Consider the following 57671-nt stretch of genomic DNA (forward strand, 5'->3'; position numbering starts at 1 on the left):
TGACGTCATCCCCACCTTCCTCCGTCTTGTCAACGGCAGTCCCTCTAGAGTGCCCACCCTCCCGTGCTGGCAACTAGAGGTAGGGGTTGCGCTCGTTGCGGGACTTAACCCAACATCTCACGACACGAGCTGACGACAACCATGCACCACCTGTCTCCGCGCCCATAGTATCACTATGGAAAACCGTATCTCTACGGCTGTCGCGGGATGTCAAGCCCTGGTAAGGTTCTTCGGGTTGCGTCGAATTAAACCACATGCTCCACCGCTTGTGCGGGCCCCCGTCAATTCCTTTGAGTTTCAGTCTTGCGACCGTACTCCCCAGGCGGGGTGCTTATCGCGTTAACTACGGCACTGATGCCTCAGCGACACCAACACCTAGCACCCATCGTTTACAGCGTGGACTACCAGGGTATCTAATCCTGTTCGCTCCCCACGCTTTCGCGCCTCAGCGTCAGGTCCAGGCCAGAGAGCCGCCTTCGCCACTGGTGTTCCTCCCAATATCTACGCATTTCACCGCTACACTGGGAATTCCACTCCCCTCTCCTGCCCTCAAGCCGAGCAGTTTCAAGAACACTCCTGCGGTTGAGCCGCCGGCTTTCACCCCTGACTTGCTCGGCCGCCTACGCGCGCTTTACGCCCAGTAATTCCGGACAACGCTCGCCCCCTACGTGTTACCGCGGCTGCTGGCACGTAGTTAGCCGGGGCTTCCTCCAGGGGTACCGTCACCTCTTCTTCCCCCTGGACAGAGCTTTACGACCCGAAGGCCTTCTTCGCTCACGCGGCATCGCTCCGTCAGGCTTTCGCCCATTGCGGAAAATCCCCCACTGCTGCCTCCCGTAGGAGTCTGGGCCGTGTCTCAGTCCCAGTGTGGCCGGTCACCCTCTCAGGCCGGCTACCCATCGTCGCCTTGGTGCGCCTTTACCACACCAACTAGCTAATGGGACGCGGACCCATCCAGAAGCGGCGCTCCCGCACCTTTCCTTCTACTGCCATGCAACAGTAAAAGCTCATCCGGTATTAGCACCGGTTTCCCGGTGTTATCCCGGTCTTCCGGGTAGGTTATCCACGCGTTACTCACCCGTCCGCCACTAGGCACTCCCCCGTCCGTCCCGAAGGACTTCCAAAGGCTGCCCCGTTCGACTTGCATGTGTTAGGCATGCCGCCAGCGTTCGTCCTGAGCCAGGATCAAACTCTCCATTTATTTATCCGGAAAGTTTAATCTCTTACCTCCAAGGGCTCTATCAAAACCAGGGTCACTGTTCAGTTTTCAAAGACCTTTTCCCTCCCCTGCCGGCTTGCCGCCGGCAGTAATATAATTTATCAAAGAAAATTTCACTTGTCAATAGCAATTTCAGGAAACCTTTTAAAAAAAATTTCTAAAAGTTGTAGGGTAAATTTTCCTGCATTCGACACATTACTCTAAAATTTTGTAATTTTTTAACCCCAGCTTGACGCCGGTGAAAAACATAGTAACACTAAACAGATTTAAATGCAAGAGGAAAGTTGTGTCTTTTTATTCGATTTATATTGTAACTTTCTTTTTTTCATTTATTCATTTCTTCATACAATTTCTTTACCTGCCGGCAAGATTACCGAAAATACTGCCTGAAAAATCAGCCACTACTTGCGGTACATCTCCTACAATAATACTTTCTGCCACCGGTACTCGGGTGGCCACTTTAACCTCGGCACTTTCCAGCGGAATCCATATGCGGACCATTGTAGTAAAATCAAGATATATTTTATGCCTGGTTTGGTTTATCCCTGCATGCTCAAACTTGTCATCTATTTGTACATCCACCGTACCAATGGGTGTAATTCTAACATTAATTTTAGGTCCCCAGTGCGCCAGTATAAAGCTTCCCAAAATTTGTCCCAAGGGAACGGAAATAGTTTCTCCCTGTAATTCCTGCAACCTTCTTTGCACCTCCAGGGCCATGTCCGCCTGTACCTGATTGACCCTCACCGTATTGGCCTGCATGACCGCTACCCGCCCCTGATTATCCTTTTGCCAGGTTATGAAATCTTGATAGCTAATGTTACTTTTGGCTATTTCACTGCGAACCGCCCTGTTTATGGCATCCACGGCCATTTGAGTTACTTCAACCTCGGCAATAGAATATACCGCGGGCCGTACACGCCGGTCCAAAAACAAAAAACTGCTGATTAAAAGGGCAATAACCATTAAAGTTATTATTATCTTTTTTATTGGCCGCGGTTGTTTAAACAAATGAATCCCCCCTCAAACTAAAGTATGGGGGTAAACCGAAATAAAATAAGAAAGTTTCTCTATAATATAATTTATGCTTGAGACATTTATACTTTCATAAAAAAACCGGGCACTGCTAATACAGCCCCCGGTAGAAAATTCCTTTAAATAACTATATTTAAATTAAGCTACACCAGTTTTAAAAACTTCCTTTTCCCTACTTTAATTACCGTTCCCGGCTTTGGCTTAATCCTGATACCGGGGTCGCTAACCTTTTTCCCATCCAGTTTAACCGCTCCCTGCTGTATCATACGCCTTGCCTCACTGGTACTGGAACAGGTACCCGCCAATTGCAACAATTTGGGCAACCATATTTCCCCGGCCTCCAAGTTTTCCTTGGGAACATGAAACTCCGGTATATCTTCCGGTAAATCCCGCTTTTGGAAAACCCTTTTGAAGTATTCCTCGGCTTCTCTGGCAGCACTCGCCCCGTGATAAAAACCTACAATTTCCCGGGCCAGCCGCATCTTTACATCCCGGGGATGTGCACTGCCGTCTTTTAACCCAGCTTCAATTTTACGCACTTCCTCAAGTGGCACAGGGGTAAGCAAAGTAAAGTACCTTATCATAAGCTCGTCGGGTATACTCATTGTTTTGCCGTACATTTCCTCCGGCGGCTCATCAATACCTATATAATTCCCCAGGCTTTTACTCATCTTTTGTACACCGTCAAGGCCTTCAATTATAGGCATCATAATGGCTACCTGGGGTTCCTGGCCGTATTCCTTTTGTAAATGGCGCCCCATGAGAAGGTTAAATTTTTGATCTGTACCCCCCAATTCAATATCGGACTTTAAGACTACGGAATCATAACCTTGCATAAGAGGGTAGAAAAATTCATGTATACTGATGGGCTGGTTAGCATGATAGCGCTTATGAAAATCATCCCGCTCCAGCATTCGGGCTACGGTATATTTGGCAGCCAATTCAATCACATCGGCAAAGTTCAACTTACTAAGCCATTGGCTATTAAATACCAGCCTGGTCTTTTCTGGTATCAGAACCTTGTATATTTGTTTTTCATAAGTTTTGGCGTTTTCTTTAACCTCTTCTTCGGTGAGCTGTTTGCGGGTTTCTGACTTTCCGGTAGGATCACCTATGCGTGCGGTAAAATCGCCGAGAATAATGATTGTTTCGTGACCAAGTTCTTGAAATTGGCGTATTTTCTGCAATACAACGGTATGGCCTAAGTGAATATCAGGGGCGGTGGGATCAAGGCCCAGCTTTATTTTTAAAGGCTTCCCGGTTTCCACCGAACGTTTTAATTTATCGACCAATTCATTTTCCGGCGTAATTTCTGCAACGCCTCTTTTGATTATTTCCAGCTGTTTCTCCACCGGATACATTTCTCTATCCCCTTTCCATTCCTGCATATCAATTCTTATGATTATACCAAACAGTATAACAATTTTACAATATTACCCCTGCCGTAACCGTAAGGAAGCAAGTTGACAAAACCCATAAAGAGGTAAGTTTCTTGTTTTTTAAAGATTTTATCCTGCAGGATATTTTACACCTTATGAAAATAATTGTAATTAAAATGTACTTGGAGGTAAAAGCGATGTCCTTACCCTTAATGGCAACTGTTAGACAAAAATTTCCTGCAGAACGCATAACTGATATTGAAGCTTCCGTGCAATCCCAATTGCAAAGTATTAACCTTAACAGTCGAATACGTGCCGGCCAAACAATCGGCATTACCGCCGGAAGCCGGGGAATAACTAATATAGTAAATATATTGCGGGAAATAGTAAAAACCGTAAAAGATGCGGGTGCCCGCCCGGTATTAATACCTGCCATGGGAAGTCACGGTGGGGGAACCCCGGAAGGTCAGCTGGCAATTCTCCATAAACTCGGAATAACCGAAGAAAGCATGGGTACCACAATTATACCCGAAACCGAAGGAATCCTTCTAGGGTACACAAATGAAGGTACTCCGGTACATATAAACCGCGCAGCCCTCAACTGCGACGGCATAATAGTTGTAAACCGGGTAAAGCCCCATACATCCTTTCATGGGCCCGTAGAAAGCGGCATCCATAAAATGATTGCCGTCGGCCTGGGAGGGCCCGCGGGAGCCGAAGTCATTCACAGGGCCGGAGCCCCGGCCCTGTCCAAAATAATTCCGGAAATAGCCAAAGAAATAATGAAGCGCGTACCCATTATTATGGGAATGGCCATAATTGAAAACGCCTACGAAGAAACACAGCTAATAGCCTCTGTATTGCCGGAAGAATTATGGGAAAAGGAAACCTTGTTGTTGGAAAAAGCCCGCCAAGCCATGCCGTCCCTCCCTATAAATGAAATTGACCTTTTAATTGTAGACCAGATGGGTAAAAATTTCAGCGGTACAGGCATGGATACAAATATTATTGGAAGACTTCGCATACAAGGGATGCCCGAGCCTGAAAGCCCAAAAATAAAACGCATTGCCGTTTTGGATTTGAGCCCCGAAAGTAACGGTAACGCCAACGGCATTGGCCTGGCTGACTTCACCACCCGCAGGCTGGTAGATAAAATCGATTTTAAAATCACCTATAAAAATACTTTAACCGCCACCTTCACCCAGCGGGCTATGATACCCATAATCCTGAAAAATGATCGGGAGGCCATCAGCACTGCCCTTCAAAGCATTGGACATTTAGATTTCCAAAAGGCGAGGATTATACGGATAAAAAATACCCTGAACCTAACTGAAATTCAGGTTTCAAACTCGGTGCTTGATGAAATTGTGGCCAATCCCCGGATTCAGTTAATTAAAAAACCTGCGGAAATGGAATTTGACAGCTCCGGAAATTTATTGCCATTTTAGAAAAATAGCGATACCGCCGGGTATTTTCATACCAGGCGGTTTTTTATTTTACGGCCCATAGTTTTTTACGCAACAAAAAATAATATCGCAAACCAGCCGCAGGGCCAAGGCGCGGTTAAAAACGATATCTTTTTTTCGGAGTATTAAAATATCTTCCCTGATAAACAATAAAAAAAATTCCGCTTAAGAAGACAGGAGGTGCAAACTTTTGGAAACCGCCCTAACCAATAAAGAAAAAACCGGTCCTGCAACCGATACCATAAAGCTCTGGATCAATAACAGGTTGGTGGAAGTGCCTTCAGACACACCAAATTTGCTCGAAGCAGCAAAATATGCAGGTATAGAAATCCCCAGCCTGTGTTACCTCCAAGATATAAACAGGGCTGGCTCATGCCGGGTATGCTTGGTGGAAGTGGAACAAAACGGGCAAAGAAAACTACAAGCATCCTGCGTTTACCCGGTAACACCGGGCTTAAAAATTTATACCAATTCCCGGCGAGCCCGTAACGCCCGGCGGCGCATGCTGGAATTACTATTGTCGGAGCACCAAATAGATTGTCTTAATTGCATACGAAACAGAAACTGCGAGCTGCAAGACTTGGCTGAAAAGATGGGTGTACGCAGAATACGCCTAAAAGGAGAAAAAATAAAATATCCAATCTACAACAAAAACCCATTTATTGTAAAAGACTATAATAAATGTATCAAATGTCGGAGGTGCGAGGCCGTTTGCAGGGAAATACAAGGTGTAAATGCCGTTGCGGCCAGAAACCGCGGGTTTAAAACGGTGATTGGACCGGCATTTATGAAGGATTTATCCGAAGTGGATTGTATTGCCTGCGGACAGTGCGTAACGGTCTGTCCAACCGCAGCCCTGGCTGAAAAAGAATATATCGACCAGGTTTGGGATACCATAAACGACCCCGACAAAATAGTGGTGGTGCAAACTGCGCCGGCAATCCAGGTTACCCTGGGAGAATTCTTCGAAATGCCGGCGGGCACCGTAGTGACGGGTAAAATGGTGGCGGCACTGCGCCGGCTGGGATTTGATAAGATCTTTTCCACCGCATTGGCCGCCGACCTAACTATTGTGGAAGAAGCCCATGAATTGCTGGAGAGATTGGAAGGTAAGGGGAAACTGCCCCTGATTTCTTCTTGCAGTCCTGGGTGGGTAAAGTTTTGCGAACATTTTTATCCCGAATTCGTCGATAACCTCTCCACCTGCAAGTCTCCCCAAGAAATGCTGGGCGCTCTCGTTAAAACCTATTACGCTGAAAAGGAAAACATTGACCCCCATAAACTGGTGGTGGTAGCAATCATGCCCTGCACAGCCAAGAAATTTGAGGCGGCTAGGCCGGAAATGATCACCAGGGGCACCAGGGACGTGGACTTTGTCTTAACAACCAGGGAATTGGCCCGCATGATTAAAGAGGCAGGACTAGATTTTAAAAATCTTCCTGAAGAAGAATACGACAAGCCCTTGGGAATGACTACGGGGGCAGGTAACATTTTCGCCACCACCGGCGGTGTTATGGAAGCAACCATCCGAACCGCATATGCCCTAACCGAAGGAGAAGAAATGCCCGGGCGCATAGAGTTCAAACAATTACGGGGAATGCGGGGCATACGGGAAGCAACCATAGAGCTTGGGGGAAGGAAGATCAGACTGGCGATTGCCCACGGTACCAGAAACGCCCGCCGCCTGCTGGAACGGGTCAAAGCCGGCGATAAATTTCACTTTATTGAAATAATGGGCTGTCCGGGCGGCTGTATCGGTGGCGGCGGGCAACCCTTAATAGGAAAAAGGGATAGAAAGCAATCCACAGAATTATTACGCAAGCGGGCCACCGCCCTGTACACCATTGACTTGGATAAAAAGAAGCGCCGGGCCCATGAAAACCCGGCGGTAAAAGAGCTTTACGAAACCTACCTGGGTAAGCCCCTGGGCCAAAAGGCAAAAGAACTACTCCACGTAAAATACACCCCCAGGGGACGCGCTTTAAAGAAAATGTTCCATTAAAAAACGGGGAAGGTAAATTTCGGCCCCGTATTTTTTATTTTTGAATGGAATTTTTCCCAGCTTCCCTTTATCCCTTGAAAGACTATGTTATAATTAAGATTAATAGTTAATTTTTATTTTTTGTACAGGCCGCATTCTACCGTTCCCCATGAATCATGTTAAAAAATGTTAGTTGATTTTGAGAGGAGGATTTAAGTTAACATTGTCAGAATATTTTATATTATTTCATATTATTTTTAAATAAAAAACGGTGGTGACTATGACGGTATTTGATACACCCAAAGGTCGGGTTGAAATATTGGGACCAGTAACTAAGGAATTTATTGAAGGTCTTAATATGAATAAAAACCTTAATAACTTCCGCAGGGCCTCCAGGCAAAAAGAAGCTTTGATGCTTGTGGCTGACCTGCCGGAAGGTATTGTATATATAGTAAAACATGAAAACGAGATAATAGGCTATGTATTGTTTCATTACCCCAACCAATACAGCAGGTGGAGCAAACATCCCCGCATGTTGGAACTGGGAGCCATTGAGATAAGTAAGGATTGGAAACAATTGGGACTCGCAACGAAACTCCTTAAGGAAGCTTTTAAGAATCCGGAACTGGAAGAATACATCGTCATAACCACAGAGTTTTACTGGCATTGGGATATTGAAGGCAGCGGCCTGGATATATGGGGATATCAAAAAATGCTTAAAAAACTTTTTGGCAGCGTCGGCTTTAAAAGGCGCCATACCGATGACCCGGAAATTTTAGAACATCCGGCCAATATGCTCATGGTCCGGTTTGGGAAAAATGTAACCGATGCCCATTTAAAGGCTTTTGAAGAACTTACCTATCAACAGTCTATAATCATGTAAATTTAAAGCCCCGGCTCGCACCGGGGTTCGACATTTTTTACCGCTTTTATTTTTTAACATTCTGCCGCTTATTTACAAAGCCAATCTTTTCCTTGACTATTTTTACCCTTGTTTCCAAGTCTCCTTGGACCAAACAATAGGGTACATTCATAATATCCAGGAAATTTTTAATCTTTTGGTCCACCATATGGGCAAATTCCTCGTCTTGATATCTGATTCCATCTTTATCCATGGCAAATTCCCTGGGTATATAGAATACTTCATATTCAGGCAAATCCTTCATGGCCCACTCGAATAATTTCATTAAGGCATATATTTCTTTTGGATCTTTGAAATTACAGGACATTAAACCATATACGTAATTTAAAATGGTAGCATTGTCACAGAAAATTATATCACAGTAATTAAGCTCTTCTTCCCTTTTCTTTTGTCCCTCATACAACAAAAACTGTTCAAAAATGGTAGTCGGAGGCCCATACCAGGCAATGTAGGACCTGGCAAATTCCAGACAAACACTGCTAACATAACCGGCCAGACTGTAATCAACATCCAACTGCTTGCAAAGGGTTGTCTTCCCGGTGCCGGGCCCGCCCAAAATAGCTATCTTTTTCGGCTTGTCTTTTTTCAAAAGGTCACCCCACCCCAAAACTTTATTTCTTTAATTAAAATAAAAATTACGACACCCAACTCTAATTTCCTGCCTGACCAAATTAGCTGCAGGAATGCTTTAACTGAACTGGTATGTTATAATAGCAGGGATAGTTATTTTGACAATAAGCTTCAATTAGGGTGAGATAAAAAATACTAAAAGTAGGAAAATAAAATTAAATTCTTTGAAAGATTTTCCATACAACAGGTAAAATAATATGGAATAATTATAATTTTTTTTAAGAATGGGTTTTTATATTTTAAAAAGCAGGAAATTAAGAAAATTTTGGCGAATAATTAGTAAAAGGCATATAAAGATATGTGATTTTTTACACTTTCTTCCGTGGGGAGAGGAGGAACAGCAGTGGAAGCTATAACTTATTTCGATGAGGTTAGGGAAGTCATCCAGGAAATGGGTGGCGAAGATATTACCCTGTGTTTGCAGTGCGGTATGTGTGCCGGAAGCTGTCCTTGGGGCAAAATGGAAAAGGAAAGTGAATTTATTATTCGGAAAATGCTGCACATGGGGCGGATGGGAATAGAAGGTTTTGAAAATGACAATGTGCTCTTTGCATGCACCACCTGCAACCAGTGTGTAGTAAAGTGCCCGCGGGGGGTAAATGTTGTTAATCTAGTAAGGGCAATGCGCTCGGTTGTCGCTGAAACCGGTGGTATACCCAAAAATTTAAAAGCTGTGGTGGGCAGCATTAACAGCAACGGAAACCCGTGGGGCCAGGATTCCGATAAACGTATTTCATGGATAAAGGACATGGAAGTACCCATTTTTGAAGACCACGAGTATCTATTATATGTTTGCTGTACATCTGCTTATGACAGCCAGAAAATTGCCCGTTCGGTGGTAACTTTGTTGCAAAAAGCCGGGGTAAGTTTCGGAGTAATTGGTAATGAAGAACGTTGCTGCGGGGAAGCTACGAGAAAAATTGGCGCCGAAGAAGAATTTACCAACCTGGCGGAATATAATATTAACCTCTTTAATGAAAAAGGAGTAAAAAGAATTATTACCACTTCCCCGCACTGTTACTATACCCTTACCCAAGAATATCCGCAACTGGGGGGAAAGTTCGAAGTCGTCCACTATACTCAACTGTTAGCCCAACTGGTTAAGGAAGGTAAACTAAGTTTTAACACTTCCAATGCTAAAAAAGTTATATACCACGATCCCTGTTACCTTGGCAGGCACAGCAAGATATACGAAGAGCCGAGACAACTTTTACAGGCGGTACCGGGACTGCAGTGCATGGATTACGATGATAACAGGGAATACAGCCTCTGCTGCGGGGGCGGCGGTGCCCGCATCTGGATGGAAACCGAATCCGGCTTACGCTTCTCCGACGTAAAAGTCAAAGAAGCTGCTGCCAAGGGAGCGGAAATTATTGCCACTGCCTGCCCTTACTGCATAGTAATGCTGGAAGACAGCTGCAAGAACCTCAATAAAGATGAAGAAATTGCGGTTAAGGACATTAGCCAGATATTGGCCGAGAGTATTTAAAACAAATAATTTTATTTAGTCGAAAAGAGAGAACCGTGGGATGATAACCACGTTCTCTCTTTTTTTACGAAATTTTCTTGCAGTTTTCCAATTTTTGCAAGCTAAGCTATACGAAATGGGTCAAATCCTTTTTTACTTGGTAGAACTTCTACATCCATCCCTTTTTCCCGAACACGTTTTTTAAGGTAATTACTTAAAAGCTCAATTACTACTTTCTCTGTACCGTAATGACCCGCGTCCACAAATTTTATCCCTTCCGCCAGCATGTCCCTGGCTGCATGATACTTAACATCACCTGTTACCAATACATCTGCCCCCATAGCCCGGGCAACGGGCCATAAATCGGCCCCCGAGCCCCCGCACACAGCAATCCGATCTACAAATTCTTCGCCCTCACCGCCGTAGCAGATATAAGGAACATTCAAAGCTTTCTTCACCAATTGTATCAATTCGGTGAATTTTACCGGGGAAGGTAAATTCCCCACTCGTCCCAGACCCCTGGCCGGCCCCTCCTGGGCAAGGGGATAAAGGTCATAGGCCACTTCCTCATAAGGATGGGCATCTATCATGGCCCTCACTGCCCTGTCCGTATTTGCCGCAGGCAGTATGGTTTCCAGGCGGATTTCCTCAACCCGCTCCAGCTGACCTTGCTTTCCTATGTACGGATTGGTACCTTCTCCCGGGCGAAACGTACCTGTGCCCTTCACCTGAAAGGTACAGTCACTGTAATTACCAATCCAGCCCGCCCCTTCCCGGCGCAAAACCTCCATGACCTCATCCAGGTGCGACGGGGGAACAAATACCACCAGCTTAAAATATTTTTCTCTTTTTACCACCTGCAACACCCGGATATCCTGAAGTCCTAATTTCTGAGCCAGTATATCATTTACCCCGCCTTCCGCAATATCCAAATTGGTATGAGCGGCAAAAACCCCTACCCCTGATTGAATTAACTTGCCTATAAGCCGTCCCGCGGCATTGTCCAGGCGAATATTTTTCAGGCCCTTCATAATCAAGGGGTGGTGACAAATTATCAGCTGTACACCCTTTTCCACCGCTTCTTCCGCAACCTGCTCATCAACGTCCAGAGCTACCATTACCCTGCTGACCTCGCTTGCCGGGTCGCCCAGCTGCCACCCGCTATTATCCCAGCCTTCAGCCAGGGCAGGTGGCGCCAATTTTTCCATAAGGGCAACCAGCTCCTTAGCTTTTACGGACATTACACAGGGCCTCCCTTACCTTTTCTATTAATTCCCTTATCTTTTTTTCTTTTTCCGCCGCTTTTGGATCCGAACTCCTGGACAGGCCCTCTAAAATATGCAGGTATTCCTTATTTTTTTGCTCCAGGAGTTTTTTAAGCGGCAATCCTCCCTTTTGTAAAAGACAGGGCCCGATTTCGAAAGAAAAGTGATCTTTGGGAAAGCTTCCCCGTCCCCTTACAGATACGATAAGGGGGTAAAGCTTTCTGTTTTCTTGTATAAGCTGTTCATCCACAATACCCCAATTGTTCTCCACCAGCCAGCTGCGCAGTGCCCCCGCATTATTATTAGGCTGCAAAACAAGACGTGATACACTTTTCAGTACCTCGGGACCTTTCTCCAATATACGGGCTATCAACTTTCCTCCCATGCCCGCCAGGATAATTACATCCACTTCACCCGGTTTTAAAACTTCCAGGCCATCCCCTTGCCGTATATCTATTTTTTCCCCCAGTCCATAGGAGCACACTGTTTGCCTGGCCGATTCTATGGGGCCGGAATTCAGGTCGCTGGCCACAGCCCGGAGACAAATCCCCGCTCGGACCAGGTAAACCGGTAAATAGGCGTGGTCTGTACCTATATCTGCCACAACTGAATTTCGGGGTACATGCTGTGCCAGAGCAGCTAACCTTCGGGAAAGCTGCATAAGCCATCACTACCTTGCACTAATAATAACCTGACCTTTGGACCGGTACTTCCCGCTGTACTCAATAAATTAGCAGGTTAAGTGTAAACAGGCCACCGTAGTTCTTTTTTCGCAATAGTCATTATATAAGCTGCAGGCTTTGTCCGTAGGTGCAATTAATACTTTAACCCCTTTATCCTCCAGCATTCTCACCGTAGAAGGAAGTACTTTCACAAGGCCGCCGGTTCCCATTCCAAAAACCACCACCTCAGGGGCGAAATTTATTACTTTCCCCACATCTTCGGGACAAACCTCATGGCCTTTCTTTCGCCACCACGGGCAGTACACTTCACCCGGAAATATTATGAGGTCAGAAGTATATTCCCCGGCACCAATAAAAATCCTGCCAAAGCTAAAAGATTCAATTTTTAAAGGCATATTTCCGCCTCCGACTAAGGAAAATTCAGTTTGGGCAGACGGGTTTCTCTTTTGCTAATTCATTTACTATTTTCCCAAATATTGCTGAACTAGCAGGGGATCAAGCCCCGCTCTTTCCATTTGCCGGCAAAAATTACATATTGCAGCGGTGGTGGGCTGGCCGCATTTTTTACACTTTACCAGTTCGGGTTTAGTCTGCCTTTTTTCAAAGTAAAGCTTACCGTTACGCAGAAAACCGTGGTAGAAGTGTTCCTTTGTGCCTGGAGAAACTTCTTCCAGCCGGTTTAAAACTTCCTTGTACAAAAGAGAGCGGGCCCCCTCGGACATGGGACATTCCTCAAGTATATAGTCAATTCCTTTCAACAGGCAGTAAGCCGCTGTTTCCCTTTCCGTAAGCCGGCATAAAGGCTTCACCTTGCGGGCCAGTCCTTTCTCATCGGGCGGCATGTTGGGAGATTGCCTTTCCAGGTAGCCTATTTGCCAGTGAAGCACGTTTCCCAACAGAGTCGCCGCCTCATCATCCATGTTGTGCCCTGTGGCCACGGCGGCGTACTCTCCTCTTTCCGCAACCACGTTCATAATATACCGCTTTACCAGTCCGCAGGCAGAACAATAAGTTCTGCGGTTACGTTTGGCAATATCACCAATACCGACACCATATAATTTAACCAGAGAAACTTCTTTCAAAAGTGCCCCTCTGGCCGAGGCAAAAACCCGGGCCTTTTCCCTTGAAGCAGCGGAATATTCATCAATCCCCAAGTCAATGTACAGGCCATCGGCAGCATAGCCCTTTTCAAGCAAAAGATCCCACAGGGCCAGGCTATCCTTGCCCCCCGATACAGCCACCAATATCTTTTCCCTTTTGGTAAACATTTTAAACTTGCGAATGCACTTTTCCACCTGGTTCCCCAGGTGTTCCAGCAAATGCTCGGGACAAAAGGCGGCATTATGCCGCCGTATATCCAGACAAGCAAGTTTTCCGCATATTCTGCACTTCACTGTAGCATAACCTCCCCTACATAAGCTCTATCCCCCGGAAGTCACCGGCCAAATTTCTATTTCCTCGTTATCCTTCACCATTACATCAGGGGTTAAAAGGCGCTTATCCTTCATTACAAGCACGTTTTCCGGATTAATGTTCAACATGCGAAGAATATTTTTTACCGTATGGTTACCGGAAATCTCTTTTACGGTTTGTTCCCTGCGCATTATTACCCTCACACTATCACTCCCTGGAACTACTATGTTAAATCAATTTTAAACACAAGATAAGTACAGCCCGGTGTTAGTATACCGGGCTTAAAATTTTTATATCACAAAACTCTCACTTTTTTCAACGATAACCCGACCGTAAAAACCGTTTCCTTAGCCTTATGCTATAATTAATAAAAAAATAGTTAACGAGAGGTGTTAACAGTGAACCTTTTCATTGTTGACACCGAAGACACATTAATTTGGCAACCTAAGCTTCTAGATCTCGCTGCTCGAAGGATTAAAATCAACAAAGACGGGCTAAAGCTCCTCAGCAAGCGAGAAACCTTTGAAAAATTAAACAAGAAGCTGAGCCTGCTCTCCTCCGGCATAACCTTTTTGGGAAGCGGAGAATTTCACCACCTATCCTACCATCTTATCCGGGTTCACGCCAAAAAATCCCTTACTTTAATTGTTTTTGACCACCACGCCGACTGCAGCCCGGCAATACAAGGTTTTATTAGCTGTGGGTCCTGGCTAGCAGAAGTTGCCAAACTACCTGCGGTAAGCCGGATAGTCCTAATCGGTACCGATGAACCCATATCCCTTTCAAAAGTAACTACCGTCCCCCCAGCCCAGTGGCGTGCAATCTTCAAGCGAGGATGGCACTCCTTTAAAATATTGATACCAACGAAAAGGATATATATCTCCATTGACAAGGACGTTCTCAGAGAAGTTAATACCAGCTGGGGAAACGGCCCGATTGCCCTTAATGAACTGCTGGCCTGGTTGCGGTGGGCCAAGTATACATGGAAAATTGTCGGTGTAGATGTTTGCGGCGAATTAGTGCCACGCAATCTCTGGCCAAATCACAATGAAATCCGCTGGATAAGAACCAATGAACGAGTTAACCTGGCTATTTATCGAACATTAAACAAAAACGTAAGTCCAGCTCAAAATAATTCTGCCTAACCAAATTAAAAAAATGGAACTGCCCTCCTTTCTCCAATGGCAATTTGATTAATTGATGACACAATTTATTTCCGGTAAAGCACGTTTAGCCCCCATCCATCTGCTTTCACATATCATAAAACCCATACTTCAATACTTACCCAGTCCTACCTGGTATAATAACATTGGTACCTTACAGCCCTATAGCCTTGCAATCTATTACTTAAGTGAATGATAAGATAAAATTATTACAAAGGCCGGGTGCTAACGCTCGGTTTTTATCGTGTCAGGTGTTAATTTAAAAGTTAGGAAAGCTGGTGATTTCTTTGAAAAAGTCAAAAGTAGTGGAGGCTAAGGAACTTACCAAAAAATACGGTAATTTTGTCGCAGTCAATAACATTGATTTTCATGTACTGGAAGGGGAGTGTTTTGGATTCTTGGGCCCCAACGGGGCCGGCAAAACCACCACGGTGAAAATGATTTACTGCTTTTCTCCGGTAACCTCCGGTACTTTGAAAGTTATGGGAATGGACGTACGGCAACATCAGCGGGATATAAAAGCCCGACTGGGAGTAGTACCCCAGGAAAACAACCTGGACCATGAATTGACGGTCCGGCAAAACCTTTTAATTTATGCCGGGTATTTTGGCATTGTTGGGGCCGAGGCGGAAAAGCGGACTGACGAGTTGTTGGAGTTTTTCGGGCTTACAGATAAGAAGAACACTCCGGCAAATAATCTCTCCGGTGGTATGAAGAGAAGACTTACCATTGCCCGGGCCCTCATCAATAAACCCGGGCTTTTAATACTGGATGAACCTACCACGGGACTGGACCCACAGGCACGGCACCTGGTATGGCAACAACTAAGAGAACTAAAAAATAAAGGTATAACCCTTTTGCTTACAACCCATTATCTGGAAGAAGCTGACAGGCTCTGTGATCGTTTGATAATTATGGATAAAGGGGAAATATTGGATCAGGGGGACCCCCGGGCACTGGTTAAAAAGCACGCAGGAGATGAAGTTCTGGAACTCAGTGTGCCGGAGGACCAACGGAAATGTTTGTTGAAACGGGTTCAAAAGGATATTTGCGGACATCTTAACCTGGGCTCAAACCTTTACCTTTTCCCCAAAAACGGCAAGATGCTTTTGGCAAGGCTCCAAAACGAAAATTTTACCCTGCGCTATCAACTCTTGCGCCCGGCTAACCTGGAAGACGTGTTTTTTAAGCTTACCGGAAGGAGGTCGGGGTAATGAGTATAGCCCACATTTCTTACCGTACCTGGCGGGTCTTCCTGCGTAATTTTATTGTATTTAAAAAAACCTGGCTTGCAAATATAATGTTTAATTTCATAGAACCCTTGCTTTACCTTGGAGCACTGGGTTTCGGCTTGGGAGTCTTTGTAAAAGACATTGACGGCCTACCTTATATAAACTGGGTAGCGCCCGGGTTGATTGCTTCGTCGGCCATGTGGGCTACAGCTTCGGAATGTACTTACGACAGTTTTATGCGCATGAAATTTCAAAAAACATATCACGCCATTATTGCCACTCCTATCAATCTGGATGAAGTTATAGTGGGAGAAATGCTGTTCGGCACATTTAAAAGTGTCCTTTACGGGGGAGTTATCATGCTTGTTCTTTTGGCGCTGGGGCTGATACCTTCACTATGGGCATTGCTCGTATTGCCGGTGCTGGTACTTGCGGGCCTAGCCATTGCCGAAATGGCCATTACCTGGACTGGCCTGGTTCCCAATATGGAAAGTTTCAGTTATTTCTTTACCCTTATAATCACGCCCATGTTTTTATTTTCTGGCGTTTTTTTCCCACTGGAGGGGCTACCGACCTTCGTACAGGCTCTGGCCTGGTTTATGCCCCTTTACCACGTAGTTGAACTGACGCGCAGTCTTGTTCTCGGACAGGTAAATTCTGATTTACTTTACCACGTCCTTTGGCTGGTAGCATTCATTGTACTAATTTTCAAGCTTCCCCTTTACCTCATGCACCGGCGCTTAATAGACTAAAAATGGGTATACCGGTTTCATAAAGTGTAAATAAAAAGATAAACCCCGCTCTTACAAAGCGGGGCTTTACATTAATAATTTATTACATTAATAATTTATTTTTTAATAGATAACGGGTTAATTAATCCCATTCAGTATTATCTAGCCACTCTGCACATTTCTTGCACAGGGCCCTTCCCGCATAATCCAACCTAATAGGTTTAGTTTTTAACCAATCTTTTTTGGCTACATTTTCCTCATTTAATTTTGTTTCACAAATAGGACAAATTTCGTTTGGCTTAATCATTAACAGCATTCCCCTTTACATATTTTTTAAAACAAAAATCTTTAAAACTATCTAAATCCTTAGTCTCATTTTTTTACTTGTCCCTTTTTCTTTTATGCTAGCATTTCTTTTAGCCTCAAGCAAGAAAGGATTAACTATGGTAATTATAAGAACCGGTTATATAAAAAAGTTACCGACATTACAAAAAATGACCCGGTTGTCTAAAAAACAACCAGGTATTAATGGGTCCCTAATTATTTAAGAAGTCCACTCATTAACCAGCTCTTGATGATTTTTAATAAACTTCTTAACTGCATCGTCAGGGCTCATTCCATTCTCGATATCAATCATTACCGGATCTATTTCCTTCGAGAATCAATAGAAGTTATCAGCAACTTTATATACTTCAGGCACGTCCTTCTTCAAGCCTTGACGGGCCACGATATTGATATGTTCCTCCCCGCCATAAACACCCTTGGGATCTCCCAAATATTTTAGGTCCCACTTAGTAAATTTCCAGTAGGGTTTTAAGAGATACTTACAAGAACTACTTGCCCGGCCCTCCCTTGAAATTAAAAAACCCGCGAAGCCTTGATTTTACTGGCTTCACGGGTTTTTAGCATGGTGGGAGCAACAGGACTTGAACCTGTGACCCCCTGCTTGTAAGGCAGGTGCTCTCCCAACTGAGCTATGCTCCCATGGTGACCCCACCGGGATTCGAACCCGGGTTACCGCCGTGAAAGGGCGGTGTCTTAGTCCACTTGACCATGGGGCCTGAAAATGGTGGGCCCACTAGGATTCGAACCCAGAACCAGCCGGTTATGAGCCGGATGCTCTACCAGTTGAGCTATGGGCCCACAAAAATGGCTCCCCGAGCAGGATTCGAACCTGCAACCCTCCGGTTAACAGCCGGATGCTCTACCGTTGAGCTATCGAGGAACGCCGCGCATTGTTTATTATACATTAAGCAGGCCCCATGGTCAACACCTTTATTTAAACAAATTTTGTCACTCCAGATAATCTTTTAATTTTTTACTCCTGCTGGGATGCCGCAACTTACGTAACGTCTTGGCTTCAATTTGCCTAATCCGCTCCCGGGTAACCCCGAATTGCTGTCCCACTTCCTCTAAGGTGCGGGTACGCCCGTCATCCAGCCCAAACCGCAGCCGCAATACCTTCTGCTCCCTCTCGGTTAATGTAGAAAGCACTTCCTCCAGCTGCTCCCGTAATAAGGTAAAGGATGCTTCTTCTGCCGGGGCCTTGGCCTCCTGGTCCTCAATAAAATCTCCCAAGTGAGAATCCTCTTCTTCCCCTATGGGAGTCTCCAAAGAAACCGGCTCCTGGGCGATTTTCATTATTTCCCGCACCTTATCTTCGGAAATACCCATTTCCTTGGCTATTTCTTCAGGTGTAGGCTCGCGGCCCAATTCCTGCAATAACTGCCTGCTAATGCGGATTAGCTTATTAATGGTTTCTACCATGTGCACTGGAATGCGGATGGTCCTGGCTTGGTCTGCAATGGCCCGGGTAATCGCCTGGCGGATCCACCACGTGGCATAGGTACTGAATTTGTACCCCTTGCGATAATCAAATTTCTCAACTGCTTTAATTAAACCCAAGTTTCCTTCCTGGATAAGATCCAGGAATAACATTCCCCTGCCCACATACCTTTTGGCTATACTAACCACCAATCTCAGGTTGGCCTCTGCCAAACGCCTTTTAGCCTCTTCATCCCCCTGTTCCATTCTCTTGGCCAACTCAATTTCTTCTTCAGGGGTAAGCAGGGGAATGCGGCCGATTTCCTTAAGATACATGCGCACCGGGTCATCTATGCCTACACCTTCCGGCACACTGAGGTCAACTTCCACTTCCTCGGACTCGGTTGTCTCCAAAGGAGGATCTTTAACTTCAATAGGTTCCAAGTCGGTAGCCTCGGGAACTACTTCTATCCCCATACCCGCAAGTTTCTCGTAAACATCATCTATCTCTTCTGGAGTCAGATCAACTCCCTGCAGGCTATCCATAACTTCGGTATATGTCAAGACTCCCCGTTTTTTCCCTTTGTCCACAAGCTCCTTAACGTCTTTCATGATTTCTGGCCTTATATTTTCCCTCATATCGCTTCTCTCCCCTTCTTAGGGTGTTCCTACAAATATTAAAAAAGGGTTTGCAGCTTTTTCAATATTTGACCAACCCGTTTTTGGTCACCATCTTTTTCGGCTTCAACCAGTGTATCCATTAAACTCTCTCGACGTTCTTTTTTAAGAAACTTTTGCATGGCTTTAATATAAGAAGGTAATATTTTGTCCGGCTCGTCATCGGGTAAGTTTTCCATAAGCAAATCACCAAGAACTCTTTGGTCATCCTCTTCAAGAACATTGAAAAGGAATGCCGGACTGTAATCGGTCCGCTTCATCAGCGGTAATGTTGTTTCAAACACTCTCCTATATACGGGATTTTTAAAGAAATTTTCTTCCAATTCTCTTTGAACAGTTGATACCAATTGAGGATTTTCCAGCATAAGTTTAAGCAATACTTTTTCTGTCTTCGTTCTTGCATCCAATTGTATAATATTATGCTTTATTTTAGCAATTTTATCCGAATTTGGCCTTTTTTTTCGTTCTTTCTTAATAAATCTCTTTAACTCTTCAGCTACTGCATCCCAACTAGTGTGCAGTCTTGCCGCCAACAGCTTGATGGACTCCGCTCTTTCCACCTCATCCTGAATATAGGCTAAATTAGGCAAAACTTGTTCCAAAATGGCTGGCTTGCTTATAACTTCCTTCCCTAAAGAACCTAATTTAATCTGCCGGATTTTATATTCCAATAAAGATTCCGCACCGGACACCAGCTCCTGCCAGCCCTCAATGCCGCGGCGTTGTAAAAACTCATCCGGATCCTTCCCGTCGGGAATACTAATTACCCGTACCCGGCAACCCAGTTCTTGCATTAAATCCAAACCCCGGAGAGTGGCGGCAACACCGGCGGAATCAGCATCATAAGCAATTATAACGTCGCGGGTATACCGCATAAGCAACTGCACCTGGTCCCTTGTAAGACTGGTGCCCAGGGATGCCACAGCATTAACTACACCACACTGATGGGCGGTAATTACATCCATATAGCCTTCCATTATTATCGCGTAGCCGTATTCCCTGATATAACGGCGTGCCTCATAAAGGCCGTATAAAATCCGGCTTTTATTAAAATATTCCGTTTCCGGAGTATTAAGATATTTTGGCTCCCCTTCACCGAGAACACGACCGCCAAAGCCCACTACATTTCCGCCGGCATCGCGGATGGGAAATATTATACGTGAGCGAAAACGATCATAGGCCCCTCTCTTGCCAGGGACGGCAAGTCCTAGTTTTACCAAAGTATCTGCGTCATAGCCATATTTATTTAAATATTTCACCAGTCGGTCCCAGGAATTTGGAGCATATCCCAATTCAAAAAGATTAATCGTTTCCTGGGAAAGTCCTCTCTCAATAAGATATTCCCGGGCAGGGGCAGATTCTCCCCCATGCTGTAAAATCTGCTTGTAAAATTCTTTCGCCAGCAAATTAACCTTAAAACTAAGATCTGCCCTCTTGCGTCCTTCCTTGCTACCGCCCTTTCCAGTATCGGGAAGGGCTACTCCGGCCCTTCGCGCCAGGGCTTGTGCTGCCTCTTGAAAGGTTAAGCCCTCATAGAGCATCAAAAATTTAAAGACATCTCCCCCGGCAGCACAACCAAAACAATAAAAAATTTGTTTTTCAAAACTAACTGTAAAGGAAGGGTTGGTTTCCTGGTGAAACGGGCATTGCCCTACAAAATTCCTGCCCTTTTTTTTCAATTGTACGTAGTCTGAAATAACTTCTACGATATCAACACGGCTGCGAATATTTTCCACAACATCTTCGGGGATGAAACCTGCCACCAAAACCACCCGCAAAAACTTTTTTATCAATTTAAGGATTCTACATGTCTTTATTCTTTCCCTTTTTCTTTAATTAGGCCTTTAAAACACTTAAAAACGGCCTTTCTTACTGTAATTCTCTACGGCTATAGATTCTCCTCCCAGCGTTTCGACAAATTTTTAATAAAGGGATATTGCTTAGCATTCCCAATATTTGCTAAAGCTAAACTTGATCGGGAATACTAAATGCCCGGGGAATAAACAATTTTTCAAAGATAAGAATAGCATATCTATCCGTCATCCCCGCTATATAATCACAAACGGCTCTCTCCGTACCCACTTTCTCGCAGCGCGCATAGTATTCCCGGGGCAACCGTTCGGGATTTTTTACCAAATACGTGTACAGGCACTGTACCACATGACGGGCCTTTTTTTCCTCCCGTTTAGCTTCAGAGCCCACATACACCTTTTCAAAGAGAAATTCCCTCAACTCATCGGTAGCTTTTTGAACCGCCGGACTCATACTTATAACGGGGCGCTGCCAGCTGTTTTCAATTAAGTCCATAACCATCACATTAATTCTTTCCCTATGAGTTCTTCCCAATATTTCAATACATTCCGAAGGTAGATCACTTTCCCGCAAAATCCCTCCCCTGATGGCATCATCTATGTCATGGTTGATATAGGCCACCCTGTCAGCTATCCTGACTATCTGCCCCTCCAGGGTAGCCGGCTGCTCCGGGCCGGTATGATTAACAATGCCGTCCTGCACTTCCCAGGTAAGATTAAGCCCTTTACCCCCCTCCAGTTCCGCCACCACCCTGAGGCTTTGCTGGTTGTGGCAAAATCCTCCCGGAAAAACCTCATTTAGGGCGGCCTCTCCGGCATGACCGAAGGGTGTATGACCCAAATCGTGACCCAGGGCAATGGCCTCGGTTAGATCTTCGTTTAAGCGCAGCGCCTTGGCTACGGTTCTTGCTATCTGGGCCACTTCCAGGGTATGGGTCAACCTGGTTCGATAATGATCTCCTTCAGGAATAATAAATACCTGTGTTTTGTGTTTAAGCCGGCGAAAACTTTTAGAGTGAATAATTCTGTCCCTGTCCCTTTGAAAGGCCGTGCGCACCTGGCAGGGTTCCTCCGGCACCGCCCGACCCTTACTGCGGGTACTGCAACACGCAAAGGGAGAAAGAAGCTTTTCCTCCATTCTCTCCGTATGCTCGCGAATATTCACCAATACCACCTCATTTTACCGGCAAAAGTCATGCCCCGACAGGTAGAGTCCCGCCGGGGCATGACATTGGATATGAAACGGCACGGAAATTACTTGCCGGCTCTGAGATTTTTTGTAGCCTCCGCCACTTCAAACACCCTCCTGGCCAGTATACGGGTCCGCTTCAGCCCTTCCTGGTCATCTCTGGCCGGCCTTTGGCAACAGCCTCCCTGGTGTCCGGCATCGTCAGCATGGTAGCCGTCTCCAACAACAGTCATTCCCTGGCAAAGCATCATGTCGTGTATCGCCCTTATGGTAGTTTCCTGGCCGCCAAAACGCGCTCCGCCAACTGCCAGTGCCCCTCCAACTTTATTAATAAGCCCTTTTCCGGTACGCAATTTCCTGGTTTTATCCCAAAAACCCTTCAACTGCGCCGAAATGGTACAGAAATAAACCGGACTGCCTATAATAATACCGTCGGCCTTAAGCATTAGGTTAAAAGCCTCTTCCAAAGCAGTTCCTTTATAACACTTTCCTTCACACGGATTGGAACAAGCTATGCAAAAGGGTACCTTAACATCTTTTAAAACATCTGAAACATGGAGAAAAACCCCTTCTGCTCCTAACGCGCGCACCTCTTCAAGGGCAATGTTCAACATATACGCCGTATTCCCGTTTTTATTTGTACTTCCGTTAATTGCTAAAATGAGCATGTTACATCCCTCTTTCAGTAAAAATTTGATAAATCTTATTCCAATACTATTATTTAATTTTACTTGTTTTCGGACCAATTTAGTGAAACTTATGCTTTTATTTTACATCAAGTAACTTATAGCAGCACTGATTCCAAAATTTTGTAAGTCGGCCCTTTGGGGGAAAGGATACTTTGCATAAGTTCCACAGAATTAGCTTTAAAGGAGCCCAAATTTCTGGAAACTGGTACCAATTTTCGCAGCCTTTGCAAAAAAATCTCACTATTAGCAGAAGAACGGAAGCGCGCAAGGGTTATATGAGGGGAAAAGGGCCTTTTTTCCGGCAAAAACCCCAGAGGGATATGGGCTCGCTGGATTTTACTTTGTAGAGTGCGAAGCTTTTCCACCTGGCCACCCAGCCCGGCCCAAAACACCCGCGGGCGGCTGTCTCCCGGAAAGCACCCTATACCCTTTACTTCAAACGACAATTGGCCAAATCCCCCAATCTCCTTTCGCACAGCACTGACAATTTCCTCCACCCGGCCGGATTCTACATTACCCAAAAACTGTAATGTAAGATGTATGTTTTGCTCTTCCACCCATTTTAAATTAACCGGCATATCCTGCAGTGGATGTTTTATTTCATTATACAAATGTTTTTTAAGTTCCTTGGGCAGATTTATGGCCCAAAAAAGACGCATTCGCTGCACCCTTTTACCCCCATATAATGATATTCCTGTAAGACTAATGAATTTTTTCTCTACAATAAGTAAATTTCCTGTCTGTTTACGCTAAAAATTTAATTTAAGATTTATTTTAAACAGGAAAGGCAGCATTTAAGCTGCCTTTCCCATCACTTATTATTTATCTGGGCCTGGGCCGCTGCCAACCGGGCAATGGGAACCCTATAAGGTGAGCAACTTACGTAATCAAGCCCGGTAATATGACAAAACTCTATGGAACTGGGCTCGCCACCATGCTCACCACAGATGCCTATAAGCATATTGGGTTTAACCCGGCGACTTTCTCGCACGGCTATCTCCATGAGCCTGCCCACTCCGTCACGGTCCAGTACCACGAAGGGATTTTCCTTTAGTATTTTTCTTTCCACATACTCATGTAAAAACTTGCCCTCAGCATCGTCCCTGCTGAAACCAAAGGTTGTTTGGGTAAGGTCATTGGTACCAAAGGAGAAAAAGTCGGCAATCTTGGCAATTTCCCCGGCTGTTAAAGCCGCCCTGGGGACCTCTATCATGGTACCTACCGTATATTCGAAACTAGTTCCGGTTTCTTTGGCCACCCTTTCGGCAACTTCCGTTACTACTTTTCGTAAAACTTCTAACTCATTAACATCGCCCACGAGGGGAATTTCCACTTCTGGAAACACCTTGACACCTTCTTTAACCAGCCTGGCAGTTGCCTGGAAAATAGCCCTGGCCTGCATGGCATACACTTCGGGGTAAGTTATTCCCAAGCGGCACCCCCGGTGGCCCAGCATGGGATTAAACTCGCTGAGTTGTCTTATTTGTTTGAGTAATTCCTGCTTTTCCTGCAATTTCTTGCGGTCCCCGTTGGTCAAGCGAAGCTCGGTGATTTCAACCAGCAATTCCTCTGCATTCGGCAAAAATTCGTGCAGGGGCGGGTCCAGAAGCCTTATGGTTACGGGCAGGCCCTCCATGGCCTTTAAGATTCCATAAAAGTCTTCCTCTTGCATGGGAAGAAGTTTATCAAGGGCTTCCTGGCGCTTTTCCTTTGTGTTTGCCAAAATCATTTGCTGGACTATGGGCAGACGGTCCTGGGCCATGAACATATGCTCTGTACGACAAAGCCCTATACCCTCCGCACCGAACTCTCTGGCCTTGGCAGCATCTTCAGGAGTATCAGCGTTGGCCCGGACCCCCAGTTTTCTAACTTCATCGGCCCATTCCAGGAGTTGCTTAAACTCCGGGCTGAGTTCCGGATCCAGCATGGGTACCTCACCAATAATAACCTGGCCAGTAGCACCGTCAATGGAAATCAGATCACCTTTCTTAAATATCCGGTCCCCCACGGTAAATTGTTCGGCCTCGTAGTCAATACGTATAACCTCACAGCCGCAAACACAGGGCTTACCCATCCCCCGGGCCACCACCGCAGCATGACTGGTCATACCCCCCCGGGAGGTAAGTACACCTTGGGCCGCAACAATACCATGAATATCATCAGGTGTGGTTTCAGTGCGCACCAGAATAACTTTCTGCCCCTCTTGCCCCAGCCTTTCGGCCTCATCGGCATCAAAAACAATTTGACCGCTGGCCGCGCCCGGCGAAGCCGGGAGCCCTTTGGCAATAACCTCTAGATTGGCTTCAGGATCTATACACCTGTGCAAGAGGTGATCCAGGTGAGCAGGCTCCACCCTGGTCAGCGCCTCTTCTTTGGTAATTAAACCTTCGTTAACCATATCAACTGCGATCTTCAAAGCTGCCTGGGCTGTTCTCTTGCCGGTTCTGGTTTGAAGTATGTAAAGTTTGCCACGCTCTATGGTAAATTCGATATCCTGCATATTACGGTAGTGTTTTTCCAAAAGGCGGCAAGTGTTTAGAAATTGTTCATAAACATCAGGCATTTCATCTTTCAAGGTGGCAATGGGCTGCGGTGTCCTTATGCCAGCCACCACATCTTCCCCCTGGGCATTTACCAGGTATTCACCGTACAAAACATTTTCACCTGTTGACGGGTTACGGGTGAAAGCCACTCCTGTACCGCAATCATTTCCCAGGTTCCCGAAGACCATGGCCTGAATATTTACTGCCGTACCCAGGTCATCGGGAATTTTATTTACCTTGCGGTAAACAACGGCCCTGTCAATGTTCCAGGAACTGAACACGGCGTAAATGGCCTTAAACAACTGTTCCATGGGGTCTTGGGGGAACGGTTTTTTAGTCTCCCTTTCAATTAACTTTTTATAATTTTCAATAACATCTTTCCAATCCTCAGCAGTCAATTGGTTATCAAATTGAACACCACGCTCTTCCTTTTTGACCTCCAGATAGCGCTCAAATTTAAGGTGCTCGATGCCCAGCACTACGTCCCCAAACATGCTCAGGAACCGGCGATAACAATCCAAGGCAAACCGTTCATCCCCAGAGGCCCTGGCCAATCCTTGTACTGTTTCGTCGTTTAACCCCAAGTTTAAAACTGTCTCCATCATGCCGGGCATGGATATGGGCGCCCCTGAGCGAACGCTTACCAGCAAAGGATTTTGGGGATCACCGAACTTTTTACCCGTTTCCTGTTCGAGAACCTGTAATTTTTCCCGTACCTGCTCTTCCATACCGGGCGGGAATTGCTTCCCCCGGGCATAAAACTCATTACAGGCCTCGGTGGTAATTATAAATCCGGGAGGCACCGTTAAGCCAATATTGGTCATTTCAGCCAAATTGGCTCCTTTACCGCCCAAAAGATCTTTCATATCGGCGCGACCCTCTTTAAAAAGGTATACATATTTTTTACTTGACATGTCTTTCCCCCCTGTAGTATATTTCCAACACTCTGGTTGCGGTTTCTTCCACGGCCTTGTTGCTAACATCAATTATGGAACAGCCGGCCTTTTTCATAATACTCTCGGCATACTCCAACTCTCGCAAGATACGCTCCATACTGGCATAATCTGCATTATATGTCAAACCTAGCGTTTTAAGCCTCTCCCGCCTGATTTCATTCAACAATTGGGGCCGAATGGTCAGCCCTATAAGCCTGTGAGGGGGCAGGCTAAATATCTCTTCAGGGGGTGGAACTTCCGGCACCAGCGGCACATTAGCGGCCTTTATCCTTTTATGGGCCATATACATACAAAGGGGGGTTTTGGAAGTTCGACTCACCCCGATAATTACCAGGTCAGCCTTCAATATCCCCCGGGGATCCTTTCCATCGTCATATTTAACGGCAAATTCAATAGCCTCAACCTTGCGAAAGTAATCCCTGTCCATTTTACGTACTAAGCCGGGCTCCAGTTTCGGCGGCTTGCCATGCAACTTGGTGAGAGCGTCCAGCATGGAACTCATTAAGTCCACCGTTATAATGTTATATTTTTGGGCCTCACGCTCCAGGGCTTCCTTCAATTCGGGCAATACCAATGTATAGGCAATCATACCCCGGGTTTGTTTAACCTCTTCAATGATTTCAGGGATTTCCCGCGGGTCATTTACGTAAGGGACCCGCCTTATTTCAATGCTTCCCCCGTCAAACTGACTTGCCGCCGCCCTGGCTACCAGTTCCGCCGTTTCCCCGACTGAATCGGAAAGTATATAAACAACTGGCATGGGGTTATCGCTCCCTGTGGAAATGGGAACCGCCTCCTTAATCATTGCCTTCACCCAATTCTACAAATAACCTTGTTATATTAGTTTTACTTACCCTGCCCAGTACCTCGTAACCTTTATCCCCGTTATCATTTTCAACCGCCCGGACCACGGGAACGGCATCTATTTCATGGGTTATTATTTTCTGGGCAGCAAACCACACGGAATCATCGGGGCCAACCGTAACAACATTGGGCATTCTGGTCATAATCACCCCCACGGGCAACTTATGAATATCCTGCCCGCCAAGGGTAATTTTCAATAAATCCTTACGGGAAAGTACCCCGTCTAAAAAACCTCCTTCCCTAACCACAAAAAGTGTACCCACATCCTCTATGAACATGGTAACAACGGCATCATAAACCGTACATTTTTCGGAAACGACCACTGGTACTGATTTTATTTCAGAAACCTTTATCCGGTGTAATTTATCGGCCAGTATTCGGGAAGGAGATTTACCGCTGTAAAAATAGCCCACCCGGGGTCTTGCTTCCAAAAGGCCGGACATGGTTAAAATTGCCATGTCCGGCCTTAAAGTAGCCCTAGTCAAATTAAGCTTTTCAGCAATCTGCTCACCGGTAATGGGCCCGTATTTTTTTACTATTTCCAATATCTGTTCTTGCCGTTTGGTAAGTTCCAAAACCATCGCCCCTTACAGAGCAAATATGCCATACTATTTGAGCACCTGTTATAATTAATATATATTATATGTCCATTTTTAATTCCCTTCCGCATATCATAAAAAATTTAAAGAATTATATTTACCAATTACCAAACAGCAAATTATTTATATATTATTACTTTTCATTTTCCCCTTCCACCACTATTTTACTGAAGTCGGCCACCGACCCTATAAATGCTGCAATATTTTTTAGCAAGGCCAGGCGGTTATCCCGGACCTGTGGATTTTTCACCATCACCATAACCTGTTCAAAGAACTCATCCACCGGCCCCTGCAGGCGGGCCATACTTTCCAGGGCCTGGATATAGTCCCGCGCCTTCACAAAGGGCTGCACCTCCCGGACAAGCCCCGTTAGAGCATCATATAATTTCTTTTCGGCAACGTCTTCCAGCAAATCAATTTTCACTTTAGTATCCCCAGCCTTCTTACTTAGATTAAAGGCACGGGTATAAGCGGTAAACAATGCCTCAAAGGCCGGCCTGTTCCTGAAGTCCTCCACCGCCCGGCCCCTCAAGTAGACATCAGCTATATCGTCAAATCCAGCAGCAAGTACAGCTTCAACGGTATCGTAACTAAGCCCCGTTTCCCCGAAGAGACCGCGTAAGCGCTGGCGGAAGAACTCCTGCAGGTTTTCCCACACATCCTTTTCGCTATACTGCAGTTCCACCATCTCGCTAAGCCCCTCATAGGCCCAGTGAATCATATCCTTAAGGGAAAGGCCGGGACCATATTCCAATATAATATGACATATTCCCAGTGCTTGGCGGCGTAAGGCATAGGGATCCTGGGACCCCGTAGGCTGAATCCCAATAGCGAAACAGCCCACCAAAGTATCCATTTTGTCAGCCAAACTGAGGGCTTTACCGGGCAGGGAACGGGGCAGCTCGTCGCCGGCATGGCGCGGAAGATAGTGCTCAAAAATGGCCCGGGCCACAGCCGGGTCTTCCCCCGAGCGAAGTGCATATTCTCTGCCCATAATCCCCTGCAACTCAGGAAACTCGTAAACCATATTGGTTACCAGGTCAGCCTTCGCCAGCCGGGCGGCCCGCCAGGTAACGGAAACATCTTCATCGTTCCCTCCCAGGGCCTTGATAATAAATCCCGCCAGGCGCGAAATTCGCTCCACCTTTTGGTACATTGTTCCCAGGTTTTCCTGGTAAACCACCTTTTTCAATTCTTCTACCCTGGATTCCAGGGGAATTTTCAGATCCTCCTGCCAGAAGAAGGCAGCATCTTCCAACCGGGCCTTGAGAACCCTTTCATTTCCGGCCCGCACAATATCTATGTGTTTAATACTGCCGTTACTGACGGCAATAAAGCGGGGCAAGAGCTTTCCGTCTTTATCTTGCACGGGAAAGTAACGCTGGTGCTCCCGCATAGGCGTTATAAGCACTTCTGAAGGTAATTCCAGGTAAGACGGGTCAAAACTTCCACATATAGCAGTGGGATATTCCACCAGATTGGTTACTTCATCCAGAAGTTCTTCGTCAACCAGAACTCGGCCCCCTACTTCCGCGGCCAGTTTTTCAATTTGGGAGCGTATACGCTTTTTGCGTTCCCCTGGCTCGGCAAGCACGTAAGTTTCCTCCAGCACGGCCAGGTAATCCGCCGGCCTGTTAATGGTTACGGGGCCCTTACTTAAGAACCTGTGGCCGTAAGTTATCCGGCCGGCTTTTAATCCCGCCAATTCAAAAGGAATTACTTGCTCACCGTACAACGCCACCAACCAGCGGATGGGCCGGGCAAAGCGAAACTCCAGGTTGCCCCAGCGCATAGGCTTGGGAAAATGCAAGCCGGTTATAAATTGCGGCACAATTTCAGGTAAAAGCTCGCCGGTGGCACGGCCCTCTTCCCGTTTTACGGCAAAAACGTAATCCACCGGGCCCACAGGCCTGGTGACCAGTTCATCTACGCTGACGCCTTGACTCCTGGCAAACCCTTGGGCCGCCCTGGTAGGCTTGCCGTCCTTAAAGGCCACCTTAACGGCAGGACCCTTTACCTCCTTAACCAAAGGCTTTTGTTGTTCCGCCAGGCCCCGCACAAAAAGCGCCAGGCGGCGCGGTGTACCCAGGGTGTGAATATCTTCATATTGCAACCTGTTTTCCTCCAAAACAGATGCAGCCAGGTCCTTTAATTGCTCCAGCGCGGGATTCAAAAACCTCGCCGGCATTTCTTCTACGCCGATCTCTAAAAGGAAATCCCTTGCCATCTACGCCCCCTCCTTTCTCAACAAAGGATAACCCAATTCTTCCCTCTGTTTTACATACGCCTGGGCGCAGGCCCGGGCCAAATTGCGCACCCGTCCTATGTAACTGGTTCTTTCGGTAACGCTTATAGCCCCACGGGCATCCAACAAGTTGAAGGTGTGGGAACATTTTAAGACGTAATCGTAGGCCGGAAGCACCAATCCTTTCTTTATAATGCGCAGGGCCTCTCCCTCATATATTTCAAACAGCTTAAAAAGCATGCCGGTGTCGGCCTCTTCGAAATTATAATAGGAATGTTCCACTTCACCCCGGTGGTGTACATCGCCGTAAGTTATACCCTCAACCCATTCTATATCAAACACATTATCCTTCCCCTGGATGTACATGGCCAACCTTTCCAGGCCGTAGGTAATTTCGGCGCTCACCGGACGACAGTCAATGCCGCCGCACTGCTGAAAGTAGGTAAACTGGGTTATTTCCATGCCGTCCAGCCAAACTTCCCAGCCCAATCCCCAGGCACCGAGGGTGGGGGATTCCCAATTATCTTCTACAAAGCGAATATCATGTACTTCGGGGTCAATACCAATTGCCCGCAAGCTTTCAAGGTAAATTTCCACCACATCGTCCGGTGACGGCTTCAATATCACCTGGTACTGGTAATAATGCTGAAGGCGATTGGGATTTTCTCCGTAGCGCCCGTCAGTGGGCCTGCGGGAGGGCTCTACATAAGCCACCCGCCACGGCTCCGGGCCCAGCGCGCGCAAAAAGGTGGCCGGGTTCATGGTACCTGCACCCTTTTCTATGTCATAAGGCTGCTGGATAACACATTTCTGCTTGGCCCAAAAATTGTTCAGGGCCTGTATTAAATCCTGAAAATTCAAGCTTATCCCCTCCCTCATATTAATAAATTCTCTCTCCCAGTGGCACTTCACTATCGGGCTTTAAAAGTACAACTTTTCCTTCCCTGTCATTGACACCCAAAACCAGTACCTCCGACATAAAGGGACCAATTTGACGCGGGGGAAAATTGGTGACGGCCACCACCAACCTGCCCACAAGCTCTTCCTTGGTGTACCTGTGGGTAATCTGGGCACTGGACTTCTTAATGCCAAATTTACCGAAATCAATAGTTAACTTGTAAGCAGGTTTGCGTGCCTCGGGAAAATCTTCTGCACTAATAATCCTGCCCACCCTCATCTCTACCTTTTGAAAATCATCAATAGTTATAGTCAAATCATCATCCCCCCAAACATAACTAAACCCCCCGCCCCGGCATCAAGTCAGGGACGGGAGGAATTTTCCCGCGGTTCCACCCTGTTTGGCAGTTAAACAACTGCCCACCTTAATTGGAGTGCAAGCTTTACTCATCGCAAAAAGCGACTTTCCTCTTGCAGCTCAGGAACCCCTTTCGGCCGGGCTCGTTCACCGGTTTCCACCATCCCGGCTCTCTGCAGAACTACCCCCGCCTACTCTTTCCATCATCGCCATAATATTTATTTTTGGAAACCAATTTACCAAATTTCCTTTTCAAAGTCAAATGCTATCTATAATTAACAAATATTCTTTAAATATTTTACCTGCTACTGCTCTTTACTCGAGCCGAAAAAACTGCTCACCTCTCCGTCTTCTCCCTTCCGGTCTATTTCCAGGGTATAATTCTTTGCCATGGCCGCCGCGCCCCCCAAAATACCCAGCAAGGCCAGCTCGCTGCTGGCCATGGCAGCGAGAAGTCCCACTACACCAACGGTAGCCGGCACCTCAAAAACCGTTTGGCCCCCTTTCTTTACTTTAATCTTCGTCTTTTGCCCTCGTTTTAAAAGGGCCCTCAAACGGTTTATAACCTCTTCACTTTTTCCGTACAACCTTTCACTGAATTGCTTATTACCCTCTTCTAAATTAATCAAAGCCTGCACCACATCTCCATCTGCCTCATCCAGCGCCTTTTTGGCCTCCCTGTAACTTACCCTGGTTCTGGCTCTAATTATATCAATCTTTTCTAATTCGCTGCTCACAAGGTACTCCTCCTTTCCGGTTTACGTATTCTCCACTTAACCTTATTTAGCCCGTGAAGACAAATTTTTATACACTTTTACTTGTAATGGTATGATTGCAATTGCTCAAGAAATTGCATGGAATTGAATTTTTTATCCAGGTGGTAGCTTATATAATCATGTAACAATCCCTTAAGGTGTTGTCTTACGCCAGAAGATACTTTTATCCGCTCCAATTTTACGAGGTTCCAGGTTAATAGCAGCCGCAAAACTTCAACGGTACTACGGGGATATTTTTTTACCCCCGGAATTATATCCATGCACCGGCTACAAACCGCTCCCCCCGCACTGCTGCTAAAACCTACAGCCCCTGAATTAATTCGGGCCCCACAGCCAACACATTGCTCCAGTTGGGGTCTTAAGCCTGAAACATCCATCAACCTTACTTCGAATGCCCTGGTAAACAATTCAATATCGGCACCATTCCGGGACAACAACTGTAAAGTGGCCAAAAGCAAAAGGAACAGTTCCTTGTTTACCTCGCCTTCCATAGTGGATGCATCAACAAGTTCGGCTATATAGCTGGCATATGAAAATTTATCCAAGTCGGCCCGCAGGCCGGGAAAAGCATTGATTTCCTCACACTGTCTGACGGAATCCAGCTCCCTTCCCCTGTAAATAAGAAAGGAAGAATAACAAAAGGGCTGTACCGCCCCCCTCTTTCGGCTGGAAGGCTTATCTACACCATGGGCTACAACCCTTAGTTTTCCTTGCTGGCGGGAAAAAAGTGTTAATAACCGGTGAGCATCCCGCATTTCCCGGGAACTTAAAACTACAGCCTCCACTTTATATAATTTCATTGGGAATACCCCTTTTTGCTTTTATGTTATACTTTTATTATACATTTCCTTTGGGTCCGATTGATGTCAAATTTAATAAAACTACCATAACGGAGGTAATTATGAGTGTAATAGTCGCCATCACCGGCGCCACCGGTTCTACTTATGGAATAACTTTATTGGAAGAGCTTAAGCGATTAAATATTGAAACCCACCTTATTTTAAGCCGGTGGGCCGAAGAGAACATCCTTATGGAAACGGATTATACCCCCCAGCAGGTGCGCAAACTGGCAACCAACAACTATCATGATGAAGAAATGTCAGCCCCTATTGCCAGCGGCTCGTTCCTGTGCCGGGGCATGGTAGTGGCACCCTGCAGCATGAAAACCCTGGCTGCCATAGCCACGGGACTTGCCGATAACCTGGTGGCCCGGTCAGCGGACGTATGCATTAAGGAAGGACGAAAGCTTATCTTAATGCCCCGGGAAACTCCGCTGAGCCCCATTCACCTGGAAAACATGCTGAAGCTCTCCCGCCTGGGGGTTACCATCATGCCCCCGGTGCCCTCTTTTTACCAGCACCCCAAAACCATTACCGACCTGGTAAAGCAAACGGTAGGGAGAGTGCTGGATTTGCTGGGGATTGAAAACCACCTGGTCAAGCGGTGGGGCATTTAAAAAATTAGGCAGGTTAGATAGTAAATATGAAACAAGGAGGAGAGTCTACTGGGTAGGAACAAGATTTTGTACTATATTTCGAGTCTTTGCTTGGGGTTAGGTTTTGTATCATTGACAAGCCCATTATTTCTATGGTGGTTTATACACGGTGATTCTGAAAGATATATATGGATAATCAATGGTCCCTATCCTTTTAGTCATTTTGGAGGCGGGCCATTCCAAATGATAATGGGATTATCGTTGTTACTTATAGGGTGTACATTTATTGGGATTTCAACTGCAATCAGCAAGATAAACTCGCGAAAATAATTACATGTCACATTATCTATAAACTACGTAGCATGAGTAACGGAATACTTTACGTATAAACAGAGAGAGAACCTTAATGTTTCAAGGTTCTCTCTTCTTTATAATTTTATATAATCTCCCGCTTTCACTTTAATAATATTACGCTGGCCAGGAAAAAGTAAATCAACATACTTGTTACATCCATCAAAGTTGTAATAAACGGTCCCGACGCCAGGGCCGGGTCAATACCCATTTTATGGATAATAAGGGGAATGAAACTTCCCAGGATAGTTGCCACTATCATACTCAAGGCCAGGGATAACCCGAGCACCAACCCCAATTGGGGAGATTGCTGCCAAAGATAACCTATTATAGACAGTACTACTCCGCAAACTACCCCCACAAAAAGACCTACCCGAACCTCCTTGAAAATTACGGGCAAGACCCCCCGGGAACCGAGTTCGCCGGTGGCCAGTCCCCGTACAACCACGGCCAGCGACTGCGTAGCCACATTTCCGGGGCCCCCGGCCATTACCGTAATAAAAAAAGCTAAAGCGGCCACCTGCTCCAGAGCAGAGGAAAAATGGGATATAACATTACCCGCCAGCAGGGAGCCAAAAAGAAGAACGACCAGCCAGGGCAAACGCCTGATTGCCCTTTGAAAAGCACTCACATCAAATTCCTGCCCTTCGCTGTCCATACTGGCGGTCATCAACATAATATCCTCAGTAGCTTCCTCTTCAAGAACATCAAGCACATCGTCTACCGTTACAATCCCCAGCAATTCCCCATTATCATTAACAACAGGGATGGCAAGGAAGTCGTACTTTGCCACCTGGCGGGCAACTTCTTCCTGGTCGGTACGAACATGCACGCTAATGACATTTGTTCTCATAACATTTTCAATTAAGGAGTTAGGAGGAGCCAGTATAAGCTCCCTGAGGGAAATAATTCCTACCAGCTGATTATTGTTATTCACTACATAAATATAATAAATGGTCTCAGCATCCGGCGCTATTTCCCGGAGAATCTCAATGGCCTCCCCTGCGGTAATATTCTTGGGAACAGCCACGTACTCGGTAGTCATGATGCCGCCGGCAGTTTCCTTGCCGTATTTTAATAATTCCCTGACGCTTTTGGCATCGCTTGCATCCATAAAGCCCAGGAGCATTCGCTGCTTATCCTCGGGCAATTCCCCTACCAGGTCAACGGCGTCATCGGTAAACATTTGGGCGAAGATTTCGGCAGTACGCTGCCTCCCCAGCCCTTCCAAAAGCTGGGGAACCACTTCCCTGTCCAATTCCATCAATACCCCAGCCGCTTTATTGCTGTCCATCACCCGCAGAACCTTAACCCCCTGGGCCAGGTTTACGGATTTCATTACTTCTGCAATATCGGCAGCATGGAACCGTTTAAGACATTCCCGCAGCCTTTCGGTGGATACTTCATTAAGACACGATTCTATAGCCTGACATACGCGGTCCACATCCTTATGGGACATCGGGTCCACCTCCTCATCCAGGGCGGCCCGGTACCAAAAAAAGGAAGGTGGTAACCTGGGCAACCCATGTAATATTTAACTTACCCCGCCTACTGGGATCCGGGTCCACGCTACCACCTCCTAAAGTAAACAAGGCCCTCTCCGGGGCCACAACTTAAAAAGGCTAGCCACACCACCTTTTTGCCATTGAACCACACTTAAATTTATCAACTTTTACTACCTCTGTCAAGAAATTATTCCTTTTCCACGTAACCAAAAGTTCTAAGTAATCCTTCCCTGTTTCTCCAATCTTTCTTGACCTTGACCCATAAATCCAGGTATATGCGGGAACCAAGAAGTTGCTCTATTTCTTCCCGGGCCATCTGCCCTATCTGTTTTAACATTCTGCCACCCTTACCGATAAGGATAGCCTTTTGAGAATCTCTTTCTATATATATGGTGGCATTTACCACCACCAAGTTCTCCGAACGCTTCTTAACTTCATCTACTACCACGGCCACGGAATGAGGTACTTCCTGGCTGGTCAAATGCAGTACTTTTTCCCTGATTATCTCTGCCATTATAAAGCGCTCTGGCTTATCGGTAACCATATCATCCGGGTAATACTTCGGCCCTTCAGGTAGATGTTCAATTACCTTCTCTATCAATATATTCACATTCTCCCCCGTAAGGGCCGAAACCGATATAATTTCCGTAAAATTAAATTCCCGCTTAAAGGCACCGATAACCGGCTCCAGCTCACCCTTTTGCACCAAGTCTATTTTATTTACAACTAAAAATATAGGACCGCCCAGCTTTTTTAAAAGCTTAAGAATATACTTATCCCCTGCACCGGGGAGAAATGGTTCTACCATGAATAATACCACGTCCACTTCCTTTAGAGCTCCAAGGGCCACATCCACCAGGTGCTCCCCAAGCTTGTGCTTGGGCTTATGTATCCCGGGAGTGTCCAGAAAAACTATTTGAGCATCCTCCCTGGTTAGCACCAGGTGAATTTTATGCCTTGTGGTTTGCGGCTTGTCAGACATTATGGCTACCTTTTGTCCCACAACCTTGTTGAGCAGCGTAGACTTGCCTACGTTAGTTCGGCCGATTATAGAGACAAAACCTGACTTAAATTTCACCGTTTACCCCCACCCCCTACTTCCCTTCCATATCCAGTTCAAAGGCAGCCGGCAATAGTTCGTCCACCGTCATTACCTTGTATTCTCCTTCGTTATTAGCCATGTAAACCTTTATATCCCTGCCGAACTCCAGCAAAACCTGGCGGCAGGCACCACAGGGACTGCAATAATCCCGGGTATCTGCAAATATGGCAATTGCTTTAAATTCCCGCTCACCTTCGGAAACAGCCTTAAAAAGAGCCACCCGCTCGGCACATACTGTTAAGCCGTAGGAAGAATTCTCTACGTTACACCCGGTATAAATCTTTCCCCCTGCCGTTATGAGGGCAGCCCCAACTTGGAAGCGAGAATACGGAGCGTATGCATTTTCCCGGACCTTTCTGGCATAATCTATAAGTCTCTTTATATCTTTTTCAACTTCCATAAAAGTGACCCCTTTTCTTCTCAGGTGCAGCATGAAATCTTATTTAAATATGTGCTTTCCGAATACAAAAAACGCTACCACCAGGGAATGCAGGGCGGCCATCAGCACCGCCCCGGCCGCCACATCCTTGGCAGCCCGGGCCAGAGAATGATATTCCGGGCTTACAAGGTCAACCATTGCTTCTACAGCAGTATTTAAAAGTTCCGTTACCAGTACTAAAAAAATGGCCAGGATCACCCAAAGTAATTCCAACCTACTAATACCTATTACCCATGCCAGCACCAAGACCGCTGCAGCAGCTAAACAGTGAATACGCATGTTCAACTGTGTTTTTAAGGCGTAAAGAATCCCCCTGACAGCACATTTAAATCCCACGATTTTGCTGGATTTTGCCATGACACACCTACCTTAAAAGATTCACCCGCCTCATTACCGCCTCTTCCCTTTCCCGCATGGATTTTTTGTCCGCCTCGTTCTCGTGATCGTAACCTAAAAGGTGCAATACCCCGTGAACCGTCAAATAGGCCACTTCACGGTCAAAGCCGTGCCCGTATTCCACCGCCTGGCGGCGGGCAGTTTCCAGGGATATTACAACATCGCCAAGCACCGGCTCAGCCTCCCCGCCCGGCATGGAAGGACCTTCTCGCATGGCAAAACTCAGTACGTCAGTGGGGCTGTCTACCTGGCGGTATTTCCTGTTCAATTCATGAATCCCACTGTCGTCCATAAAGACCAGGCTGACTTCGGCCTCTTTATCACAGCCTTCTTCTTCCAGTATAATGTTTACCACATCAGTCACAAGTTTTACCAGTTCATCAGTTACCGGTACCTTTTCCTGCAGATTGTTTACGAGCACCGCCACGCTTGAATTTTCCCCTTTCCATTTCCGAAAAATCCGGGTATTCGATTCGGGAATGGAAAATTCCCGATAAAACTTTAAGGAAGGAGTTAGCAATGATGTCCAAATCCTTTAGGGTTAAGTCGCTTTCATCCAGTTGACCGTCCAATAATTTATCTTTGATAATCTTCCGAACCGTCCCCTCAACTCTTCCCGGGGTACGGTTTTGCATGGAACGCACCGCCGCTTCCACGGAATCGGCCAGCATCACCAGGGCAGCTTCTTTACTTTGGGGCTTGGGCCCATCATAACGGAAATCATCTTCGGAAATGTTTTCGCTACGCCCATTTTCCATAGCCTTGTGGTAAAAAAAACTGCACAGGCTTGTACCATGGTGTTGCTCAATTATGTTAATAACCTTCTGTGGCAATTTAGCCTCTCTGGCCATTTCCACACCGTCTTTAACGTGAGAAGTAAGAATAAGGGTACTTAAACTGGGGGCAATTTTTTCATGGGGGTTTTCAGAAGCCATTTGGTTTTCTATAAAGAAATAAGGTCTTTTAAGCTTTCCAATATCATGGTAATATGCCCCCACCCGTACCAGGAGCGGTTCTCCCCCAACCTCCTCGGCAGCCGATTCCGCCAAGTTACCCACCAAAATACTGTGATGATAAGTGCCCGGAGCCTCGGTAAGTAAACGCCGTAAAAGTGAATTGCTGGGGTGGGAAAGCTCAAGCAGCCTGACGGATGAGGTAATGGAAAAGGTACTTTCCAGGTAAGGCAGTGCCCCATTGGTTAATATGGAGGACAGTATGCCATTAGTTATCCCCATGGCCAGGCTGGAGGTTATCACAAGGCCCATTGGTGTATTGGATACCAACCCCATGGTAAATATAGCTAACACATTGGCTGCACTGACATAAACTCCGGCACGGGCCATGTCACCCCGCTGGCTTAATTTACTCACACCATAAACCCCGGTAATGCCTCCAATCAAACCAACCAGGGCAAACCTGATTTGCCCGCCCGTCATAACTCCTATAAGAAAGCTCATTACCGCCACAACCAGCACAGCCAGCCGTGAATCCAGCAGGATGGCAATAAGCATACCTGCCGCAGCCAAGGGCACCATATAGGCAAACAATGCACCAAATTGCGGCCATTGGGTCACGTTGATGGCCATAATAGCCTTACCTACACCCAGTACGCCAACTACTATCAATCCCAATAAATAAAGGTGCCCTGCATTTTGGTAAATTTCCTTGTTCTGCTGGTATAGATAGAACAAAACCACAACCATCAACAGGGCTACCAGCAGCGCGGTCCCGGCAATAGACTTTATCGGCAGGGACGGCCCTGTTAACCCCAGGGCCTCTAACTTGGCCATATGCTCCTCAGTAACTATTTCCCCTTCTCCAATTATTTTTTCCCCTTCTTTGATCGTAACCATCACCGGAGAAACAGATTCCATGGCCGTTTTTTGTAAAAGCTCTGTTTTTTCTTTATCAAAAAACTTATTCGGGCGAATAAATTTACGGACCAGACCCTCTGCCAGGCTTGCATAAGAAGGCGGCAAACCCAGGTGCTTTATCTGCCCAACCAATGTTTCCACAATTTGCCCTTGATTTTCAAAGGTAATCCCTTGCTCCATGGCCTGAGCTACCAGGCCGTTTACCCCCGATTCCACTCGCTCCAAATCCTGAGGGGAATTGTGAACAAGATCCTTGAGTACATTTTCAGGCAGCGGGAATTCTATAACCTCTTTAAGCTGCTTTAGTTTTTCTTCTTGGCTCAGCGATTGGTTCTTCTGTATACCCCCAATCGCCGATAAAACGGAAGAAATATCCTTCTGCACGGCCACACTTACCTGGGGGTCCACCTTATATTGTTTTTCAATGGCTTCTTTAGCCTGTTCTCTGGCTTCACTGGTTTTTACTTCATCTTCAAAAACAATACTGCGAGGGGCAAAAACATCGATGGGCGAGACTTGCCCCACCTGCAGGTTTACTTTCTGGGGAACGTAATCCACGGATATTATCAAGGTAAGCAAGGTAAAAAAAAGCACCGCAGCGATGCCCCTGCGCACCCTGCGTTTCTGCGCCAGGGAGGAAATTAATTCAAGGAATCTCTCCCCGACCCGCTTAAGGGAAAACATTATTTCACTCCTCTTTGGTGACGTCTGTCCTGCCATGGGAGTCGTATGCCCTGATAATTTTTTGTACCAGGGGGTGTCTGACCACATCCTCTTCGGTAAATTCGTGGAAGAATATACCTGTAATATTTCTCAAAACCTGCCGGGCATTTACTAACCCCGAAACTTGTCCCTTTGGTAAGTCTATTTGGGTAATATCACCAGTGATAACGGCCTTTGAACCAAAGCCTATGCGGGTCAAAAACATCTTCATTTGTTCAGGCGTTGTATTTTGAGCCTCGTCAAGAATAATAAAAGCATCATCCAGGGTACGACCCCTCATATACGCTAAAGGTGCAATCTCTATAATATTCCGTTCCAGATATTTTTGAGTGCTATCAATACCCAATACATCATATAAACTATCATAAAGTGGACGAAGATAAGGGTCTACCTTTTCTTGTAAATCACCGGGCAAAAATCCAAGCTTTTCTCCGGCCTCCACCGCGGGGCGGGTAAGAATTAACCTTTTAACTTTTTTGTTTTTTAAAGCTTTAATGGCCATTACCACTGCCAGGTAAGTTTTCCCGGTCCCTGCCGGCCCGATGCCAAAAACTATATCATGCTTGCGGATTGCCTCAATATATTTTTGCTGCCCGAAAGTCTTTGGCTTAATCTGTTTCCCTCCGGGGGTAACCAGGGTAATATCCCGAACTAAAGACGACAGGGCATTGCTCATCCCAGCCTTTACAGCCTTTATCGTATAATTAATTTCGTGAAGTGTCAGGTGGTTTCCGGCCCGGTAAAACTCTTGTAGTTGTTTTAATACTCTCTGGGCCTGGCGTACTTGCTCCGGTGGACCCAGAATGACCAGTTCCTCACCCCGTACCACCACCCTCACACCTAATGTTTTTTCAATAAGGGAAAGGTTTTCATCATGTCTGCCGAATATTTCGGCGGCAGCCCCTATATCATCCAAAGTAACTCTGGTTTCCGTATAGTCCGTCAATACTGCCAGCCCCTCCTTAGGGTTTAAATGGCTCCTCAATGCCGATTTCCTCCAAGGTTTCTATTAAAACTTTCATTCTCACCATGTTCTCCCTGTGGCCAACCTTTATTTCTTCAACCTTCCGGCCAATAATCTTAGCATTGCCAGAAAGCTTACTCTTTGCTTCGGAAATAGCCATTTCCACGGCCTTTTTCCGGGCTTCATTATAACTCCTTTTTTCCTTGAAAGACTCAAGCTCGAAATATCGTTCCGTATTGACTTCTACGGGAAGGTTAATATTCCTCCATGTGGGTAATCTTTTAGTAACAACATCTTTATCAAATTTATTAAATGGTATTTTTTTGGGCCCTGCTAGAATTATTTCCTTGTCTCCTATTTTCATGCAAACCCTGGAAATTTCATTTCCAGTTCGGCGAACCCCTGTTTCTACCAACTCAACTTCACCGTAACCTTCGTACCAAACCCTGGCATGAACAATGCCCCGGGCGTGAACATAGCGGGGTTGTTCTTCCCGGGGCCGTCCTTTAGCCGTTCCTTCCTGTTTCCCGGTTTCTTCATTAACTTCAGGCGGCGGAATTTCCCCGGAAATTAGTATCTGCCCCTTTTTAACCGTCTGACCTTCCTCCACCACCGGGTGACCTTTAAGAACCAATATTTCTTTTATTAAACCTGCTTTCACAGCCACAATATGGGTAGGGTTATCGTCCCCGCCCTCCGGGGGCAATGTTTTTTCTGCAATTTCTACCACTGCCCTTGTCCCCTTAATATGCACACCTACCCAGAATACCTTCGGCAATCTGTCCTGAATAGCCTTCTCCACTTTAAAAATATCCAAATTCCTTTTTAAAACACCTGGGAATAGACCGGCTTGACGTGCCACCTTTAATACCTCCGCATCTGTTACGGTTGTATTGCCGGTTACTTCTACGAACCAAATAAAAGAAGATAGCATGTACAGTAAAGCCAGAAACAAAACCGCCCCCACGGCCATGGTTTTACGCCGGCGAATTCTGGAAATAAAAAAGGGAAATCCGTAACGGCCTTCAATGGAGAACCGGCACCCCGTTTCACGGGCTATATGCCGTAGCGGGCGCAAACCACTTAAACGTATGCTGGCCATAATCCTGTCCTGGCTTATCCACTTTATATTCCAAAGCCAAATGCCCCTGCTGGATGCCATATTTATCAGTCGCTCGGGGGCTGCACCGCGAATTACCACCGTGACATAGCCGATTAAAAAGGAAATGATTCTAAATAAAGTCATCCATTTACCTCCTTACTCTAAAAATATAATGCTTTTTATCTGCCCCTCCACGCACATCTCATCAGGCAGGATGTTACGTAACTGAAGTCCTTTCCCGGCTATTTCAATTTCCCCCTCTCCCACTGCCACGCGCACCAGCTCAGGGGTATACTCTGTAATTCCCCGGTGGTTTTCCAAAAAAACCTGCATGTTTCCCACCAAAATAATTTTGGGCAAGTCTAACATTACATCACCAGGAATTTCCAATATCTCGGAAAACTGTTGCTTAACTTTCTTTTTTACATCGCGCCAGGCCATAAAAAAACCCCTCCTTAACCATAAATCTATGCGGCTAGGAGAGGAAAGATTACTCAGTACTGGCTAATAATGGTTTGTTCCATATAACCCCAAAAAGAAAACAATAATCTAAAAAAATTTATTAATATAGTATTTTTGATAAAATTATTTTATGAGCTTTATAAAGGAATGAATAAAGAATAATAGAAATATGTAAACATTTATAATTTATATTTAAAAACCTAAAAGGAACGATAGAGCATGACTGAACCAAAACATAGGTTAACTCAAATGACCAGGAGTTCCGGGTGAGCGGCCAAATTAGGGCCCCTGGCCCTGTCGCAGGTACTGCGACAGCTACCGAAACTTGAACACCCCAACCTCCTGGTGGGGCTGGAAACTTCAGATGATGCAGCGGTTTATAAGCTTAATGAATCCACTGCCATCATCAACACCGTTGACTTTTTCACCCCTGTGGTAGACGACCCGTACCTGTTCGGGCAAATTGCAGCAGCAAACTCATTGAGCGATATTTACGCCATGGGCGGGCAGCCCTTGCTTGCCCTGAATATAGTATGTTACCCTAATTGCCTCCCCCCGGAAATGCTTTCGGAAATTCTCCGGGGAGGTGCCGACAAAGTAATGGAGGCCGGGGCAATCATAGCTGGCGGCCATACCGTTGAAGATGACGAGCCCAAGTACGGCCTCGCAGTAACGGGACTGGTACATCCAGAGAACATAACTACCAATTCCTCGGCCCGGGAAGGAGACCTTCTGGTATTAACCAAACCCCTGGGTACCGGAATTATCAGCACCGCAGTTAAAGGCGGGCTGGCCCCTAAAGAGATAGCAGAGAAAGCAGTGGAAGTAATGAGAGAACTCAATAAAAAAGCAGCCGGGGTTATGACCGCGGTTGGTGCCAGTGCCTGTACTGATGTAACCGGCTTCGGCCTTTTGGGACACGGGGCGGAAATGGCCGAGGCCAGCGGGGTAAGTCTGGAAATATGGGCTGAGACAATTCCCCTGCTGCCAAATACCATGGACATGGCCGCCATGGGCATGATTCCTGCAGGCGCCTACCGCAATCAAGATTACCTCAAAGACAAAATAAACTTCTACGGTAAAATAAGTTCAGAAATGCAATTAATCCTTTGTGACCCGCAAACCTCCGGGGGGCTCCTCATTTCCGTACCGGAAGCAAAATTGGAGGAACTAATGCAGGGCATGGATGACGCCGGGGTGTCCCAGGCATCTGTAATGGGCAAAGTGACTAAGCGAGGGCGCTATTTGATTAATGTGGTGTAAAATAGGAGGTATTAATCGTGGTAAAAGAAGTAGACTGCCGGGGGCTGAATTGCCCGCAGCCGGTAATAAACACTAAAAAGGCCCTGGATGAAATTGAAAGCGGACAAGTAGTGGTCATAGTGGACAACCCCGTGGCCCGCCAAAATGTAACCCGCTTTGCCAGGAATGCCGGCCACCGGGTGGAAGATAAAGAAGAAAACGGAAATTTTTATATTACCATTACCAAGGGGGAAACTGAAACAAAGCAACCGGAACAGGAACAGCCGCAGCCGGTATCGGCGGCAAAACCAATCTACTTTATTACCACCAACTGCCTGGGGCAGGGTTCACCGGATTTGGGGACGGTATTAATGAAAAGCTTGATGAAGACCCTGGCAGAAAGCGAGCCCTTTCCCGAAGCCCTGATATTTTTAAATACCGGGGTGTATCTAGTTTGCGAGGGGGCGGAAGTATTGCCATACCTCCAAAAACTTTCGGAAGCAGGTACCCAAATCCTAGCTTGCGGCACCTGCCTGGATTACTACCGGCTACGGGAAAAACTGGCCGTAGGTACCATTTCCAACATGTATGAAATTAACAGCAAAATCACCGGCCCCAATAAAGTTATAACCATTGCCTGATTGTCCGCCTTTTCCTGCCGCCCCGGTTATTTAAAACCTCACCCATAATAATTGATGCAGCGAGGGCGTTCCGGCTGTTTATTAGCTTTTGCAGGGGAATAGCCCCGCCTTTTTGATAACTTAAAAAACAGGGACCAGGGTCCCCGCCCCCCCTTTTCACGCCCGGCCCGCCTCCGGCTTCCGCAACGGCATCCCGCTCATAAGGTTCCGTTGTTTTGCTGCTCTCCGGGGTCCCACCCGCAAATACCTGATTCGGAACAGCAGATTCATTTTTCCGCTCCTCCCAGGAAATACCGGGTATTTGTTCTTTTTCCGCAGCAGTACCCCCGGGTTTCCTGTTCCAGAGCCCGGGTAAAGGATCGTCGGGGCCCGGCAATTCCACCGGCTTTTCCCGGTGATTCCACGGCCCGGGCAGGGGAACATCTTCGCCGGGAATCTCGGTTCGCGGAAACTGTGGACGCGGGCCGGGAAACCGGGTGCTCTTTCCTGCCCTTGCCATTATTTTTTGAATAATGAAAATGAATATTAAAATCCAAATTAGCGTTTTCATGGCTTAACACTTCCACTAATCTGTTTCAAATTTTTGCCCGTAACCAGCATCATCAGTTCCCTGCCCGACTTTAGATATGTTTTCACGCATCTTTGTGTCGGCCATCAGGTTTTGCAGATTGTAATAATCCATGACTCCCATTTTGCCCTGCCGCAATGCGTCCGCCAGGGCCCTCGGCACTTCAGCCTCCGCCTCCACAACTTTTGCCCGCATTTCTTCCACATAGGCCTTCATTTCCTGCTCCCTGGCCACTGCCATGGCCCGCCTTTCCTCAGCCTTGGCCTGGGCTATGCGCTTATCCGCCTCCGCCTGGTCGGTTTGCAAGATAGCCCCGATGTTGCGCCCTACATCCACATCCGCAATATCAATAGAGAGAATTTCGAATGCCGTCCCGGCATCAAGACCCTTTTCCAGCACGGTATGAGAAATGGAATCCGGATTTTCCAGAACATCCTTATGGCTGGCAGAGGAACCCACGCTGGTAACAATACCTTCGCCCACCCGGGCAAGGATGGTGTCCTCCCCGGCGCCGCCCACCAGGCGGTCAATATTGGCCCTGACGGTAACCCTGGCCATAACTTTTACCTCTATGCCGTCCTTGGCCACCGCCGACACCCAGGGAGTCTGGACAACTTTAGGATTAACACTCATTTGCACCGCTTCCAATACATCCCTGCCGGCCAAATCAATGGCGGCCGCCCTTTCAAAAGGCAGGGAAATGTCGGCCCGCTCGGCAGCAATCAGGGCATCCACCACCCGGTCAACATTACCGCCGGCAAGATAGTGAGCCTCCAATTGGTTAACCGTTACCATTAACCCGGCTTTATCCGCCTTGATCAGCGGGTTAACAATTTTAGCCGGCGGTACCCGGCGCAACCGCATACCTATAAGGGTTATGATTCCGATTTTTACCCCCGCAGCCAGAGCGGAAATCCATAATCCCACCGGTATGAAGCTAAGGATGACAACCACTGCAATAATTATAAAAAAAACTACCAATAAAAAGGAAACAAGTCCAATACTCAAGAGAATAACCTCCTTAAATTTCTTTGCCTATCCTACGGACCACTACCCGGCCGCCTTCCACGCCAATTACCTTTACCTTTACACCCCTGGGTATATATTCTCCCTCGGAAACAACATCCAGCCTAATGTTTCCCACTTCAATGGTCCCCGACGGGCGCAAGGGGGTAAGAACCGTACCGGTATGACCAACGTAACGGGCCAGATCCGTTTTAGGAGCCAGATATCCTTCCTCCTTATACTGCCGGCTTCCGAGGGAAAGCCGCTGCCACAATTTTAATTTACTCGCCCCCCTTACACCCATAAAAAAAAGTATAATGGTAACTAAAAGGGCTATAACCACGGCCTGCATCGCCCGGGTAACATCTACAACCAGCAGAAAAACGCCCCACCCCAGGAGAAGCAATCCTGTCACACCGGCAATGCCAAAGCCGGGGCTGATAAATATTTCCAGTGCCAATCCCATTATACCCAGTATAAAAAATAATACCGCCAGCCAGGGTAATAGATCAGAAGCCATCACAACTCCCCCACAGGTAAATTTAAAATGCTCGACACCCGCAAAAGCAGGGGCCGAGCATAACAGACAAAGCTGCTTCGCTGCTTCCGGCGAGGAAGGGCAAAAGGCTGGTCAGTAAAAGAGCTATCCTTCACCGAAATGTATAATAAAAACGGGCAACTACCGTTTTCTGCGTTTTCTAGCTGCCTCGGACTTTTTCTTCCTCCTTACACTCGGCTTTTCATAATGTTCATGCCTGCGAGCTTCTGCCAGAATGCCGGACTTCTGGCAGGTACGTTTAAAGCGCCGGAGGGCACTGTCCAGTGTTTCGTTCTTGCCAACCCTGACAACCGCCATTGCGTTATCCCCCCCTCCGCCGGCAAATAAAACCAACCCCACATAAACTTTGAACACATCCTTCACTTACTATAATATGTTTCCAAAACCCGCCTCAATGCCACGGTTAAAACCCCGGCGGCTAAAAGCGGTTCAACTCTTGCTAATCAACCCGGTGGCCACTTAAAGGGCCTTCCGGCCAAAAGATGGTAATGAACATGAAATACCAGCTGGCCGGCATCTTCGTTACAGTTAGATACGAGACGGAAGCCACTTTCCAGTCCCATTTCCCGGGCCACGCTGGCTATCGCCCGGTGAAGGTCACCCATTAACTGCCCGTTTTCCTCGTCCATATCAAATAAAGTAGGAATGTGCTTTTTGGGAATAAATAACAGGTGGGTAGGAGCTGCCGGGTTAATATCCTTAAAGGCCATTACATTTTCGTCTTCGTATACTATATCTGCTGGAATTTCCTTTTTTACTATTTTACAAAAAATACAATCTTGCACCCTTGCCACCTCCCCCCATAAAAAATGGGCAGACCAGCCTTACTCCTGAAAGTTTATTCAACATAAAACGAATAAATCCTTCCTCCTCCCGGCATTTAAACTATTTTTCCAAGTAAATAATCCTCCCGAACTTTTTCTCCCTTAACATCCACCAGCTTTCCACGCAGTTCAGGTTCAGCCGGGAAAACCATTTTTATATAATTGTCCGTAAGGCCCTCATATAAATTATTACTTTTATCCCATAATTGTTCAACCAGAACCGTCATTTTTTTGCCTACACAGTTGGATATAAATTTTCGGCGCAGTTCTTTGCCCAATTTTATTAGAGCCTTACTTCTACGCTCTTTTTCCCCGGCAGGAACCTGATCCTCAAAAGAAGCTGCCGCCGTACCCCGGCGGGGAGAATATTTAAAGACATGGAGGTTGGAAAAACCTATTTCTTTAACAAAATTAAAGGTGTTTTTAAATTGCCTTTCTGTTTCTCCGGGAAATCCTACCATAACATCGGTAGTAATGGCAACACCGGGCATTTTTTCTCTTATTCTATCTATAAGATTTCGATAGTGCCTGGTATCATATCTTCTTCTCATTCGCCTTAACACCTGGTCGTCCCCGCTCTGCAAGGGGAGATGCAAGTGCCTGCAAACAAGGGGAGACGAAGCCAGAACATCAATCAGTTCAAAATCAACGTCTTGAGGCTCCAACGAACTTAAACGAAGCCGGTATAACCCCTCCAAGCGGGAAATCTCCCGCACCAAAACAGCCAGGTTCAGTTCCCCGGGAATATCTTTCCCGTATGCACCGGTATGAATACCTGTCAACACAATCTCTTTATAACCGCAATCCAAAAGGCGCCTGGCCTCCGCCAGGACACTTTCCAGGCTGCGGCTGCGTAACGGCCCCCGGGCGTAGGGAATGATACAATAGGCACAGTAATTATCGCAACCCTCCTGAATTTTTAAAAAACCACGAACACGGTTCTGTTCCAGGGCAGGCGGTAATTCCTCAAATCCGGTAGCGGCCATTACATCCGTTACCGCATTAATCGGGCCCCCGTTTCCGGCGGCTTCCTCCACCAGTTCCACAATCCTTGACCTGTCTCTGGTGCCCACTACGAGATTAACGCCGGGAATTTCCAATACCTTTCCTGGAGAAGTTTGGGCATAACAGCCCGTAACCACCACCAAGGCATCCGGATTGGTTCGCTTTGCCCTGCGTATAAGCTGCCTGGACTTGCGGTCCCCTATGTGAGTAACGGTACATGTATTGATGACATAAATATCGGCAGCATCGTCAAAATTTACAACTTCATAGCCCTTTTCTTTGAACAGTCGCTTAATAGCAGATGACTCGTATTGGTTAACCTTGCACCCCAACGTGCTGAACGCCACTTTCTTTTTTTCCATTTTGTGCACCACCAAGGTCTCCCCATTCATAAAGTACCAGGGAAAGGGCAGCCAGCCCCGCGGTTTCAGTACGTAGAATACGCGGGCCCAAAGTTACCGGTACAACCCCTTTCCTATAGGCCTGCTCAAACTCTTCCGGGTGAATCCCACCCTCGGGACCTATAAAAATATAAATCTCCGGGGGGGCAGCCAATTTCCTCAATACGTCCCGCATTTTTTGCTCGCTTTCACCTTCATAAGGCATTAAAGCCACAGCTCCGTTAGGAATATCCTCCAGGGCCTCCCACCAGGTCATGGGAGTTACAACACGGGGTACTACAGCACGGCCACACTGCTTGGCGGCTTCAACGGCTATGCGCTGCCAGCGGTCCCGCCTTTCAGCCGCCTTCCTGGGTGAGAGTTTTACCACGGAGTATTTGCATATTACAGGAATTATTGAAGTCACTCCCAGCTCGGTTCCCTTTTGAACCACCAGGTCCATCTTTTCACCCTTAGAAAGGCCCTGCACTAAAGTAACCCGCACCGGAGGTTCTCCCCCGGCCTGTCCCTCTTCCAAAATCTCGCACCTTACCTTATCCCTGGAGACACTTTCAATTCGGACCTCGTATACCTTACCATCCCCATCTAATACAGTAATTATATCCCCGGGGCCCATTCGCAATACCCGGGTTATATGGCGAACATCCGGCCCCGAGATAGTAATACGCCCGGATTTTATCTGTTCGGGAGACACAAAAAAACGCGCCATAAAACCGGCCCTCCAAATATGGACTTCCACATTACACTTTCTTACAAGCGTACAGCAGTCAAGACAACCCACTCATCTTTTTCATAAACCTTTTCCACTGCCAATCCCGTCTTTTTTAAGGCCTCGCAAACTTCCGGCAGGTGTTCTTTAATGATACCTGACGCTATAAAATAACCGCCGGCCTCCAACATCCCGGCAACATCGGGGGCAAGTTCCTTGATAACGGAAGACAATATATTTGCAACAACCAGCTGAAAAGTACCACTTACATTATCCAGGAGATTTCCTTCCCGAACCTCCACTATTGATTGCAGCCCGTTACGCCGTACATTCTCCCTCGCAACACGCACCGCCACCGGATCTGAATCCACGGCAACAACCTTTCCCGCTCCCAGGCGCGCCGCAGCAATTGCCAATATTCCGGAACCGGTACCAACGTCAACTAATTTGTCACCGGGCTTTATATATTCTTCAATCATTTCCAGGCACATGGCCGTGGTAGCATGGGTTCCAGTACCAAAGGCCTGGCCGGGGTCTATGTCTATGATGACTTCTTCCCCCTGTGCATGATATTCTTCCCAGGTGGGCTTTATAACCAGCCGCTTTCCTATTTTTACGGGTTTATAATAAGCCTTCCAGGCGTTTTGCCAATCTTCTTCCTTCAACTCCCGGGTCTCCACCCGGGCCCCGTGTACTTCAGCTTTATCCAGAAAAACTTTTAAACCCTGCAGTTTTTCCTTTTCCGTTCCCTGCGGGAAATAAGCCTTGACAATGGCCGGGCTACCGGGCTCAGGTAAGGTATCAGGCCTTATTTCCGGCTCTTCCCGGCTTAAATTCCACAAAAGGGCCGGGTCGTCAATGACAACGCCCCCGGCTCCCATCTCCCTCAGTGCGTAACTCAGAGCCTCAATCCATTCCCCTGGAATGTATACTGCAATTTCCACCCATTTGGACATGCCTCGCTCACATCTCTTATTTCTTATTTATTGCCATAACTTCTTCTTTTTTCCCTTTCCTGCCCTGGCGCGATCACCTAGCCCATAAAGGCGTCGCGCATTTTTTCGAAAAAACCCTTTTCGGCTTCCTTCGGTTCTTCTCCCATACTGCGGCCAAATTCTCTCAATAACTTCCGCTGCTGTTCATTAAGCTTGGTTGGGGTAACAACTCTCACCTTGACATGTTGATCCCCCCTGCCGTAACCGTTGATATCGGGAATTCCTTTGCCCCGCAGGCGAAAAACCGTTCCCGTTTGGGTTCCCTCGGGAATTTTCAGGCTGACCTTACCCTCAAGGGTAGGCACCTCCAATTCATCTCCCAGGGCGGCCTGCACAAAGGAAATGGGCATTTCGCAAATGATATCGTTTCCTTCCCGCTTGAAAAATTTATGGGGTTTAACCCGGATATAAACGTAAAGGTCCCCCCTGGGACCTCCCCGGGTCCCAGCCTCTCCCTCACCGGGCACCCGCAGGCGGGAACCGTTATCCACCCCTGCGGGAATCTTAATATGAATGGTCCTCGTACGCCTTACCTGGCCCGTACCGTAACACGTGGGGCACGGCTTTTCTATTATGGTTCCTTTCCCACGACAGCGGTCACAAGTGCGGGATTGTACCACCCGGCCAAAGGGAGTATTTTGGGCAAACTGCACTTGCCCGGTGCCACCACACTGCATACACGGCCTCGGCTTAGTTCCAGGGGCGGCACCGCTGCCGCCACAGGTCCCACAATCTTCTGTCCGGGGCACCTTGATATCTCTTTCCAGGCCAAATGCGGCCTCTTCAAGGGAAAGTTCTATATCCACCCGGATATCGGCACCCCTCTGGGGGCCGGTTCGCCGCCGTCCCCCGCCGAAAAACATATCAAATATATCTCCAAGCCCTCCAAAGTCAGTGCCAAACCCGCTGAATCCACCAAAGTCCTCAAATCCGCCCTGGCCGTCAGTTGCAGCATGGCCGAAACGGTCATAGGCAGCCCGCTTCTCATCATCCATCAATACATGGTAAGCTTCATTAATCTCCTTGAATTTTTCCGCCGCCTGTTTGTCGTTCGGGTTGGCATCGGGATGATACTTGCGGGCCAGTTTTCGGTAAGCCTTTTTTATTTCTTCTTTAGTAGCGTCTCGGGATACCCCAAGTACTTCGTAATAATCTCGTTTAGCCACGGTTTCACCACCTTTCCGATTATAAACACCACAAGGAGGGCGGTGTCCGGCAAGACCGGTAATTCGCCGCCCTCCTTATGCTACATACTCTGCTTCTATTTATAAAGCAATTTTTTCCAATCATGGCCGCCGTATATTACCATTCTACGTTAGAATTTAAAATCCTGTTACTTATCCTTGTTCTCTCCGTCATCCTTTACTTCGTATTCCGCATCCACAACGTTTTCCTCCTTTTTATCTCCCTGTGTTCCTGCCTGACCCTGCTGTGCCTGCTGCTGGTATATTGAGGAAGTTAATTCATAAAGAGGCTGGGTCAAATTTTCCAGCTTCGCCTTGATATTTTCCTTATTGTCTCCTTTGAGGGCCTCTCGCAATTCTTCCTTGGCCTTTTCAACTTTTTCAACCAGGGCCGGGTCTAATTTATCCTTATTATCCTTAATGGTTTTTTCAGCCTGGTAAATCATGCTGTCGGCCTGATTTTTAATTTCGGCCAACTCTTTGCGCTTTTTGTCTTCTTCCGCATACTTTTCGGCCTCTTTAACCATACGCTCAATTTCCTCTTCACTAAGATTGGAGCTCCCTGTAATGGTAATACTTTGCTCCTTACCGGTACCCTTATCCCTGGCCGAGACATGCACTATACCGTTGGCATCAATGTCAAAAGTAACTTCAATTTGAGGAACCCCCCGGGGTGCAGGCGGAATACCCGTCAGCTGGAACCTGCCAAGGGTCTTGTTATCCCTGGCCATGGGACGCTCGCCCTGCAATACGTGTATCTCCACGGTAGTTTGACCGTCGGCGGCGGTGGAGAAAATCTGGCTCTTGGAGGTGGGAATGGTGGTATTACGCTCGATAAGCTTGGTAAATACTCCGCCCAGCGTTTCTATACCCAGGGACAAAGGTGTGACGTCCAGGAGCAGCACATCTTTTACCTCACCAGCAAGCACCCCGGCTTGAATGGCCGCGCCAATGGCCACACACTCGTCCGGGTTGATACCCTTATGGGGTTCTTTGCCGAAAAATCTTCTTATTGCTTCCTGTACGGCCGGTATCCGGGTGGAACCGCCAACCAGTAAAATTTTATCTATATCCTTGGGCTCCAGCCCGGCGTCCTGCATGGCCTGCCTGGTAGGTCCCATGGTTTTTTCCACCAGGTCTGCGGTCAATTCCTCAAATTTGGCCCTGGTAAGATTCATATCCAGGTGCTTGGGGCCATCGGCATCTGCAGCAATAAAAGGCAAGTTAATATTGGTAGTGGTTACGGTACTCAACTCCACCTTGGCCTTTTCCGCCGCCTCTTTTATCCTTTGCAGAGCCATGCGGTCTTTACTCAGATCTATGCCCGTTTCTTTCTTAAACTCATCTATCAAGTAATCCATAATCCGCCTATCAAAGTCATCTCCACCCAGGCGGTTATTACCACTGGTAGCCTTGACCTCGAATACGCTGTCCCCCAACTCCAGGATGGATACGTCAAATGTACCTCCGCCCAAGTCAAATACCAATATGGTCTGGTCCTCTTCCTTATCAAGACCGTAAGCCAGGGCCGCCGCGGTAGGTTCGTTGATTATCCTCAGCACTTCTAACCCGGCAATTTTTCCGGCGTCCTTGGTGGCCTGGCGCTGGGAATCCGTAAAGTAAGCCGGCACCGTTATCACTGCCTGGGTAATTTTTTCACCCAGGTATGCCTCGGCATCGGCCTTTAACTTTTGTAAAATCATGGCAGAAATTTCTTCCGGTGTATATTCCTTGCCGTCAATAACCTCTTTATGCTTAGTGCCCATATGCCGCTTTATGGATTGAATAGTTCTTTCTGGATTACTTATGGCCTGGCGCTTGGCCACTTGACCTACCAGGCGTTCACCTGTTTTGGAAAAACCAACAACGGAAGGGGTGGTACGTCCCCCTTCGGCGTTGGGAATTACTACCGGCTCGCCGCCTTCCATAACTGCCATGCATGAATTGGTGGTTCCAAGGTCAATACCTATTACTTTCCCCATTACTACTACCTCCTTATTAAACATATCTACGAAGAACGAGCCACTTTTACCATGGCCGGTCTGATTAGCTTATCTTTATAAAAGTACCCCGTGCGCAACTCTTCCATAACTGTATTGTCGGGGTACTGGTCAGTTTTTTCTTGCATTACAGCTTCGTGCAGTGTAGGATCAAATTCCTCACCTTTAGCGGAGATGGCCTTAAGACCTTCATTCTCCAGGATCTCCTTTAACTGGCGGTATATCATTTTAACTCCCTCTAAAAGCTTATCAACATCTCCCGGAGGAGTTTCCAGAGCCCGCTGGAAATTATCAAGCACCGGCAAAAGTGCCGATACCAGGGGCTCCGAAGCATATTTCCAAAACTCTGCCTTTTCCTTCTGGGTTCTTTTGCGATAGTTATCAAAATCTGCCTGCACCCTGAGCAAGCGGTTAAAATATTCATCAGCCCTGGCCTTTTCCCGGGTCAGTTCCTCCTTTAATTTGTTCAATTCATCTATTGCACCTGTTTGCTGCTGCTCCTCGGTATTACCGATCTCTTCCGGCTCAACTTCCGTAGAATCGCACCGGGGCTCACCTTCCCCGGTATTACCCTCATCAGCTGTATCACCTTTTTGTTCTTCCGCGCTCTCAACCGTGTTATCACAGGTCTGAACCTTTTGCGCATCATCTTTATTATCATGACTGGCTGTACTTATTTCTTCCGGGTTAACTTCTTGCTCTTCCAACTTTCCGTTATTTCTGTCGCTCATCTGAATTCACCTCTCTAAAAGGATCTACCTCTCAGCCCTTGGGAATAACTCTATCCATTTCAACCCCGGAATTCTCCTTTTCCTCTTTTTTCTTAATTATCGTATCAATACGCAAAATAGCTTCGGCTATTTCTCCCGCTGCTTTCAAGGCATATATCTTAACCAGTGCCGGGTCGACAACACCCAACTGATACATATCCACTACTTTTCCGTCATCACAATCAATACCCAGGGAATCCAAGCCCGAATCCTCCTGGGCGGCCATTGCGTCCCTTATTTTCTCCAGCGGGTTAAAGCCGGCATTGGCCACAATCTGGGACATAGGCCGCTTGAGGGCCTCTATTACACAGTCTACCCCGTATACTGTCATTCCCCTGATGCCTGCTTTCTTCCGTTCTATTTCCCTTGCCACCGCCAGTTCCAGCGCACCGCCCCCGGGAACAACCCCTCCGCGCAGGGCGGCCTGAACGGCAGAGGCAGCATCCCTGGCAATGCGCTCCCTTTCCCCCACCACCTCTGAGGTGGCAGCGCCTACCAGTACGGTGGCCATGGGCTTACCCTGCCCGCCGGTTACCCAAACCTGCTCCAGCTTTTTATTATGGCAGACCTTTTCTGCCCGGCCTAAAAAGCCCTTTATCTGGCCAATATCCCTTTTAAGGGCTGTACGTTTTATAATCCGGGCACCCGTATGTTCGGCCACCCGTTGCAGCTCCTTGTTGGAAACGCGCTGCACAACCATTATACCGGCATCGGTAAGGATTTCTTCTGCTGCATCATGCACACCGCGATCAACCAGTACCACATTTGCCCCGGCAGAAACAATCTTTTCTACATTTTTTTTAAATTGTTCTTGCAATTCCAGGTAACGGTTAAAACCTGCCTCCGTAGAAAGGGCTTCAGTTTCTATTTCTTCCGGCTCCAGGGCATCATCAATGACCAGTACGGCGGCATTCTCCAGTTCAGCGGGCATCTGGCGGTTCATCGGCTCTTTATTAATAATTACACCCAGGAATACCTGATTATCCGTACCCTCCTCGGCCACTACGGTGTCAGAAAATTTAAAATCCGGATCAACGATCTCTTTTCTTCCGATAAGATGTGCCGCTTCCACCACCAGATCCGCAATGTCATGGTGCTCTCTCCCGGCAACCAGGGCTACTTGCCACAAAACAGGATCACCGGTACCACTTACAGGACGCACTCTAGCCTGCATTAACTCCAACCCGTGCTTTATTCCAAACCTCAGGCCCTCTATTACCCGGGCAACGGGCACCCCCCTGGCCACCTGATCAACTCCCATGGACACCATGGTTCCGGCCATGACGGTGGCCGTGGTGGTACCGTCCCCGATTTCATCTTGCTGGGCCCGGGCCACGTTGATCAGCATGCGGGCAGCAGGATGATTTGCCTCCATTAAAGTGAGGATGGTAACACCATCGTTGGTTATCACCACATCCCCGAATTTATCAACCAGCATTGTATCCAGGCCCTTCGGCCCCAGTGTACCTTCCACCGATGAAACTATGGCCCGAACGGCATTACTGTTGGTAATTAACGCAGCCAGCCGTTCGTCAACTTCCGATCCTTTGTTGGCCTGCTGTTTAAGGCTCAAGCTTTAATCCTCCTCACCTGCCGCGCCCCTTGAACAACCGGTCCATTACCAGGGATAAATTCTTTGTCATGTATTCCACTACTGCAACTACCCTGGCATAATCCATCCGCGTCGGCCCAAGTACCCCTATCGATCCTATCGGCTGGCCGCCAAAATGATATGTTCCCATAACCATGCTGCATTCGCGCATGTATTCGTTGCTCATCTCGCCACCAATACGCACCAAAACTCCCTTTGAATCTTCCATTACATCGGACATCAGGCTGGCTAACAGGGACTCCTGTTCCAGAAGGCTCAATAAAGTTTTGACCTTCTCCACGTTGTGAAATTCCGGCTGGTTAAGAATATTAAATACCCCGCCCAGGTAAATTTTATCCTCAGCTTCCATTATCAGGCCTTCCCTGATTGATTCCATGGCCTTACTTAAAATTTGTTTTTGCTTGGCTAATTCAAAATAGATTTCTTTAATTAATGTAAGCCTGATGGCTTCCATGGTACGTCCCTGCAACTTGCGGTTAAGTACAGAGGAAATGGTCTCAAGGTCCGCGGAAGTAATACTTTCCGGAATTTCGATAATACGGTGATGAACTGTCCCGGCTTCTGTAATTACAATTATCATGGCCTGGCCTTCATTCATTTGTACCAGCTGAATGTGTTTAAAGGAAACCTTACCCCTTTGTGAAGTCATTACCACGGCAGCATAGTTTGTAAGTTGAGACAGCATATCCCCCGTACGTTGAATAACCTCTCCAATATCTTTAACTTTAGTTTCATAACCCTTTTTAATAAGGTCTTCTTCTTCCTTGGTAAGTCCTTCCCGCTGCATCAAATTATCCACGTAATACCGGTAACCTAAATCCGAAGGAATGCGCCCTGCAGAAGTATGGGGCTGCTCTATTAGACCCATTTCTTCCAAGTCGGCCATTTCGTTTCTTATAGTAGCGGGGCTTACTCCCAATTTATATTTACGGGCAATGGTTCTGGAACCAACCGGCTCTGCAGTCGAAATGTAATCCTGGATGATCGCCATCAATACTTGCTGCTTTCGACTGCTCAGCTTCACCCCGCAAGCACCTCCTTGTTAGCACTCCCATTGCTTGAGTGCTAAACACTTAAATAAAACATAGCACCGTAACCGGCTTTTGTCAAGCAATAACGACCCCGGAAAATAAGACGGTGCCTGTACAATTTTAGGATGTAAAGGGTCGGTGTTCCCCGCTTCGCTCAGGTGCTTCGCGTCGACGGGACTACGTCTCGCTTCGGACCGGCCCAAGCGCTTCTACATATTGCACATGATGCTCCGCTATTTCTTATGCTAATTGCAGTCCCTCACATCGGTTTCCAATGAGTTTTTTACAAAAATTCCATGAAAACTTGGTTGGCCACGGGCAGTCCCCGGCGGGTCAACCTCAAGTGATTTTCCTTTATTTCTATCAGCCCGTATTCAATTAACCGGCTCAATTGTTCGGAATAAATATCCTGCAAAGAGCAGCCAAAACGCCTGTAAAAACGGTCCAAATCCAGCCCCTCTATCAAGCGCAGCCCCAGGAATACCGTTTCCGCCATCTCCGTTTCCCGGTCAATCTCTTCCTTGAGGGCGACGGGCAAATCTCCCCTGTTAAGGGCCTTCAAATAGGCATCCAATTCCTTTTCATTGGCATAACGGAATCCCTCCAGGTAAGAATGGGCCGCCGGGCCCAGGCCCAGGTATTCCTGGTTATGCCAGTAAATAAGATTATGCCGGCACCTTTTGCCCGGCAGGGCATAATTGGAGATTTCATAATGCTCAAAGCCATGCCCGGTGAGGACCCTTGTGGCCTGCTCAAACATTTCCAGCTCTTCCTCTTCACCGCAAAGCTTTATCTCCCCCCGCCTAACATCCCTAT

56 protein-coding genes, 4 tRNA genes, 1 rRNA gene and 1 other annotated feature (2 of these 62 cut by a window edge) are annotated in these 57671 nt (G+C 47.0%); of the genes, 10 read left to right on the forward strand and 51 right to left on the reverse strand.

Annotated elements, in window-relative coordinates; translation table 11 throughout:
• The 3 genes from ACX4JR_RS12125 to tyrS form a co-directional block, all read right to left on the reverse strand.
• Window positions 1-1201 (reverse strand): 16S ribosomal RNA (locus ACX4JR_RS12125) (it extends 350 nt beyond the left edge of the window).
• A 372-nt stretch (window positions 1202-1573) separates the two neighbouring features.
• On the reverse strand, window positions 1574-2230 hold the full coding sequence (gene yunB, locus ACX4JR_RS12130) for a sporulation protein YunB (RefSeq protein WP_476058303.1): 657 nt from the start codon (window positions 2228-2230) through the stop codon (window positions 1574-1576).
• 167 nt (window positions 2231-2397) lie between these two features.
• Window positions 2398-3615 (reverse strand): tyrosine--tRNA ligase, encoded by a 1218-nt coding sequence (gene tyrS / locus ACX4JR_RS12135; RefSeq protein ID WP_476060551.1) that lies wholly within the window; start codon window positions 3613-3615, stop codon window positions 2398-2400.
• Window positions 3616-3830: 215 nt separating this feature from the next.
• On the opposite strand from tyrS, the gene ACX4JR_RS12140 reads away from it, so the two are divergent.
• The 3 genes from ACX4JR_RS12140 (at window position 3831) to ACX4JR_RS12150 (ending at window position 7963) form a co-directional block, all read left to right on the forward strand.
• Window positions 3831-5081: a nickel pincer cofactor-dependent isomerase, group 22 gene (locus ACX4JR_RS12140; protein WP_476058304.1), complete on the forward strand. Its 1251-nt coding sequence runs from the start codon at window positions 3831-3833 to the stop codon at window positions 5079-5081.
• A gap of 208 nt (window positions 5082-5289) precedes the next feature.
• Window positions 5290-7101: an NADH-dependent [FeFe] hydrogenase, group A6 gene (locus ACX4JR_RS12145; protein ID WP_476058305.1), complete on the forward strand. Its 1812-nt coding sequence runs from the start codon at window positions 5290-5292 to the stop codon at window positions 7099-7101.
• Between the two features lie 337 nt (window positions 7102-7438).
• Window positions 7439-7963: a GNAT family N-acetyltransferase gene (locus ACX4JR_RS12150; protein ID WP_476058306.1), complete on the forward strand. Its 525-nt coding sequence runs from the start codon at window positions 7439-7441 to the stop codon at window positions 7961-7963.
• Between the two features lie 46 nt (window positions 7964-8009).
• Here ACX4JR_RS12150 and ACX4JR_RS12155 read toward each other — a convergent pair whose 3' ends face one another.
• Window positions 8010-8591: an AAA family ATPase gene (locus ACX4JR_RS12155; protein ID WP_476058307.1), complete on the reverse strand. Its 582-nt coding sequence runs from the start codon at window positions 8589-8591 to the stop codon at window positions 8010-8012.
• Between the two features lie 384 nt (window positions 8592-8975).
• Here ACX4JR_RS12155 and ACX4JR_RS12160 point away from each other — a divergent pair, with 384 nt between their 5' ends.
• Window positions 8976-10121 carry a (Fe-S)-binding protein gene (locus tag ACX4JR_RS12160; protein ID WP_476058308.1) on the forward strand — a complete coding sequence of 382 codons (1146 nt, stop codon included), beginning with the start codon at window positions 8976-8978 and terminating at the stop codon, window positions 10119-10121.
• Between the two features lie 101 nt (window positions 10122-10222).
• On the opposite strand, the gene ACX4JR_RS12165 is transcribed toward ACX4JR_RS12160, so the two are convergent.
• The 5 genes from ACX4JR_RS12165 to ACX4JR_RS12185 all read right to left on the reverse strand — a co-directional run bounded on the left by ACX4JR_RS12165 (window position 10223) and on the right by ACX4JR_RS12185 (window position 13652).
• Window positions 10223-11341 (reverse strand): Nif3-like dinuclear metal center hexameric protein, encoded by a 1119-nt coding sequence (locus ACX4JR_RS12165; RefSeq protein ID WP_476058309.1) that lies wholly within the window; start codon window positions 11339-11341, stop codon window positions 10223-10225.
• Window positions 11325-12026, reverse strand: a complete 702-nt coding sequence (locus ACX4JR_RS12170; RefSeq protein ID WP_476058310.1) for a tRNA (adenine(22)-N(1))-methyltransferase — start codon at window positions 12024-12026, stop codon at window positions 11325-11327. The genes ACX4JR_RS12165 and ACX4JR_RS12170 overlap by 17 nt, the downstream gene beginning before the upstream one ends.
• 69 nt (window positions 12027-12095) lie before the next feature.
• A complete protein-coding gene (locus ACX4JR_RS12175; protein WP_476058311.1) occupies window positions 12096-12443 on the reverse strand; it encodes an MTH938/NDUFAF3 family protein in 348 nt (115 codons plus the stop codon).
• 66 nt (window positions 12444-12509) lie between these two features.
• Window positions 12510-13442, reverse strand: coding sequence for a PP-loop family protein (locus ACX4JR_RS12180; protein ID WP_476058312.1), 933 nt, complete (start codon window positions 13440-13442; stop codon window positions 12510-12512).
• A 27-nt stretch (window positions 13443-13469) separates the two neighbouring features.
• Window positions 13470-13652, reverse strand: coding sequence for a MoaD/ThiS family protein (locus tag ACX4JR_RS12185; RefSeq protein ID WP_476058313.1), 183 nt, complete (start codon window positions 13650-13652; stop codon window positions 13470-13472).
• A gap of 207 nt (window positions 13653-13859) precedes the next feature.
• On the opposite strand from ACX4JR_RS12185, the gene ACX4JR_RS12190 reads away from it, so the two are divergent.
• The 3 genes from ACX4JR_RS12190 to ACX4JR_RS12200 all read left to right on the forward strand — a co-directional run bounded on the left by ACX4JR_RS12190 (window position 13860) and on the right by ACX4JR_RS12200 (window position 16608).
• Window positions 13860-14606 (forward strand): arginase family protein, encoded by a 747-nt coding sequence (locus tag ACX4JR_RS12190; RefSeq protein WP_476058314.1) that lies wholly within the window; start codon window positions 13860-13862, stop codon window positions 14604-14606.
• A gap of 296 nt (window positions 14607-14902) precedes the next feature.
• Window positions 14903-15838: an ABC transporter ATP-binding protein gene (locus ACX4JR_RS12195; RefSeq protein ID WP_476058315.1), complete on the forward strand. Its 936-nt coding sequence runs from the start codon at window positions 14903-14905 to the stop codon at window positions 15836-15838.
• A complete protein-coding gene (locus ACX4JR_RS12200; RefSeq protein WP_476058316.1) occupies window positions 15838-16608 on the forward strand; it encodes an ABC transporter permease in 771 nt (256 codons plus the stop codon). The genes ACX4JR_RS12195 and ACX4JR_RS12200 overlap by 1 nt, the downstream gene beginning before the upstream one ends.
• A 121-nt stretch (window positions 16609-16729) precedes the next feature.
• Here ACX4JR_RS12200 and ACX4JR_RS12205 read toward each other — a convergent pair whose 3' ends face one another.
• The 19 genes from ACX4JR_RS12205 to recO all read right to left on the reverse strand — a co-directional run bounded on the left by ACX4JR_RS12205 (window position 16730) and on the right by recO (window position 32756).
• The gene (locus tag ACX4JR_RS12205; protein WP_476058317.1) at window positions 16730-16894 is read right to left on the reverse strand and encodes a hypothetical protein; all 165 of its coding nucleotides are present in this window, start codon (window positions 16892-16894) and stop codon (window positions 16730-16732) included.
• A gap of 354 nt (window positions 16895-17248) precedes the next feature.
• Complete coding sequence (locus ACX4JR_RS12210; protein ID WP_476060552.1) at window positions 17249-17446, reverse strand: glycine betaine ABC transporter substrate-binding protein; 198 nt, start codon at window positions 17444-17446, stop codon at window positions 17249-17251.
• 49 nt (window positions 17447-17495) lie between these two features.
• A tRNA-Val gene (locus ACX4JR_RS12215) sits at window positions 17496-17571 on the reverse strand.
• Between the two features lies 1 nt (window position 17572).
• Window positions 17573-17648, reverse strand: a tRNA-Glu gene (locus ACX4JR_RS12220).
• A gap of 6 nt (window positions 17649-17654) precedes the next feature.
• Window positions 17655-17730 (reverse strand) — tRNA-Ile (locus ACX4JR_RS12225).
• A gap of 7 nt (window positions 17731-17737) precedes the next feature.
• A tRNA-Asn gene (locus ACX4JR_RS12230) sits at window positions 17738-17812 on the reverse strand.
• Between the two features lie 68 nt (window positions 17813-17880).
• Window positions 17881-18990 carry an RNA polymerase sigma factor RpoD gene (gene rpoD, locus ACX4JR_RS12235; protein WP_476058318.1) on the reverse strand — a complete coding sequence of 370 codons (1110 nt, stop codon included), beginning with the start codon at window positions 18988-18990 and terminating at the stop codon, window positions 17881-17883.
• Between the two features lie 38 nt (window positions 18991-19028).
• Entirely contained in the window at window positions 19029-20792 is a 1764-nt protein-coding gene (dnaG, locus tag ACX4JR_RS12240; protein ID WP_476058319.1) for a DNA primase, read from the reverse strand.
• Between the two features lie 202 nt (window positions 20793-20994).
• Complete coding sequence (locus ACX4JR_RS12245) at window positions 20995-22005, reverse strand: deoxyguanosinetriphosphate triphosphohydrolase (protein ID WP_476058320.1); 1011 nt, start codon at window positions 22003-22005, stop codon at window positions 20995-20997.
• An 89-nt stretch (window positions 22006-22094) separates the two neighbouring features.
• Window positions 22095-22697: a flavodoxin family protein gene (locus ACX4JR_RS12250; RefSeq protein WP_476058321.1), complete on the reverse strand. Its 603-nt coding sequence runs from the start codon at window positions 22695-22697 to the stop codon at window positions 22095-22097.
• Window positions 22698-22813: 116 nt separating this feature from the next.
• The gene (thpR, locus tag ACX4JR_RS12255; RefSeq protein ID WP_476060553.1) at window positions 22814-23377 is read right to left on the reverse strand and encodes an RNA 2',3'-cyclic phosphodiesterase; all 564 of its coding nucleotides are present in this window, start codon (window positions 23375-23377) and stop codon (window positions 22814-22816) included.
• 152 nt (window positions 23378-23529) lie between these two features.
• Window positions 23530-26175, reverse strand: a complete 2646-nt coding sequence (gene ppdK / locus ACX4JR_RS12260) for a pyruvate, phosphate dikinase (RefSeq protein WP_476058322.1) — start codon at window positions 26173-26175, stop codon at window positions 23530-23532.
• The gene (locus ACX4JR_RS12265; protein WP_476058323.1) at window positions 26165-26977 is read right to left on the reverse strand and encodes a pyruvate, water dikinase regulatory protein; all 813 of its coding nucleotides are present in this window, start codon (window positions 26975-26977) and stop codon (window positions 26165-26167) included. The genes ppdK and ACX4JR_RS12265 overlap by 11 nt, the downstream gene beginning before the upstream one ends.
• Before the next feature lie 37 nt (window positions 26978-27014).
• Complete coding sequence (ccpN, locus tag ACX4JR_RS12270) at window positions 27015-27656, reverse strand: transcriptional regulator CcpN (RefSeq protein ID WP_476060554.1); 642 nt, start codon at window positions 27654-27656, stop codon at window positions 27015-27017.
• 157 nt (window positions 27657-27813) lie between these two features.
• Window positions 27814-29907 (reverse strand): glycine--tRNA ligase subunit beta, encoded by a 2094-nt coding sequence (gene glyS / locus ACX4JR_RS12275; RefSeq protein WP_476058324.1) that lies wholly within the window; start codon window positions 29905-29907, stop codon window positions 27814-27816.
• Window positions 29908-30786: a glycine--tRNA ligase subunit alpha gene (gene glyQ, locus ACX4JR_RS12280; protein WP_476058325.1), complete on the reverse strand. Its 879-nt coding sequence runs from the start codon at window positions 30784-30786 to the stop codon at window positions 29908-29910.
• A gap of 19 nt (window positions 30787-30805) precedes the next feature.
• The gene (locus ACX4JR_RS12285) at window positions 30806-31138 is read right to left on the reverse strand and encodes a tRNA-binding protein (protein WP_476058326.1); all 333 of its coding nucleotides are present in this window, start codon (window positions 31136-31138) and stop codon (window positions 30806-30808) included.
• Window positions 31139-31184: 46 nt separating this feature from the next.
• Window positions 31185-31396 (reverse strand) — a binding site (T-box leader).
• Between the two features lie 89 nt (window positions 31397-31485).
• Window positions 31486-31917, reverse strand: coding sequence for a DUF4342 domain-containing protein (locus tag ACX4JR_RS12290; protein ID WP_476058327.1), 432 nt, complete (start codon window positions 31915-31917; stop codon window positions 31486-31488).
• Window positions 31918-31994: 77 nt separating this feature from the next.
• Window positions 31995-32756: a DNA repair protein RecO gene (gene recO, locus ACX4JR_RS12295; RefSeq protein WP_476058328.1), complete on the reverse strand. Its 762-nt coding sequence runs from the start codon at window positions 32754-32756 to the stop codon at window positions 31995-31997.
• A 101-nt stretch (window positions 32757-32857) separates the two neighbouring features.
• Here recO and ACX4JR_RS12300 point away from each other — a divergent pair, with 101 nt between their 5' ends.
• On the forward strand, window positions 32858-33412 hold the full coding sequence (locus tag ACX4JR_RS12300; protein ID WP_476058329.1) for a UbiX family flavin prenyltransferase: 555 nt from the start codon (window positions 32858-32860) through the stop codon (window positions 33410-33412).
• A 433-nt stretch (window positions 33413-33845) separates the two neighbouring features.
• Here ACX4JR_RS12300 and mgtE read toward each other — a convergent pair whose 3' ends face one another.
• The 9 genes from mgtE to yqfC form a co-directional block, all read right to left on the reverse strand.
• Window positions 33846-35201 (reverse strand): magnesium transporter, encoded by a 1356-nt coding sequence (gene mgtE, locus ACX4JR_RS12305; RefSeq protein ID WP_476058330.1) that lies wholly within the window; start codon window positions 35199-35201, stop codon window positions 33846-33848.
• A 233-nt stretch (window positions 35202-35434) separates the two neighbouring features.
• Window positions 35435-36325, reverse strand: a complete 891-nt coding sequence (gene era, locus ACX4JR_RS12310) for a GTPase Era (protein ID WP_476058331.1) — start codon at window positions 36323-36325, stop codon at window positions 35435-35437.
• Window positions 36326-36341: 16 nt separating this feature from the next.
• A complete protein-coding gene (gene cdd / locus ACX4JR_RS12315; RefSeq protein WP_476058332.1) occupies window positions 36342-36749 on the reverse strand; it encodes a cytidine deaminase in 408 nt (135 codons plus the stop codon).
• A gap of 39 nt (window positions 36750-36788) precedes the next feature.
• Entirely contained in the window at window positions 36789-37145 is a 357-nt protein-coding gene (locus ACX4JR_RS12320) for a diacylglycerol kinase family protein (protein ID WP_476058333.1), read from the reverse strand.
• A 7-nt stretch (window positions 37146-37152) separates the two neighbouring features.
• On the reverse strand, window positions 37153-37611 hold the full coding sequence (ybeY, locus tag ACX4JR_RS12325; RefSeq protein WP_476058334.1) for an rRNA maturation RNase YbeY: 459 nt from the start codon (window positions 37609-37611) through the stop codon (window positions 37153-37155).
• Window positions 37565-39742 (reverse strand): HD family phosphohydrolase, encoded by a 2178-nt coding sequence (locus ACX4JR_RS12330; protein WP_476058335.1) that lies wholly within the window; start codon window positions 39740-39742, stop codon window positions 37565-37567. The genes ybeY and ACX4JR_RS12330 overlap by 47 nt, the downstream gene beginning before the upstream one ends.
• Before the next feature lie 4 nt (window positions 39743-39746).
• A complete protein-coding gene (locus tag ACX4JR_RS12335; RefSeq protein ID WP_476058336.1) occupies window positions 39747-40727 on the reverse strand; it encodes a PhoH family protein in 981 nt (326 codons plus the stop codon).
• Window positions 40728-40743: 16 nt separating this feature from the next.
• Window positions 40744-41991, reverse strand: coding sequence for a sporulation protein YqfD (gene yqfD / locus ACX4JR_RS12340; RefSeq protein ID WP_476058337.1), 1248 nt, complete (start codon window positions 41989-41991; stop codon window positions 40744-40746).
• A 12-nt stretch (window positions 41992-42003) separates the two neighbouring features.
• On the reverse strand, window positions 42004-42288 hold the full coding sequence (yqfC, locus tag ACX4JR_RS12345) for a sporulation protein YqfC (protein ID WP_476058338.1): 285 nt from the start codon (window positions 42286-42288) through the stop codon (window positions 42004-42006).
• Window positions 42289-42528: 240 nt separating this feature from the next.
• Between yqfC and selD the strand changes: the two genes are divergently transcribed.
• A complete protein-coding gene (selD, locus tag ACX4JR_RS12350) occupies window positions 42529-43572 on the forward strand; it encodes a selenide, water dikinase SelD (protein ID WP_476058339.1) in 1044 nt (347 codons plus the stop codon).
• Between the two features lie 17 nt (window positions 43573-43589).
• Window positions 43590-44192 carry a sulfurtransferase-like selenium metabolism protein YedF gene (yedF, locus tag ACX4JR_RS12355; protein ID WP_476058340.1) on the forward strand — a complete coding sequence of 201 codons (603 nt, stop codon included), beginning with the start codon at window positions 43590-43592 and terminating at the stop codon, window positions 44190-44192.
• Here yedF and ACX4JR_RS12360 read toward each other — a convergent pair.
• From ACX4JR_RS12360 to hemW, 14 genes are all read right to left on the reverse strand, one after another.
• Complete coding sequence (locus tag ACX4JR_RS12360) at window positions 44176-44742, reverse strand: hypothetical protein (RefSeq protein WP_476058341.1); 567 nt, start codon at window positions 44740-44742, stop codon at window positions 44176-44178. The two genes, yedF and ACX4JR_RS12360, sit on opposite strands and share 17 nt — an antisense overlap.
• Before the next feature lie 15 nt (window positions 44743-44757).
• The gene (floA, locus tag ACX4JR_RS12365; protein WP_476058342.1) at window positions 44758-45768 is read right to left on the reverse strand and encodes a flotillin-like protein FloA; all 1011 of its coding nucleotides are present in this window, start codon (window positions 45766-45768) and stop codon (window positions 44758-44760) included.
• 13 nt (window positions 45769-45781) lie between these two features.
• Window positions 45782-46285, reverse strand: a complete 504-nt coding sequence (locus tag ACX4JR_RS12370; protein WP_476058343.1) for an NfeD family protein — start codon at window positions 46283-46285, stop codon at window positions 45782-45784.
• Between the two features lie 159 nt (window positions 46286-46444).
• Window positions 46445-46621: a 30S ribosomal protein S21 gene (gene rpsU, locus ACX4JR_RS12375; protein ID WP_476058344.1), complete on the reverse strand. Its 177-nt coding sequence runs from the start codon at window positions 46619-46621 to the stop codon at window positions 46445-46447.
• 146 nt (window positions 46622-46767) lie between these two features.
• Window positions 46768-47109 (reverse strand): histidine triad nucleotide-binding protein, encoded by a 342-nt coding sequence (locus ACX4JR_RS12380; protein ID WP_476058345.1) that lies wholly within the window; start codon window positions 47107-47109, stop codon window positions 46768-46770.
• Between the two features lie 95 nt (window positions 47110-47204).
• Window positions 47205-48515, reverse strand: coding sequence for a tRNA (N(6)-L-threonylcarbamoyladenosine(37)-C(2))-methylthiotransferase MtaB (gene mtaB, locus ACX4JR_RS12385; RefSeq protein ID WP_476058346.1), 1311 nt, complete (start codon window positions 48513-48515; stop codon window positions 47205-47207).
• Window positions 48469-49263, reverse strand: coding sequence for a 16S rRNA (uracil(1498)-N(3))-methyltransferase (locus tag ACX4JR_RS12390; RefSeq protein ID WP_476058347.1), 795 nt, complete (start codon window positions 49261-49263; stop codon window positions 48469-48471). The genes mtaB and ACX4JR_RS12390 overlap by 47 nt, the downstream gene beginning before the upstream one ends.
• A gap of 41 nt (window positions 49264-49304) precedes the next feature.
• Window positions 49305-50219 (reverse strand): 50S ribosomal protein L11 methyltransferase, encoded by a 915-nt coding sequence (gene prmA / locus ACX4JR_RS12395; protein ID WP_476058348.1) that lies wholly within the window; start codon window positions 50217-50219, stop codon window positions 49305-49307.
• Between the two features lie 77 nt (window positions 50220-50296).
• On the reverse strand, window positions 50297-51424 hold the full coding sequence (gene dnaJ, locus ACX4JR_RS12400) for a molecular chaperone DnaJ (protein WP_476058349.1): 1128 nt from the start codon (window positions 51422-51424) through the stop codon (window positions 50297-50299).
• Between the two features lie 167 nt (window positions 51425-51591).
• Entirely contained in the window at window positions 51592-53424 is a 1833-nt protein-coding gene (gene dnaK, locus ACX4JR_RS12405) for a molecular chaperone DnaK (protein ID WP_476058350.1), read from the reverse strand.
• A gap of 26 nt (window positions 53425-53450) precedes the next feature.
• Window positions 53451-54173 (reverse strand): nucleotide exchange factor GrpE, encoded by a 723-nt coding sequence (grpE, locus tag ACX4JR_RS12410; RefSeq protein WP_476058351.1) that lies wholly within the window; start codon window positions 54171-54173, stop codon window positions 53451-53453.
• A 31-nt stretch (window positions 54174-54204) separates the two neighbouring features.
• On the reverse strand, window positions 54205-55785 hold the full coding sequence (locus ACX4JR_RS12415) for a TCP-1/cpn60 chaperonin family protein (protein WP_476058352.1): 1581 nt from the start codon (window positions 55783-55785) through the stop codon (window positions 54205-54207).
• Between the two features lie 13 nt (window positions 55786-55798).
• A complete protein-coding gene (gene hrcA / locus ACX4JR_RS12420) occupies window positions 55799-56848 on the reverse strand; it encodes a heat-inducible transcriptional repressor HrcA (protein WP_476058353.1) in 1050 nt (349 codons plus the stop codon).
• 290 nt (window positions 56849-57138) lie between these two features.
• Window positions 57139-57671 carry the 3' end of a radical SAM family heme chaperone HemW gene (gene hemW / locus ACX4JR_RS12425; RefSeq protein ID WP_476058354.1) on the reverse strand. 604 nt of this gene lie beyond the right edge of the window, so the window shows 533 of its 1137 coding nt (coding positions 605-1137); its start codon lies off the right edge, out of view; its stop codon occupies window positions 57139-57141.

The organism is Desulfofundulus sp. JL263-se (genome assembly GCF_056316025.1).

What these genes read in the sequence shown, in the direction of transcription:
- ACX4JR_RS12370 (WP_476058343.1), bottom strand. Translation starts at nt 46,285, where the DNA reads ATGGCTTCTGATCTATTACCCTGGCTGGCGGTATTATTTTTTATACTG.
- ACX4JR_RS12165 (WP_476058309.1), bottom strand. Translation starts at nt 11,341, where the DNA reads ATGTCCGTAAAAGCTAAGGAGCTGGTTGCCCTTATGGAAAAATTGGCG.
- tyrS (WP_476060551.1), bottom strand. Translation starts at nt 3,615, where the DNA reads ATGTATCCGGTGGAGAAACAGCTGGAAATAATCAAAAGAGGCGTTGCA.
- ACX4JR_RS12185 (WP_476058313.1), bottom strand. Translation starts at nt 13,652, where the DNA reads ATGCGCAGGGAACAAACCGTAAAAGAGATTTCCGGTAACCATACGGTA.
- rpoD (WP_476058318.1), bottom strand. Translation starts at nt 18,990, where the DNA reads ATGAGGGAAAATATAAGGCCAGAAATCATGAAAGACGTTAAGGAGCTT.
- mtaB (WP_476058346.1), bottom strand. Translation starts at nt 48,515, where the DNA reads ATGGAAAAAAAGAAAGTGGCGTTCAGCACGTTGGGGTGCAAGGTTAAC.
- ACX4JR_RS12200 (WP_476058316.1), top strand. Translation starts at nt 15,838, where the DNA reads ATGAGTATAGCCCACATTTCTTACCGTACCTGGCGGGTCTTCCTGCGT.
- ACX4JR_RS12250 (WP_476058321.1), bottom strand. Translation starts at nt 22,697, where the DNA reads ATGCTCATTTTAGCAATTAACGGAAGTACAAATAAAAACGGGAATACG.
- ACX4JR_RS12265 (WP_476058323.1), bottom strand. Translation starts at nt 26,977, where the DNA reads ATGCCAGTTGTTTATATACTTTCCGATTCAGTCGGGGAAACGGCGGAA.
- ACX4JR_RS12320 (WP_476058333.1), bottom strand. Translation starts at nt 37,145, where the DNA reads ATGGCAAAATCCAGCAAAATCGTGGGATTTAAATGTGCTGTCAGGGGG.
- grpE (WP_476058351.1), bottom strand. Translation starts at nt 54,173, where the DNA reads ATGAGCGACAGAAATAACGGAAAGTTGGAAGAGCAAGAAGTTAACCCG.
- ACX4JR_RS12205 (WP_476058317.1), bottom strand. Translation starts at nt 16,894, where the DNA reads ATGATTAAGCCAAACGAAATTTGTCCTATTTGTGAAACAAAATTAAAT.
- ACX4JR_RS12140 (WP_476058304.1), top strand. Translation starts at nt 3,831, where the DNA reads ATGTCCTTACCCTTAATGGCAACTGTTAGACAAAAATTTCCTGCAGAA.
- dnaK (WP_476058350.1), bottom strand. Translation starts at nt 53,424, where the DNA reads ATGGGGAAAGTAATAGGTATTGACCTTGGAACCACCAATTCATGCATG.
- ACX4JR_RS12360 (WP_476058341.1), bottom strand. Translation starts at nt 44,742, where the DNA reads ATGAAAACGCTAATTTGGATTTTAATATTCATTTTCATTATTCAAAAA.
- yqfC (WP_476058338.1), bottom strand. Translation starts at nt 42,288, where the DNA reads ATGGCCTGGCGCGATGTAAAAAAGAAAGTTAAGCAACAGTTTTCCGAG.
- ppdK (WP_476058322.1), bottom strand. Translation starts at nt 26,175, where the DNA reads ATGTCAAGTAAAAAATATGTATACCTTTTTAAAGAGGGTCGCGCCGAT.
- ACX4JR_RS12170 (WP_476058310.1), bottom strand. Translation starts at nt 12,026, where the DNA reads ATGCAGCTTTCCCGAAGGTTAGCTGCTCTGGCACAGCATGTACCCCGA.
- cdd (WP_476058332.1), bottom strand. Translation starts at nt 36,749, where the DNA reads ATGGAAGTTGAAAAAGATATAAAGAGACTTATAGATTATGCCAGAAAG.
- yqfD (WP_476058337.1), bottom strand. Translation starts at nt 41,991, where the DNA reads ATGACTTTATTTAGAATCATTTCCTTTTTAATCGGCTATGTCACGGTG.
- glyS (WP_476058324.1), bottom strand. Translation starts at nt 29,907, where the DNA reads ATGGCAAGGGATTTCCTTTTAGAGATCGGCGTAGAAGAAATGCCGGCG.
- recO (WP_476058328.1), bottom strand. Translation starts at nt 32,756, where the DNA reads ATGAAATTATATAAAGTGGAGGCTGTAGTTTTAAGTTCCCGGGAAATG.
- ACX4JR_RS12150 (WP_476058306.1), top strand. Translation starts at nt 7,439, where the DNA reads ATGAATAAAAACCTTAATAACTTCCGCAGGGCCTCCAGGCAAAAAGAA.
- prmA (WP_476058348.1), bottom strand. Translation starts at nt 50,219, where the DNA reads ATGTCCAAATGGGTGGAAATTGCAGTATACATTCCAGGGGAATGGATT.
- thpR (WP_476060553.1), bottom strand. Translation starts at nt 23,377, where the DNA reads ATGCGTCTTTTTTGGGCCATAAATCTGCCCAAGGAACTTAAAAAACAT.
- ACX4JR_RS12390 (WP_476058347.1), bottom strand. Translation starts at nt 49,263, where the DNA reads ATGGCGCGTTTTTTTGTGTCTCCCGAACAGATAAAATCCGGGCGTATT.
- rpsU (WP_476058344.1), bottom strand. Translation starts at nt 46,621, where the DNA reads ATGGCGGTTGTCAGGGTTGGCAAGAACGAAACACTGGACAGTGCCCTC.
- ACX4JR_RS12330 (WP_476058335.1), bottom strand. Translation starts at nt 39,742, where the DNA reads ATGTTTTCCCTTAAGCGGGTCGGGGAGAGATTCCTTGAATTAATTTCC.
- mgtE (WP_476058330.1), bottom strand. Translation starts at nt 35,201, where the DNA reads ATGTCCCATAAGGATGTGGACCGCGTATGTCAGGCTATAGAATCGTGT.
- ACX4JR_RS12175 (WP_476058311.1), bottom strand. Translation starts at nt 12,443, where the DNA reads ATGCCTTTAAAAATTGAATCTTTTAGCTTTGGCAGGATTTTTATTGGT.
- ACX4JR_RS12300 (WP_476058329.1), top strand. Translation starts at nt 32,858, where the DNA reads ATGAGTGTAATAGTCGCCATCACCGGCGCCACCGGTTCTACTTATGGA.